Genomic DNA, 56193 nt, shown 5'->3' with positions numbered 1-56193 from the left:
CCGCGCGGGAGGCAGGCACGGGGCCGTCGCGGGACCGCGGTGCTCTCCCCCGGTGACCCGGCCCGGCCGTCCCGCCGGTCACCCGGCTGCGGCCCCCGCCCGTGGGTCGGCCCGTGCCGGAGCAGCGTCCTTTGCGCCGGACCGTAGCGCTGCTCCCCGGCCCGCGCGGGCCAGTTGACGGCGCCGGGGACGAGGAAGTACCTGTCAGCTGTCGCGAAGACCGACCGCCAGCGTCAGTTCGAGGACCCGCTGTGGCGATGCGAGATCCGGAAACAGCTCCCGCAGCTGCGACATCCGGTACCGGACTGTCTGGGGATGGACGAACAGCGCCGCCGCCACCTCCTCCCGCCTGCCCTGGTGCAGCAGCCATGCCCGCAGCGTCTCCTCCAGCCGCTGTGCGGTCGCGGCAGGCAGGGTCCGCAACGGTGCGAGGGCCCGGGCGCGCAGGTCCGCGAACGCGTCCGCGTCGGCGCTCAGCACCAGTTCGGGCAGGTGGTCCTCGGTGTCGCGGATGTCAGGGGACAGGGAGCGCGCGCGTACGGCTCGTGCGTACGAGGCGGACGCACGCGTCCACGGCCGGGCCGGGCCGACCACGGCGGTGCGGTCGGTCAGCTGCCGCAGGAGATGTGACCGGTCGGCATCGGGGACGAGCAGCACACCGGTGGCGTCCGGCAGATCGTCCAGGACGAGGGTGCTGGGGTCGAGCGCGCGGTAGGCGGGCCGGGCCTGGGCGGCGGGCAGCAGGACCGCGGTCAGCGAAAGGGGAGGCTGCCACCCGGCCCGTTGAGCAGAGGCCAGCAGCACGTCCGGGCCCGCGCCGGCCAGGAGGTCGCGGGCCAGGTGTTCCAGGTGGCGCTCCTGGGCCCTGCCCCGGGCGGCCAGTTCGTCGGCGTGGCCCGCGGCGCTCGCGGCGGAGAGCTCGTCGATGTAGGCGAAGGTCAGCTCGGCGAACTTGGCGACCTCGGCGGCGGGCAGGCCCGCGGGTACGGCACCCGCCGCCAGGCATCGCCAGGCCACGCGGGCGCCGACGCGGTAGGCGCTGAGCAGGGCGTCCATCGAACGGCCGTCGCGCACCTCGCCGCGGCCCAGTTCGTAGGCCGCGTCACCGGCGTCGCCGCCTGTGGCGTTCCCGCTCGCGAGGTCCAGGTAGTGTCCCAGGGCGGTGCGGACGGCTCGGCGGATGGTGGCGCCCATGTGGCCCGAGAGGGCGTTGGCGTAGGGAGGGACCTCGTCGATGATCGCCTGGACGACCTCGTCGGCGGTGGTCTTCAGCGCGGCCCGAAGGGCGGTGACCGTCGTCTCGTCCAGCGTCAGTTCGCTGGCCCTCCGGATTGCATGGTTCATGTTTTTGTTCCCTGCGAACAATTCAGCCGGCCAGATTTACGTTCTGCGGTCAGGACTTTACGCCTTGAGGCGCAGCAAGCTGGGGGCATGACGAGTACAGCCCTGCGCAGCAGGGCGTGGAAACTGCTGGAGATGGTCACGACGCCGCTGCTGCCGTCGGACTACCTGGATCTGGTCAGCCCGCTGCGTGCGGGCGCTGATCTGCGGGGGCGCATCGAGGCCGTGCGCCCCGAGACGGGTGACGCCGCGACCATCGTGATCAGACCGGGACGGGGCTGGCGCGGCCACACGGCCGGCCAGTACGTGCGGATCGGGGTCGACGTCGACGGGGTGCGCCTGTGGCGTGCCTACTCCATCACCTCGCCGGCACACCGCCGGGACGGCCGCCTCACGATCACCGTGAAGGCGATCCCGGACGGCAAGGTCAGCACCTACCTGGTCCGCAGGGCGAAACCGGGCACGCTGGTCCAGCTCGACCAGGCGACCGGTGACTTCGTGCTGCCGCGGGCCACGCCCGCCAAGGTGCTCTACCTGACGGCCGGCAGCGGCATCACGCCCGTGATGGGCATGCTGCGCGACACCGAGTTCGACGACGTCGTCATGGTGCACTGCGCGCCGCGGCCGCAGGACGTGATCTTCCGCGACGAACTGCACGGCCTGGTCGCGGACGAGAAGCTGCGGCTGACCGAGGTGCACACCGCCACGGACGGCATGCTCGACATCGCCCGTCTGGACGAACTCGTGCCCGACTGGGCCGAGCGCGAGACCTGGGCCTGCGGGCCCGCGGGCCTGCTCGACGCCGCCGAGGAGCACTGGATGGAGCACGGCGTCCAGGAGCGCCTGCACATCGAACGCTTCCGCCCCGGCATCGTCGTCGTCGGCGACGGCGGCGAGGTCACGTTCAGCGCCACCGGCAAGACCGTCGACGCGGACGGCGCCACGCCGTTGCTGGACATCGGCGAGGAGGCCGGCGTGCTCATGCCCTCCGGGTGCCGCATGGGCATCTGCTTCGGCTGCGTCACCCCGCTCAAGGCGGGCGCCGTCCGCGACCTGCGCACCGGCGAGATCACCGAGGCCGAGCCGGGCGTCCTCATCCAGACCTGCGTGTCCGCCGCGGCGGGCCCCTGCGACATCGAACGGTAGGAGCACTTTGACCGCCATCGACCCCACCGCCCACCTGACCGCGGAGCAGATCGAGGAGCTCGGCCGCGAACTGGACGCGATCCGCGACGAGGTGATCGCCGACCGCGGCGAGAAGGACGCCGCCTACATCCGCAAGGTCATCTCGGCGCAGCGCAAGCTCGAGCTGGTCAGCAGGGGCGTGCTGCTGTTCTCGTTCTTCCCGCCCGCGTGGCTGCTCGGCACCGCCGGTCTGTCCGTGGCGAAGATCATGGACAACATGGAGATCGGCCACAACGTCCTGCACGGCCAGTGGGACTGGATGCGGGACCCGAAGATCCACTCCACCACCTGGGAGTGGGATCACGTCTCGCCGTCCGAGCAGTGGAGGCACTCGCACAACGAGCTGCACCACACGTACACCAACGTGATCGGCAAGGACAACGACCTCGGCTACGGCATCATGCGCGTCGACGAGGACCAGAAGTGGCACCCGTTCCACCTCGGCCAGCCGCTGTGGAACTTCGTCAACGCCTGCTTCTTCGAGTACGGCATCGCCGCCTACGACCTGGAGCTCGGCAAGAACCTGCACAAGCGCCGCCGCAAGGACCCGGAGTTCCGCGCGCGGGCCAGGGCCGTGGGCCGCAAGATCCGCAAGCAGGTGCTCAAGGACTACGTGATCCACCCGCTGCTGTCGGGCCCGTCGTTCCTCACCACGCTCGCCGCCACGTTCACCGCGAACCTGGTCCGCAACCTCTGGTCCCACTCGGTGATCATGTGCGGGCACTTCCCCGAGGGCGTGCAGGTCTTCGAGCGCCGGTCGATCGAGGGCGAGACGCGCGGCCAGTGGTACCTGCGCCAGATGATGGGCTCGGCGAACATCAGCGGCAGCAGGGCCATGCACTTCATGACCGGCAACCTCTCCCACCAGATCGAGCACCACCTGTTCCCGGACCTGCCGAGCAACCGGTACGCCGAGGTCGCGGTGAAGGTGCGCGCGCTGTTCGAGAAGTACGAGCTGGAGTACGTCACCGGGCCGCTGCCCAAGCAGGTGTTCTCCGCGTGGCGCAAGGTCTTCCGGCTCTCGCTGCCGAACAAGAAGCCCAAGGCCACGACGCCGGACCGCGAGCAGGAACTCGTCGCGGCCTGATTCCCGGTAGCGGTCGGGATCCTTCGGCCGCACCCGGCCGGACCCGGCCGTACCGCCGGGTGCGGTGAGATCCGTCGCGGACGGCAGGCGGCCGCGACGCCGGACCGTACGGCACGGGATCCGGGGCAGCTCAGTGTCCGGCTGCGCTGCCCGCAGGTGCGCCGGGAGCTGGGCACACAGCCCCCGGCGGGGTGGTGCAGTGCGCCGGCCCGCCGTGGCCGGGCCGGTGGTGAGGTGCGTACGCGCACCAGGCGTCTTCCCCTTGAGTACCGGACCCGCATCCGGGCCCGGGATCCGCCTGCCGTCCGTCGGCTTCGGCTGCCCGGACCCCGCCGAGCCGGCCCGCTTCCACCGTGACGCGCTCGGCTTGCCCGTCGTCCACTCCGGCGAGGACTTCGTCCCGCTCGGCCGGGAGGGTTCACCCGGACCGGGCTTCAGCCGGGTGGCCGACCACCGGCGTCCGACCCGGCCGGACCCCTCCCCGGGGCAAGCAGGCTCACACGGAACCGGGCGCCGAGGATCTGGACGCCGCCCGCGCACGGATGCCGGCACCGGGCGCCATGGAATCCCCGGTCCGAGCGCACCCCGGTCAGCGGAGGGTCCTGCCGGACCCCGCAGGCCGTCCCTTCAGCATCCACGCGGGACTGAGCACGGCCCGGCCGGCCGATGCCCGCGACCGCGGCCGCGGGCCCGCCGGGGCTGCCCGTTGCGTGAGGTCGCGAAAGACGTCATGGGCCGGTGATGCCGGCCCTTTCGGGGGCGTCGCCCGCCGCGGCGGCAGCGGCGGTCTGCTGCGTCGCGTCCCCGGCGGTGGCCGGAGCCTGGGCCTGGGCCGGCGGTCCTGACCGCGGGTCCTTTCCGCGCGGGGCGCCGCTCCTCGCCGGGGACGCCGGTGCGGGCGTGCGGCGGGAGCGGCGCCGCGTCGCGCCGGCCGGGCAGGGGCCCCTGTGCCGCCGTGCCGGGCGGGGTGCGCGGTGCTTCGGTGGGGCGGCGGACCGCCGCCCGTCCTGGTGGTGGCCGGCCGGCGGCTGCGGGTGGCCGCGCGGCCGGCACGGGGCCGGTACGGCGCGGCGCGGGCACGGTCTTCCGCCTTGTTTTTCAGGCCGGCTGGGCGTCGTTTCGGCCGGAGGCGCGCAGGGCGTCTTTCAGCCGGGCGTTCTCTTGTTCCAGTTCGTCCATGCGCCGGCGCAGAGGGCGCAGGGTCTCCTCCAGTTCGGCGGCGGTGTAGCGGGGTTCGATGTGCTGGGGGCAGTTCCAGTCGTAGGCCTCGACGGTGATCAGGACGATCCGTTCGACCGCGGCGCGGTAGTCGCCGGGCACCGGCGGGCCGGCGTCCTGGGGCCATTCGGCCACGGGGGCGGTGCGGGCCCGGCCGAGGATCTTCAGCCGGGTCCGGGAGGGATAGTCCATGAGCAGCAGTGCCACTCTGTCGTCGGAGTCGAGGTTTCCGGTGGTGATGTACTGCTTGTTGCCGCGGTAGTCGGCGAAGGCGAGGGTGGTGTCGTCCAGGGGGCGCAGGAAGCCCGGCGGGCCTCCGCGGTGCTGGACGTAGGGCCAGCCCGAGGAGCTGGTGGAGGCCAGGTAGAAGCTGGTGCGGGTGGCGGCGAAGAGTGCTTCGTCCTCGGTCAGCCGGTCGGGGTCGGCCGGGCCCGCGGTCATGTGGGCGTAGTTGCGGCGGCTGCCGTGGCGTTCCTGGTGGAGCTGGGCTGCCGGGGTGAACAGCAGTTGGCCGTATCGGCTTGTCATGGGTGCGGCCTACCACCAGTAGGTGGGGTAGCGGGCGGTCTTGCCGCTGCGTCCGGCGACGATGCCGACGCCGACCAGGATCAGTGTGGCCAGCAGCAGGAGCAGCAGGAAGACGGCCGTGGGCGGCTGGGTGAGGACCACGATGACGGCTGTCGCGGCGGCCGGGGAGTGGGGGGCCCGGGCCAGTGCCATCGCGCCGATGGCCAGGCCGCCGGCGACCGCGGCGGTCCAGTAGGAGCTGCCGCCGACCGCCAGGCAGGCGAAGCCGACCAGGGCGGAGATGAGCTGGCCGCCGATGACGCTGCGCGGCTGGGCCAGGGGCAGGGCCGGCGCGGCGAAGACCAGGGCGGCGCTCGCGGCCAGCGGCGGGACGAGCACGGTCTGGTCGAGGACGGTGCCGACGACGACGAGCAGGACCAGGGCCACGACGCCGGCCAGGGTGGCGACCGAGATGGCGGACGTCGCGGCGCGGGCGGGGGCCTTGCCCGTCAGCGTGGCGGCGAAGCGCCGGGCGGGGGCGAGCCCGGTGACCGGGGTTTCGGACACTGTGGTTCCTTCCTCAGAGCCAAGTTAATGGTTGGAGCTTATATGCATGCATTAGCTCTGTGGGGGGAGTTGGGAAGAGTCGAGGAAAGGAAAGACGGTGCGATGGGCGAGAGCAGCAAGCAGGAGCGGCACGGCACGGCGGTGGAGGGACTGCCGCTGTCCGGCGAGCCGTTGCCGCTGGACCTGGTGAACACCACGTACATCAGGGGCGGGTTGCGCGGACAGTTCCTCGACGCGCTCACCACCCCCGCCGACCTGGACGCGTGGCTGGCCGCGCACCGGCAGGAGTTCAGTTCCGCGCTGGCGTCGGCCCTCGCGGGCGCGGCGCCCGCGCGGGCGGCCGATGTGCGGGCCTTCGTGGAGCTGCGGCAGGCGCTGCGCGGGCTGGCCCATGCGCTGACCTCGCAGCTGGCCGCGGATCCGGGGCATGTGGCGGTGGTGAACGCCGCGGCCCGTTCGGCGGCCCGGTGGCGGGAGCTGACGCCGGGCCCGCCCGTGGCCTCGGTGCCGCGGTGGCTGGAGAGCGACCCGCACCGGGTGGCGCTGGGAGAGGTGGCGGTGGCGGCCGTGTCGCTCTTCTCCGGGGACCTGGCCGGACGCATCCGGGCGTGCGCGGCGCCCGGGTGCATCCTGTACTTCGTCAAGAGCCATGCGCGCCGCGCCTGGTGCACGGCGGGCTGCGGGAACCGGGTACGGGTCGCCCGGCACAACCGCCGGGCCCGTGAGGGCGGCGCCGCGGACGGCCGGCCCGGGCCGTGAGGGCCCGGGCCGGCCTGCCGTGCGGGGTGCGCGGGGGTCAGCCCAGCAGGGTGGCGGCCACCTGGTCGGAGACCTTGTAGCCCAGGGTGAGCGCGGCCTGGTTGTCCCACTCGAAGTGGACGCCGATGTACTTGCGGCTGTCGGCCTTCTCCTTGGCGGCGCCGCTCAGGCTGGTGAAGGAGCGCTTGACTCCCGCGGCCAGCGGGTCGTCGGTGCCTCCGGTCCAGGAGAGGTTGTCGGTGCCGAAGTAGTGGCGCACGATGCCGGCCCAGGCGGCGGCGACACCGGAGTGGCCGGAGACGTAGGTGGGGAAGTTCGGGCTGAAGCTGTTGCCCGCGGTGTCCTGCTCCTCCGGCTCCCACGTCGGGTCGGCGACGATGCCCGGGTTGGGCACCTCAGCGGCGCGCCGGATCGCGTCCGCCGGACGCCACACGTCCCAGTCGCTCTGGTACTTGGAGTCCCAGATGGCTATCGCGGCGTCCGCGAGGGCCACCGAGGTCGCGGCGAAGAGCTTGGCGCTCTCGTAGGAGGTGCCGTAGGGCCGGTACTTGCGGAAGATCACGACCGTGTGGTCGTACTGCTGGCCGACCGGCTTGTAGGTGCCGTCCAGGTCGTTGGCCCAGTAGTGCGCGATCTGGGTCTGCTCGGCGGTGCGCGCGGTGGAGTTCTTGCCGCCGATCCGCTTGATCTCGTTGACCTGCTCGGCGTACTGCGGGCTCTTGAGCAGTTCCTCGGCGGAGGAGAAGCCGCCGATGGTGCCGGGGCGGAACTGCGAGCCGGAGGTGAGGGCGAAGGGCTTGACCTTGCCCCAGTTGGGGGCACCCGCGGGCTTGCCGGCGGCGGGCTGCCAGTGGCCGGGGGCGGTGTTGGCCACGTACGGGGTGGCGTCGGCGGAGCCGTCGTTGGCCCGGTTGGCGATGATGGCCTGGGCGGTCTTGATGCCCAGCAGGCGGCCGCGCTCGCGCTGGGTGGCGCTGGCGTTGTTCGGCATGGCCAGCGCCGTCTGGAGCTTGGCGTCCAGGCTGGCGGCCGGGTAGGCCGGGAAGGCGTCCTTGAGGGCCGTGTAGGCCGCGTAGTCGATCGCGGTGTTCAGCGCGGCGTACTGGCCGGCGGCCGAGGCGTCCTTGGTGAGGTACGGCTTGCCGATGGTGCGGATGGAGTTGACGGCGTCGTAGATCGCCAGGTCCATCATCGCCCCGCCCCGGCTGAGGGGGCCGGGGGTGCCGCCCCTGTGGCGGAACAGGTCCATGAGCGCGGTGTTCCAGTACAGGACGTGGTCGTTGGTGCCACGCGCGTTCTCCAGGACGCTGGCCTCGGTGGTGGGGTCCACCACCTCGTCGCTCGCCGCGACGGCCTGGGAGGGGGCGAGGGTGGCCAGGGAGGCCAGGGCCACGCCGGCCACGGTGCAACGGATTAAGGTCCTGCCCTGACGTGCTGTGCGGAACATGAGGTCATCCCTGTCTGTCGGCGCCCTGGCGGACCTGAAGCGGGTGCGTGCCACGGCGGTTCCTTCTCGCCATGGAACGTATTGCGCCGACGAGGCCTGTAACCGATGGGTTCACAGATGCCAGTTATCGGGAAGTCCGATGCGCCCGGTTCGGATGACAGGTTCATCAAAGGATCATTTCCGCCTAATGGCACGGGGCATCTCAGTCGTTAGAGTGTTTCCCGGCAGGGCGGCTTCGACCCGGCCTGCCGGCGGGCGTAGTGGCGGGCCACCCGGGCCCGGTTGCCGCATCCGGTCGAACACCAGGCGCGTCGGGAGCGCGCGTGGTCGAAGAAGAAGACGCATCCCGGCGCCTCGCAGGCCCTCGGTTCCACCCCCGAGGTGCCCGCGAGCAGCCCGATCAGGGCGTGCGCGATCTCGGCCTGCACCATCACCAGGGGCGGGGCGGTACAGATCTCCAGGGCCGAGGGCCTGGTCCCCTCGGCCCAGAGCAGCTGGGGCCAGGGACGGCCCACGCTGGACACCCGGTTGACCAGGGCCACGTCCCAGGGGTGCGGGGAGCACTGGTGGACGTAGGAGTCGAGCAGGCGGCGGGTGGCCTGGCGCAGCAGGACGAAGTGTTCGATGTCGAAGGGCGTGATGGCGTGCAGGGCGTGGTCCGGGAGGGGGGTGGTCATGCGGTCGCGGCAGGCGTTCAGCCACCAGGCCAGCTGCTCGGGGGTGCCGAGGCCGTCGTGCAGTTCCCCGCGGACCGGCAGGACGGTGTTGGCGAACTCCAGCGGCAGGGGCTCTCCGTGGATCGGGGGGACGCCGGCGGGTGCGGGGGTGTGGGCTTCGAGGGGCATGTCGGTCCTCATCGGGGGTCGGGAGCGGGGGCGGGGCGGGGAGACTTGTCGCCGGAACGGGCACATGGTTAGATCATCGAACTAACGCCTGAACGGTACGTGTACCGTTAGTATGGCAGTGGGGCGGCGGAGGTTCCCCGGGGGGAGCCGGATTGTCGGGAACTGATCGATCTCCAGGGCTTCGCAAGACGTGCCTCGGAAAGCCGCGGCCGCACCCGCCCAGCGTGACAGCAGATATGTTTTGGGGGAAACGTGTCGTTAGATATTGCTCTCTATCAGCTCAGAACTTTCCGTGAAGTGGCCCGTCTGGGCAGCTTCACGAAGGCCGCCCGCAGTCTCGGGTACGCGCAGTCGAGTGTGACATCCCACATTCGGTCCCTGGAATCCCGGGTCGGCATGCAGCTGGTGCACCGCCTGCCGCACGGTGTCCGCCTGACGCATTCCGGGGAGATTTTTCAGAAATACGCGCAGCAGATCTTCCACGTGGTCGACGAGATGGCCACCGCCCTCAATCCGTCGGGCGAGACGGAAGGCCGCGTCACGGTCGGCGCCTCCGCGCTGCTGCTGGAGAGCCGGATCGGTCCGCTGATCCGCGACTGCCGCTACCGCTACCCCAAGGTCCAGGTCTCCCCGCGCCAGCTGGCGATCAGCCGGGCCCAGGAGGCGGTGCGCAGCGGCGAGGTCGACCTGGCCCTGGTGCACGGCGAGTGCGCCCTCGGCGAGGCGCCGGCCGCCGGCATCGTGGTCGAGCAGCTCCCCGATCTGGAAGTGGTGCCGGTCGCCTCGGCGGCGCTGCTGGAGTCCCCCCTGCTGCCGGCGGCGCTGGCCTCGCTGCGGGTACTCGCGGTCGACCCCGACTGCGAGTCGCACCAGGTGCTGGTGGCGGCCCTGCGGCGGGAGCACGGCGTGGAGCCGGCCGTCATCGAGGCGGGCTCCCTGGGCGGCGCGCGCGAACTGGCCCGCGCCGGCTACGGCATCGCGATGCTCCCCGCGGAGTCGGTGGGGCAGTCGGAGGAGAGCAGCGGCCTGGTGGTGGTGCCGGGGCTGCCGCACCTGCGGCTGAGCGTGCGCGCCCTGTGGGCGGGGGCGGAGTCCACGCGCTCGGCGGTGACCGCCGTCTGTCACGTGGCGGCCCGGGTGGGCCGCGAGAAGGCCGCCCTGCCGGCCTGATCACGCGCCGCAAAGGCGCCTCTTTGAATTCCCTTCCAGGGCGGGCGGACGAAAAAGCGGATCATCCGCGCTCCGTCCCGCCCGCCTTTTTCCGTGCCGCCGCCGGGGCGAATGACGGCCCTGCCCATCGGAAAAACAAATACCCGGTATCGGCTGTTTTGAAGAACCATTCGGAATCGGTCCGCATAGCCTTTCCATGACAAATGAAGGATGTCACCGGCGGGTTGGGCGATCTCGGCACGCCGGCGAAGGAGAGGCAGATCAGTGTCCGACATCGCTTATATCCCGAACGCGTTCCGTAGCGGGTTCGAGCTCGACGAGCTGGACTGGGTGCCGTGGGCGGAGCCCGGCCGGGTCGGCGTGGAGCACCACGTCCTGTGGGCGCCCGACGCGGCCACGGACGAGGACTCGGTGGGTCTGCTGCTGCGCTTCCCCCCGGGTGCGCACGGCGACTTCCACGAGCACCTGGGCTACGAGCTGATGCTGGTCCTGGACGGGGTCCTGGACCACAGCGACGGCATCTCCTACGTCAAGGGAGACCTCGTCGTGGAGGGGCCCGGCACCGAGCACCAGATGTCCAGCCGTACCGGATGCACCGTGCTGGCCATCCGTACCCGGCCGGCCGCCGCCCGCACCCCGCAGAAGCCGGTGCGTCCCGTCGGCGTCACCGCGGCCCCCTGACCGGCGGGCCGGGGCGGTCCTCATGCCCTGACCGGCCGCCCCGCCCGTCCCCTGCCGCTGCTCCCCCGCGACGGAAACGCCCCGGTCGGCGTTCCGTCCTTGCGACGTGCCGTCACCCGCGCCGAACCGAAAGAGTCCGCCTTGTCCACCTATCCCTTACAGCCACTGCAGAGCCGTCGGCAGGACGTGCCGGCACCCGGCACCGGGACCGGCACGCAGCGCCGGGGCCAGCGTGTGCTCGTCTCCAGCGTCTCCTCCGACTCCCACACCTGGAACCTCGTCTTCCTCCAGCTGCTGCTGGAGGAGATGGGCCACGAGGTGACGAACATCGGTTCGTGCGTGCCCGACGAGCTGCTGATCGAGGAGTGCCGGCGTGTGCGGCCCGACCTCGTGGTCATCAGCAGCGTCAACGGCCACGGGGCGCTCGACGGCGCCCGTGCCGTGCGCCGGCTGCGCGACGAGCCGGACCTGCGCGGCCTGCGCGTCGTCATCGGCGGCAAGCTGGGGGTGACCGGGGCCGAAGCCGGCACCTACGGACCGGAGTTGCTGGCCGCCGGTTTCGACGCGGTCTTCGAGGACGCGGCCGGGGTCAACGACTTCCGCGCCTACCTCGAGCAGGCCGGCGCGCCCGCCGTCACCGCCTCGGGTGCCCGGTGAACGCGCCGGTGGCGCTGGGCGCGTTCGCCTCCGCGGTCGCCGCCGCCCGCCGCGCCGGGGAACTCCTCGTGCAGCCCCGCATGGGCTTCGCCGACATCCCCCGCATGCGTGAGGGCCTGCACGCCGTCAAACGCGCCCGGGCCCGCACCGTGGGGACGCTCACCATCGACAGCTACACCCGCGTCGGCGACGACGCCTCCGCCCGGCTCGCGCTGGCCCGGGGCACCGACCTGAACGGCTACCCCATCACGGCCCACGGCGCGGACGTCACCCGCGAGCTCGTCTCCGGGCTGGCCGGCGACGGCTTCGCCGTCCAGGTGCGGCACGGCTCGGCCGATCCGCTCGGCATCATCCGCGCCCTGCTGGACGCCGGGCTGGACGCCACCGAGGGCGGCCCGGTGTCGTACTGCCTGCCCTACAGCAGGACCCCGCTGCGCACCTCGGTCGACGCCTGGGCGCGCAGCTGCGAACTGCTGGCCTCCCGCCCGGGCGCGCACCTGGAGAGCTTCGGCGGCTGCATGCTCGGCCAGCTGTGCCCGCCGGCCCTGCTCGTCGCCCTCTCCGTGCTGGAGGGCGTCTTCTTCCGCCAGCACGGGCTGCGCAGCATCTCGCTGAGCTACGCCCAGCAGACCCACCACGGCCAGGACGTGGAGGCCCTGGTGGCGCTGCGCACCCTGGCGGGCGAGTACCTGGCCGGGCTGGACTGGCACGTGGTGCTCTACTCCTACATGGGGGTGTTCCCGCGCACCACCGGCGGTGCGCTGGGGCTGCTGCGCGACAGCGCCCGGCTGGCCGCGCGCACCGGGACCGAGCGCATGATCGTCAAGACGCCGGCCGAGGCCCACCGGATCCCGACCATCCAGGACAACATCCACGCCCTGGAGGAGGCCGCGCTGTCCGCGGCCGCGCACCGGGGCGAACACGCGGTGCCGGACGGGGAGTTCGGCGTGCTGGCAGATGCCCGGACGCTCGTCGAGGCGGTGCTGGAGCTCCACCCGGACACCGGGCGGGCGCTGACCGAGGCCTTTCGCCGCGGCATCCTCGACGTCCCCTACTGCCTGCACGCCGACAACGCCCAGCGCTCGCGCAGCTACATCGACGCGCGTGGCTCCCTGCAGTGGCACGCCACCGGGTCCATGCCGATCCGGGCGGTGCCCGCGCCGGGCCGTGACCGGCTCAGGGCCGCCGACCTGCTCGGCATGCTCTCGCACACCCAGGAGGCCTTCGACCGGGCGGCGCTGGCGGGCGACGGCGAGCACCCGAGGGGTGCGGCGGCGCTGTCCGGCTGACCTCTTGGCCGGGCCGCGTCCGCCCGGGCCCGCCCGGCCGGGCCCGCACCCCGCCTCGCCGGCACCCGCACCGCGGTCGCCGTGCGTGCCTCCCCTCCTGCCCTCCGCGCGCCCCTGCTCTCCCGGGGCGCCCCTCCCATCTACCTAGGAAGCTCCTGTGCCCGGACAAATATCCGACCCGCGTCCCCTCGTCATCGCCATCGTCGGCAGCGGCCCGCGCGGCCTCTCGGTCCTGGAGCGGCTCGCCGTGCGCACGGCCGCGGAGGCCGAAGCCGCCGCCGCGGCCGGGCGGGCGCCCCGGCCCGTGCGCATCCACCTGATCGACGCCACCGAGGTCGGCGCGGGCCGGGTGTGGCGCACCGACCAGGACGACTGGTTCACCATGAACACGGTCATCAGCCAGGTGACCATGTACTCCGGCGACCCCGACGGCGGGCCGGCCCGGCCCGGGGCCGGCCCGTCCCTGGGGCAGTGGATCGCCGAGCAGAGCGCGCCGGGCCAGGAGCCGCTGGGACCCGACGACTACGCCTCCCGGGTCAGGTACGGGCACTACCTCGCCGATGTCTACCGCACCATCGCCCGCTGGCTGCCCGAGCACGTCGACCTCGCGCCCGTGACCGGGCGGGTCACCGACCTGCGTCCCGCCGACGGCGGCGGCTATCTGCTCACCCTGGATGCCGCCCCGCACCTGCTGGAGGCGGACCGGGTCGTGCTGGCCACCGGTCATCCGTTCAACGCCCCGGACGACTTCGAGCGCGAGATGCTCGACTTCGCCGCCCGCACCCCCGGCACCCGCTACCTGTGCGGTGACTCGGCGGCCGACATGCCGCTGGGCGAGGACAGCATCCCGGCCGGCAGCGCGGTGGGGATCAGGGGCATCGGGCTGTCCTTCTACGACGTGATGCTGTCGCTGACGGTGGGGCGCGGCGGCGCCTTCCACACCGGTGAGGACGGCGTCCTGGTGTACCGGCCCAGCGGCCGCGAGCCCCGTATCGTCGCCGGGTCGCGCAGCGGGCTGCCCATCCCGGCGCGGGGCCGCAACCAGAAGGAGCCGTCCTTCAGCCACAAGGCCCTGTTCCTGACGCGCGAGGCGCTGCTGGCGGCCCGGGCGGCGCGGCGCGCCGCGGGCGGCACCGGGCAGCTGGACTTCGCTAAGGACGTCCTGCCGCTGCTGCTGCAGGAGATCCAGCACGTCTACTACCTCACCCATGTGCGCATCGCCCAGGGTCCGAAGGCCGCGCAGGCGTTCGCCGACCGGCACGCCGAGGCGCTGCGCGCCGGGCGGGAGACGGGGCCGCTGCTGGCGGAGGCGGGGCTGGCGCACGTGCCGCCCGTCGACCTGGACGCCCTGGCCCGGCCGTTCGGCCAGGAGCACTTCGATTCGCCGGAGGAGTTCCGCCGGCAGCTGCTGAAGGTGATGGACGAGGACCTGGCCGCGGCCGCGCTGGGCACCGTGGACGGGCCGCTGAAGTCCGCCCTGGACGTGCTGCGCGACATCCGCAACATGGTCCGCGAGGCGGTCGACTTCGGCGGGCTGCTGCCCGAGTCGCACACCGGGTTCTTCCACCGCCGCTTCCTGCCGGTCAACGCGCTGCTGTCGGCCGGGCCCCCGATGTACCGGGTGGAGCAGTTGCGGACGCTGATCCGGCAGGGGGTGGTCGAGGTGGCCGGCCCCGGCAGCCGTTTCGGCACCGACGAGCGCGCGGGCGCCTTCCGGGTGGACTCGCCGCAGGTGAAGGGGTCGGCGCGGCTGGTCCACACGCTGATCGACGCCCGCATCCCCACCCCCGATCTGCGCCGCGACACCTCCCCGCTGACGCGCCGGCTGCTGGAGGAGGGGATGATCCGCGAGTACGTCATCCAGGGGCCGGGCGGCAGCCGGCACGTCACCGGCGGCCTGGAGGTGACCGACAGCCCCTTCCACGTGGTGGACGCCGACGGGGTGCCGCAGCCCGACCTGTACGCCCTGGGCATCCCCACCGAGCACACCCGCTGGTTCACCCAGGTCGGCAGCAGCCGGCCCGGTGTCTCCACGCTCTTCTACCGCGATGCCGACGCGATCGCCGTGGACGCCCTGCGCCCGCTGCCCGCCCCGGCCCCGGCCCCGGCTCCGGCGCGGGCCGGTGTGGCGGCCGCCCGCCGCGGGGGTGCGGCGTGAGGCGTTCACCGGCGACCGAGGAGTTCCGGGCGGCCCGGGACGTTTTGCTGCTGCACCGCAGTGACCTGTCCAAGGCGGCGGCGGAGTTCCGCTGGCCGCGCCTGAAGGAGTTCAACTGGGCGCTGGACTGGTTCGACACGCTGGCCGACGGGCGGAAACGGGCCGCGCTGCGCCTCGTGGGTGACGGCGGTGTGGCCACCGACCGGGTGATGACCTTCGACGACCTGGCCCGGCGGTCGGACCAGGTCGCCAACTGGCTGCGCTCGCTCGGGGTGCGCCGCGGGGACCCCCTGCTGCTGATGCTGGGCAACCGGGCGGAGGTGTGGGAGACGATGCTCGCCGCCATCAAGCTGGGCGCGGTCGTCATCCCGACGTACACCACGGCGACCCCGGTGGAGCTCGCCGACCGGCTGGGGCGCGGAGGGGCGCGGTTCGTCGTCTGCGAGGCGGCGCTGACCGGGCGGTTCGAGGAGGTGGAGGGCGAGGGGCCGCGCACCTGGAGGGGCATCAGCGTGGGCGGCGAGGCGGACGGCTGGCTGCCCTATGCGTGGTCCCTGGAGGCGGACGGCGACTTCACCCCGGACGGGCCCACCCGCGCGGACGACCCGCTGTTCCGCTACTTCACCTCCGGCACCACCTCCAAGCCGAAGATGGTGGAGCACACCCATGTCAGCTACCCCATAGGCCACCTGTCGGGAATGTACTGGAACGGTGTCAAGCCCGGTGACGTGCACCTGAACATCTCGGCGCCCGGCTGGGCGAAGCATTCTTGGAGTTCCTTCTTCGTCCCCTGGAACGCGGAGGCGACCGTCCTCGCGCTGGACGCCGCGCGCAGCACCCCGGCGGACGTCCTGGAGGTCCTGCGCACCCGTGAGGTGTCGACGTTCTGCGCTCCCCCGACCGTGTGGCGCGGCATGGCGGCGCACGGGCTGGGGCCGCGGCCGGCCCTGCTGCGCGAGGCCGTCGCGGCGGGCGAGCCGCTGGAGCCGTCCCTGGTGGAGCTGGTGCGCACGCAGTGGGGCGTGGACCTGCGGGACGGCTACGGGCAGACCGAGACCACCGGCCAGATCGGCAATCCGCCCGGCCGCGCCCCCGCGGCGGGCAGCATGGGGTTCGCGCTGCCCGGCCACTCGGTGGTCCTGCTCGATCCGGAGACCGGCCGGAAGGTCGCCGACGGCAGCCCCGGGGAGATCTGCCTGGACCTGGCAAACCCGCCGCTGGGCCTGATGCGCGGTTACGTCGGCGACCCGGAGCGCACGGCCAAGGTCCTGGCCGGCGGCTACTACCACACCGGTGATCTGGCGGTCCGCGCGGCGGACGGGTCTTTCACGTATCTGTCGCGCGCCGACGACATGTTCAAGGCGTTCGACCACCGCATCTCGCCCCGCGAGCTGGAGGACGTGCTGCTGCGGGATGCGGCCGTGGCCGACGCGGCGGTCGTCCCGGTCCCCGACCCGGTGGGGCTGTGGGCGCCCAAGGCCTTCGTGGTCCCGGCGCCGGGGCACCCGGCGGGCCCGCAGACCGCGCAGCGGGTGCTGGCGCGGGTGCGCGCCGAGCTGCCGCCCGAGAAGTGGGTGCGGGTGCTGGAGTTCACAAACTGCCTGCCCCGTACCACCTCGGGCAAGGTCCGCCGCGCCGAGCTGAGGGACCGGGCGGCGGGTGACGTGGAGTTCCGCATCGACCCGCCACCGGCGGACTGACGGCCCCGCGAAAAGGGGGGCGTGCTGCAGGAGAAGGCCTGACCGCGGCGGTCAGGCCTTCTTCTGGCGTGCGTAGTGGCGTTGGGCCTTGGCCCGGTTCCCGCAGCCGGCCATCGAGCACCAGCGGCGCGTGCCGTTCTTGGACACGTCGTAGAAGTGCAGGATGCACTGGGGGTTGCCGCACGAGCGGATCCGGTCGGGCCGTTCGGCCAGCAGCCGCAGGTAGTCCTCGGCCGCCCGCCAGGCGGGCAGCCAGGAGGGGCTGTCCACCTCGACGAAGGTGTCGGGGCCGTCGGGGCGCAGCAGGTGTCCCCTGCGGCCGTGCGCGAGGACGGCGTTGAGGGCCCGGACGGCGTCGGCGTCCGGGTGCCGGGGGTCGGCGACCGCCTTGTCCAGGGCGGCGCGCGCCTGGAGCAGCCGCTCCAGCGTGTCGTGGTCCGCCGGGGCCGGTATGCCACCGAGGGCCCGGCTCACCAGGGGGCCGGCGAGCCAGGTCGCCAGCCCGTCGAGCGAGTCCAGCAGGTCGTGGCGGCCGGCGGAGTCGATCCAGCGGGTGTTGAGCAGGTCGATGCCCAGCGGCTCGTCGGTCAAGGGGCGGGGGTCGGCCCCCGGAGTTGGCGGCACGGTGCGGCGTCCTTCCTTCGCGGTGACGGCGGAATCACCCACCCACCATAACCGGTCATCGATTGATCATCGGTTGACACCCCGTCTTCCTAACTCCTAAAGTTGCTTTCAGCGGTTGCGAGACGGGCTCGTGACGATGAGTGAAGGCATGTGATGCACCATGGCTAAGGCGAAGACCCTGCAGACCGGTCACGTGGGAGTGAACGTCACCGATCTCGAGCGTTCCCTCGCCTTCTACCGCGCCGTCTTCGACTTCGAGGTGGTGGCGGAGGGCAAGGAGGAGGACCGCCGCTGGGCGTTCCTCGGCCGGGACAACCGGATGCTCGTGGCGCTGTGGCAGCAGAGCACGGGCTCCTTCCCCACCGACCGGCCGGGGCTGCACCACCTGTCCTTCCAGGTGGAGACCGTCGAGGAGGTCAAGGCCACCGAAGAGGTGCTGCGCGGCCTGGGCGCGCAGTTCCACTACGACGGTGTCGTCCCCCACGGCGAGAACGGCACCTCCGGCGGCATCTTCTTCACCGACCCCGACGGCATCCGCCTGGAGATCTACGCGCCCACGGGTGCCGACCCGGCCGACGCCCCCACCCCCGGCGCCCCCACCTGCGGCTTCTTCTAAGAAGCCCTCCCCCTTCCGCCGGGGTGCCGACACCCCCGGCCCGGCGCCCCGGCGGAGGGCAGGACGACCGCACGCCAGCACGCCCGGAAAGGACAGGCCGTGGCCACGTATCACAGCGGCGAGATCGCGGTGCAGGAACGCGCCGGCCTCGCCAGGCAGGCGGAGTTCTCGCTCGGCGGGATCGGCGAGAGCATCCCGCCCGTCGCGAAGGACTTCCTCGCCCAGCAGCCGCTGATCGTGCTGGGCGGCGCCGACCACGACGGCCGCATCTGGGCCACCCAGCTGACCGGCGAGCCCGGGTTCCTGCGGGTGCCCGACCCCCGCACCCTCCTGGTCGACGCCCTGCCCCTGCCGGAGGACCCGCTGGCACAGACCCTGAACGGCGCATCGGCCGCCCGGATCGGGATGATCGCCATCGAGCCCGCCACCCGGCGCCGGATGCGCATCAACGGCCGGGCCCGCCGCGAGGGCGACGGCCTGCGCGTCGACCTCGACCAGGTCATCGCCAACTGCCCCAAATACCTGCAGAAACGCGACCACCACCGGGCCGGGCCGCAGGAGAGCACCGCGCGGCGCACCGTCACCGACGCCACCGCGCTCGACCCGGCCCAGCAGCAGGCGGTGCGCGCCGCCGACACCTTCTTCGTCGCCACCGCCTCCGACCGCGGCGACGCCGACGCCTCCCACCGCGGCGGCAACCCCGGCTTCGTCCAGGTGCTCTCCCCCACCCTGCTGCGCTGGCCCGACTACGTCGGCAACGCCATGTTCCTGACCCTGGGCAACCTGCTGCTCAACGCGTCGGCCGGCCTGCTGGTCCCGGACTGGCAGACGGGCACCACCCTGCACCTGTCCGGCACCGCGCGCACCGTGTGGGACGCCGAGGAGATCGCCAAGGTGCCCGGCGCGCAGCGCCTGGTGGAGTTCTCCGTCGAAGCCGTACGGGAGATCACCGCCGCCTCCCCGCTGCGCTGGACCAGCCCCGGCTACTCGCGCTTCAACCCCCCGGCCGGCTGACATCCGCACCGCGCCGCACCCCACGCACCGACGACCACCACCGCACCCCTACGGAGCGACCATGCAGATCACCGTGGACATGAACCTGTGCGAAAGCCACGGACAGTGCGTCTTCGCGGCGCCGGAGATCTTCTCCTTCGACGACGAGGACTACCTCGTGTACGAGGCCGCCCCGTCCGACGCGCTGCTCGACAAGGCCCACAAGGCCGCGGCCGTCTGCCCGGTGCGCGCCATCACCCTCTCCCCGGCCGCCTCATGAGCACCGGCGACCACCGCGAACTGGTCGTCGTGGGCGCCTCGCTCGCCGGCCTGCGGGCGGCCCAGACCCTGCGCGAGCAGGGTTTCACCGGCCCCCTGACCCTCGTGGGCGACGAACCCCACCCCCCCTACGACCGGCCCCCGCTGTCCAAGCAGGTCCTGACCGCCCCCGACCGGCCCCCCGGCATCGACCTGCCCGTACCACGCGACCTGCGGGCCCGCTGGCTGCTGGGCCGGGCCGCCGTCGGCCTGGACCCCACCGCCCGCACCCTCACCCTGGCCGACGGCACCCGCCTGCCCTACGACGGACTGGTCATCGCCACCGGATCGGCCGCCCGCGGCTGGCCGGCCACCCGGCCCGCACCCCCGGCCGGCGTGCTCACCCTGCGCGGCCGGGACGACGCACTCGCCCTGCGGACCGCACTGGCCGCGGGCGGCCGGCTCGTCGTGATCGGCGCCGGATTCCTCGGCGGCGAGATCGCCGCCGCCGCCCAGGAACGCGGACTGCAGGTCACCCTCGTCGAAGCCGCGGCCCAGCCCCTGCAGCGCGCCATCGGCACCACCGCGGGCGCCTACATCGCCGCCCTGCACCGCCAGGCCGGCATCGACGTACGCACCGGCACCACCGTCGAGGACTTCCTGACCGGAACCGACGGCCGGCTCACCGGCGTCCGCCTCTCCGACGGCACCACCCTCCACGCCCACACCGCGGTCCTGGCCCTGGGCGCAGTGCCCGCGGCCGACTGGCTGGCCGGCTCCGGCCTGGCCCACGACGGCGGCGTCCACTGCGACCCCCACCTGCGCGCCCTGCGCACCGACGGCTCACCCCTGCCCGACGTGGTGGCGGCCGGCGACGTGGCACGCGTACCACAGCCACTGGCCGACGGCGAACCCCTGACCCTGGGCCACTGGACCAACGCCGTCGAACAGGGCGCCGCGGCCGCCGCCACCCTGCTGGCCGGACACAACCCGCACCAAACCCCCCAGCCGTTCACCGCCGTGCCCTCCTTCTGGTCGGACCTGCACGGCGCCAGGATCCGCTCGGTCGGCCTGCCCGCCGCCGCCGACCAGACCCGGATCGTCGAACACGACCTGACAGGCCGCCGACTGGAGATCAGCTACCACCGCGCAGGCCGCCTGGTCGGAGCACTGACCATCGGACGGACCGGACGACTGGCCCCCTACCGCACCGCACTGCAAGAACACCTCACCTCCACGACAGCCGCGAAAACACCCGCCGCCACGTGAAAAAGCCGAGCGGAGCGGACCGTACCGACATCCCCCGGGTACGGACCGCTCCGCTCCCCCCACCCCCCCGCAACACCCCCCGGGGGGGCTTTTCGCATTCCCCGACACAACGACCCCCACACCCCCGGAAAAGGACGCGGAAAAAAGACGCGAAAAAGGACGATAAAAGGACCCGGAAGAAGAGAGGAAAAGGGCGCGAAAAAGGGCGAGAAAAGGACACTGAAAAGGGCAAGAAGAGGGCGTGGAAAAGGTTCCGCCGCGTCCTTGCCGGACGCGGCGGAACCAAGATGCACAACCGGGCTCACAGAGCCGTCAGTCGAAGTCGCAGTACTTCGGCGCCTCACGCTCGTAACGCAGCGGAGTACCCTTGGGCTTGAGATAGGTCAGGTGCAGCTCCACCGGCTCGCTGCCCTCGTTCACACCGTTCAACGGAACACTGCCCTGCTTGATGAAGGAGGTGCCGGCCGGGAAGACCTCCTCGGTGCAGTCCGCGTTCCTCCGCACGATCGTGCCCTTCTGCACCGTGAGAACCACCAGACCCGGATGGATGTGCCAACCGGTGTCACCACCAGGCTGGATCGTCAACGTCTGCTCCACCACATCCGTCACATTCCTCACCTTCAGATCATGAGGCGCGACGAACCGACCCTCGGCCGTGGTCACGGCAGTCAGATCATGCGCCGGACTCGCCGTGGCCACCGACGCCACACCCGCCAACACCACCGCCACGGCACTGGCCGCCAAAAACCCGCTCCGACCCGACAGACCGATCCGCTTCATCCTCAATCCCTCCCTGAGCACCCGCTACCACGGATACCGACGACCAATACCTGCGAAAAGAATCCTAAAAAGAAACCGAGAACACCCGCAAGACCCCACCCCATTCACCTGCCCGATCAGGCAATCAGAAAACCGAATACCAGGACACAACCCAAAGACCCGACAAAAAAAGACCAGCCACCACCGAACCGACCACCAACCCAGACACCCCCCTCAAAACAGCCATACCGACACAGCAAGCAGACCGGAAACCTCCCGACCCGCCATCAAACGCCCACCCACGAAACCCACCACACCAACAAAGCGGAAGACATCCCGATACCGACGAGGACTGATGCCGCTGCATGGGTTGGGGACGGCCTGTGAAGGCCGCCCCCACGTGGATCTCTGTGCGGCATGTCGAAAAGCGGTGTCTCAGCCGACGGTCGCGGGCTAGCAGTGAACCGGCCACCGCCGTCCCTTCACGCGGCCGCGTCACAGCACGGGTGAACGGCACCGCCTCGAAGATCAGTCGAGGAGCGCGGTCGCTTCGACCTCGACGAGAACATCCGGCTCGAAGAGATGGTCAACGCCGATGAGGGAGGCCGGTGGCATGGGGAGCGGGAGCCCGATCTCGTCGGCGACGGCCTCCACACCGCTCATGAAATCGCCGATCTTCTCCGGGCTCCACCGGGTCACGTAGAACGTCAGTCGCAGCACATCCGCGAACGACGCGCCCGCGCCCGCCAGCCCGACGGAGGTGTTGCGCAGCGCCTGGGCGACCTGCCCGGCCAGATCGCCGGGCGCGACCGGAGTTCCGTCGGCTTGGCGTGCGATCTGCCCGCTGACGTGGACGTGCTTCGTCCCGGTGCCCACGGCGACGTGGTGGTACGGGGTCGGCTGCAGCATGCCTTCCGGCGTGAAGTGCTGAACAGTCATGGTCCTGCCTCCTCCAAAGTAGGTATCCGTAAGCTACTTAGTGGAAGAAGGACACTTCAACGAGACCAGGTTTCGCCATGGATACCGACGACGAACTCCTCATCGACGCCCCGCACCGCGAACTGCTCGACCAGATCCTCGACAAGTGGTCGCTCAGCGTCCTCAACGAACTCTGCGAACGCCCGTGCCGCTTCAACGAACTGCGCCGGGCCATCCCCCAGGTCACCCAGAAGTCGCTGACCGCGACGCTCCGGCGACTCGAACGCAACGGTGTGATCGAGCGCGAGGTCGTCTCCACCCGCCCTGTCGCGGTCATGTACCGGATCACGCCCCTCGGCAAGACCCTTCGGCGCCCCATCGACGTGTTGCTGGCCTGGGCCTCACAGAACATGCCCGCAGTCGAACGCGCACGCAGCAACTTCGACAGGCAGGAAGAAGTTGACCTTTGAGAGGACCACGCGCAGGGGAAACCGGCGGCCGGCCTCCCCCACAGCGGGGGAACCTCATCGGCGCAGCTTCGATGTCAGCGGCTGATCAGTCAGGGCTGGTGCGCGTCCGGCCGGGTGGTACGGATGGCGCGGGCAAGACCGCGGGCGTGGGCGGACTCCCTAGCCTGAGATCTTCAGGGCCACCGCCGGCAAAAAGAGACACCACCGAAGGCGACCCGGGCGGCACAGTCGTGGTGGAGTTCACGGACGGCGGCGGCCGGGACTGTGCGATCTCCAGTTGCGCCGGGGGGCGACCTGAAGAGCAGCGCGGGGTCGCTGTCCGCTAAGCGCACTGGTGAGCAGGCAAACCCGGCCGTCCTCAAGGACGGTGAGTCGGTGGCTTTCGGCATCACCTACCCGATCAGTTCGCCGGATTCATCGGGATGAGCAACCCGACCACCTGGACGATGAGCGTCCGGCCGCCGCCGTCGCCGCCTGTGTGGTCCGGGTGACGACCGCCCCACGGTCCTGGCACCGCTCGGCCACCAGGCCCGGCGGCCGCCTCGTATCCTGAACCGTGTGCTGCCGAATGTCGATATCGAGGGTGAGGCACTGAGCAGGCGTGCCCCGGCCCGCGCGACCGGGCCCGACACACCGGTGCGGCAACTCCCCGCCGGTCAGGGCTGAACCGGCCATGACGAAACCGGGTGACCGTGGTCCGCGATCACACGGTGCGTGGTCACGGGAAGCGGCGATCACGGCCACGGCGTTCGCGTTCTGTCTGCTCGGCGGGGTGATACAGGTCGACGACACGCTGTCAGCGCCGCCTGCCTCCGCCTACGTCATCGCCCTGGTGTCCTGTGCCGTGCTGCCCGTGCGGCACCGGGCACCCCTGGCCGCTCTGGCGGCCACGACCGCGGCCGGCGTGCTGGTGTCGCCCCTGCACCTCCTGCTCACCCCGCTCATCGTGGCCCCCGCCGTGATCACCGCCTACTCCTACTCGCTCGCCGCGCGCACCGAACGGCGCGCGGCGAGCGCGGTGTTGCTCACGTCCGCGGCCTTGGTCGCCTCCATCCCCTTGTTCGGGGACTTCTCGTGGAAGGACGCGAGCAGGATGGCGGTGGTGGCGGTGTTCCCGCCGGTGGCCGGCGTACTGGGTCACTCGGTGCGCAACCGACGGGCCTACCTGGCGGCCGTGGAGGAGCGGGCCCGGCGGGCCGAGGAGAGCCGGGACAGCGAGGCACGCCGGAGAGTGGCCGAGGAGCGGGTGCGCATCGCCCGGGAACTGCACGACCTCGTGGCTCATCAGATCACCCTGGCCAACGCGCAGGCCACGGTCGCCGCCCACTTCTTCGACACCCGCCCGGAGCAGACCCGCAAGAGCCTGGCGGAGCTCGTCGAGACCACTGCCGGCGCGCTCGATGACCTGCGGGCCACGGTCGGTCTGCTGCGTCAGTCCGGGGACGCGGCCGCGCCCGCCGAACCGGCGCCCGGGCTGTCCCGGCTTCCTGCGCTCCTGGAGTCCTTTCGTCGCGCAGGGCTGCAGGTGTCGGTGCACCAGGAGGGCACGGCCAGGCCGCTGCCGCCGGGAGTCGACCTCACCGCCTACCGCATCGTCCAGGAGGCCCTGACCAACGTGACCAAACACGCCGGCACCGGTCACGCTCGGGTGCGCCTCGTCTGGAACCGCGATCGCGTGGCCATCACCGTCGCCGACGACGGGAAGGGCTCCCGTACGGCGCCGGCCGCGCCCCCGGGACCGAGTGTGTCCACCGTGCCGGACCGTCCGCCCGGTTACGGTCTGATCGGGATGCGTGAACGTGCCACCGCGGTCGGGGGACACCTCTCCGCGGGCAGCCGCCCGGAAGGCGGTTTCCTCGTCTCCGCCCACCTGCCCCTCCCGCCCGCCAAGGACACGACGCGAAGAGCCGACGGAGCGACAACCATCGAGGGACGAATGCCCGACGCGGTGACAGGCGACGAACGGACGGGCGACGGAAAGACCGGGGAAGCGCCGTGACGCTCAGGGTACTGCTCGCCGACGACCAGGCCCTGCTGCGCGGTGCCTTCCGCATGCTCCTCGACAGCACTGACGACATCACCGTGGTCGGCGAGGCCGCCGACGGCAGGCAGGCGGTGAGACTCACTCGGGAGTTGCGCCCGGACGTGGTGGTCATGGACATCCGCATGCCCGAGGTGGACGGGCTCACCGCCACCTCGGAGATCTGCGCGGACCCGGAACTGCGGGCCACCCGCATCCTGATCCTCACCACCTACGAGACCGACGAGTACGTCGCCCAGGCCCTGCGCGCGGGGGCCGGCGGCTTCATCGGCAAAGGCATCGGGGCCGAGGACCTGGCGGACGCCGTGCGTACGATCGCCGACGGCGACACCCTCCTGTCCCCCGCCGCCACCCGCTCCCTGGTCGCCCGTTTCCTGGCCACACCGGAGGCAGCCCCGCCACGCCACCACGAGCGGCTCGCCGTCCTCACCCCGCGCGAACGCGAGATGGTGGCTCTGGTCGCGACCGGCCTGTCCAACCAGGAGATCGCCGAGCGGATGTTCCTCAGCCCTTTCACCGTCCGCGCCCACGTGCAGCGCGCCATGACGAAGCTGGGGGCCCGCGACCGGGCGCAGCTCGTCGTCATCGCCTACCGGACGGGCCTGGCCCACGTCGGCCCCGACGGCGGCACGGACCGCCTGCCGTAGTCCGCCACTTCACTTCGCGCGGCCTCGACGTCCTGTCGCCGAGGCGCTCGGTACCTCCCGCCGCTGCAGCGCGGCCGGCCTTGCCCGCCATGTGTGGCGACCGGGCGATCCGTGCGGTCCAAGTGATCGTGGTATGCCGCCACACCGGGCATGTTCCTCGGTGGCGGTGGTGAGGGACCCCGAGTCCGAGGCCGCCATCGATGACCGCGCATGGACGGCGACGGCGGGCTGCGGTGGTTCGGCCATGTCCATGATCACGGACAGCAGGTGTGCGCCCCTTCGAAAGGCGCCACAGCACGCCGAGAGTTCGAACGTCGAGTGAGCCGCTTGCCACCGCCTGCGCGTGGGCACCCGTTCGCGGGACGGTCCGTCAAGACCGTCCCGCACCCCGCGCCGTCCCGCACCCCGCGCCGTCCCGCTGCGCTCCCCGCACCCAAACCGTTGGCCAGCGGTAACGGAGGAGTTCGGCTGATGCATCAGGTCATGGCATCGGGGCGAACGCGGGCAGCGTCAGGGTCGAGTGGGCCGGTTGTGCTGTCGCGGAGGGCAGGGTGACGAGGTCACGCAGCTTGGTGTTGCGTTGCTCCAGGGCCCGCGCTGTGGTGGGGAAGAGCGTGGCCGCACCGTTGTCGACCAGTGCCTGATTCATGGTCACGAACGTGCGAAGGCCGCGTTCGTAGGCGGCGAAGGCCGCCGTGTGGTCCCGGTTCGCGGCCAGGGCGTCGGCGAGCACGTAGGCACCGACCAGCGCGAGGCTTGTGCCTTGTCCGGTGAGGAACGAGGGTGCGTACGCGGCGTCGCCGACGAGCGCGACACGGCCGCTGGACCAGTGGGGCATGCGGATCTGACCGGCCGTGTCGAAGAACAGGTCGTCCGCGTTGCGCATGGCCTCGACCATGCCGGGGATCTCCCACCCCGCGCCCGCGAAAGTCGCCGCGACCAGGTCCCGCTGGGCGTCGGGATTCCGGAGGGCATCGACCGGCGGTTCCGGTCGGTGGAAGTTCAGGAAGGCGTACAGCTCGTCGTCGTCCCCGACGGCGTAGAGGGCCGCGGCTTTGCCCGGAGTGTTCCACATCATGATCTCGCGGGAGAGCCCGAAGGTGTTCGGCAGGGTGAAGACGGCGAAGCAGTACCCGAGGTAGCGGTGGAACTGTTCTTCCGGGCCGAACAGGGACTTTCGGGTGGACGAGTGCATACCGTCGGCGCCGACCACCAGGTCGAACGTGCGCCGTTTCCCGCTGTGGAAAGTGACGTCGACCCCTTGTCCGGACTGGTCGAGGGTGTCGATGGAGTCGCCGAACAGGAATTCCACGTCGTCGCGGACCATCGCGTAGAGGATCGCGGCCAGGTCCCCCCGACGCACCTCGAGGTCCTGTCCCTCGACACCGCCCGCAACGGCACGCGGGGTGAGCGAGGCCACTTCCCTGCCGTCGGCGTCGAGGAAAGTGCAGCGACGCGAGTCGATGTGCGCGTCTCGCAGTCGCGGCAGTATCCCCATCCGCCGGACCACCTCCGTCGCGGTACCGCGGATGTCGATCGGGTAACCACCGTCGCGCAGTGCGCCTGCCTTCTCGACCACGGTGACCGCGCATCCGGACCGGTGCAGCCAGTACGCCAGCGCGGGTCCGGCGATGCTGGCCCCGGAGATCAGAACCGTGCGCTTCGCGGTGGTGCTCGCCTTCGTCGACAGACCGGTGGGTGTCATGCCCGGGCTCCTTCTTTCGTGATGCGGACGACGAGCAGTGACAGCGCGGCGACGAGGCCGGCAACGGCGAACCCTGTGACGAAGGCCGATTCAGCCGGCCGGCCCGTCATCGGCTCGGTCCCGGCGTCGAGGATCGCGCCGGCGATCTGGGCGCCCAGGGCGACGCCGATCACGCGAGTGACCACGAGCAGGCTGGTGGCGATGCCGATGTCCTTGGTCTCGATGACGGTGGCGGTGCCGGCGAGCAACGCCGTGGTACCGACGCCCGCGGCGAACGCGGTGAGCACCTTCGCGAGGACGAGCTGCCATTCCGCGGTGTGCAGCGACGCCAGGGCGATCATCGTGGCCGCCGTGACGACGCCGCCCACGACGACCACGGCACGCGGGCCGAAACGCCGCGCCGCGATCCCGCCGACCGAGTCGCTCACCGCACCGGCGATGGCGCCGGGCAGCAGGAACAGTCCGATGTCGGTGGTGCCGGCTCCGAAGCCGTACCCGTCGGCCGGTACCGCGAACAGCTGAGGGAGGAGAAGGAGCACCATTCCGGAACTGGCGGTGATGACGAAGGTGAGCACGCACGCGCTCCACATCGCGGGTTTCGCCAGCATGCGCAGATCGACCATCGGCGAGGCCGCCCGGCGCTCGACGACGACCCACCCGGTCGCCAGGGCGGTCACGACCAGCGCGATGGCGCCGACGGCGAAGGGCGGTACGCCGCCGTCCCTCGTCACCGTCGCGAGCCCGAGCATGAACGCGAGCAGCGTGCCACTCAGCAGGGCCGTGCCGGGCCAGTCGATCCCGTCCTGTGAGGGGACCGGCGGATCATGCGGCATCAGCCGGGCCACGGCCAAGGTCGTCGCGATGATCGTGATCGTCGGCAGTGTGAACATCCACTGCCAGGACAGTCCTTCCGCGATCGGCCCGGCGAACAGCGTTCCCACCATGCTGCCGCCCGTGAACAGCGCGACGACCAGTCCGATCGCCGCCTGTGCCTCTCCTGTCGTGAGGTGTTTGCGCACCAGGATGAAGGAGAGGGGCAGCGCGCCCACCATGACGCCCTGCAGTACCTGACCGAGCAGCAGCACCGGCAGGTTCGGGGCCAGGCCGGCCGTCAGACCCCCCACCGAGACCACGGCCATCAGCCGGACCAGGACCCGCTTTCCGCCGTAGCGGTCGCCGAGTTTGCCCGCGACGGGGGTGATGACCGCGCCGGTGACGAGTAACGCGTTGCCGATCAGGGCCCCTTCGGCAGGGCTGACCCCCAGCTCGCGTTGCAGCAGCGGGAGCGCGGGCTCCACCACTGACTGCAGGGTGCCGAGGGCGAGTGCCAGGATGCCGAGGGCACCGATCGACAGCCACCCGAGGCGGACCGGGAAGACCACGGCTTCGGACGTGGGCGTCCTCTTCACCGGCGCTCGTCCCTCAGGTCGGACGCCTTCTGCGACGCGGTGCCGGGCATGGGGAGGTGTTCTCCCTCCCCGGCCGGCGCCATGGCGGCGGCGACGGCCGGCACCGGGCCCTCCGGCCACAGACCGCCCACGGACCGGCGCCGCCGGAGGGCCCACCGTCCGGTGGGGTAAGGGAAAGTCGTCACCTGCTGATCACTCCAGACACTGCGAGGCAAGAGGGATGCGCGAGATCTCGCGCGCCCTCCACACTTCCCTGCGGCGCCCTGACGGGCATCGTCCCCCGCAGCCGTCTTGGCCTGGTGCACCCGGACCAGGCACTCACCTGTCCTGGTGCCTACGCACTACGGGCCGCTCCGGGGCGGGGCGGGGCTTGACCGGAAGTTCGATGACCTGAGCTGCAGCCGGACCGTCCCGCCCCGGCGGACGAACAGCGGACCGCCCGCCTGCGGAACGAGAGTCCGGCAATGGCCACCTCGGCGCTCCCGGGGGCACCGGAGCGAACGAAGGCGGCAGGCATGGAGCGGAAGCGCCAACCGTGGCGCCGCTGTGCGATCAAGAGGTTGGAGGAGGAGGAATCTGACGGTCCGTTATCTGCGGTGATACCGATGGCATTCCTGATCAACCGAAGCGCGTTCCGAGCGCAGAGGGGTCTCCTGCTCCGACTCGCGCTCTCGGAGTTTCGGTCAAGCCCTGTGTACGGGCCTGTCTTCCCACTGCTCGGGATCACGGGCGAAGGGCCGCGTGAGCTGCCCGGGTGCGGCCGGTCCGGCGGGCGGAGTGTGCCCGTCATGAGGCGTGCGCCTCGACAGGGCGGGGCGATGCGGCGACGCAGGTGGCGCAGGTGGCGCAGCGGCCGTCGCCGCCTTCTTCCGCCTCGGTGAGCGGCACGGCGGGCAGCGCTCCGCCGATCTGCCGGGCCGGCACCACCTGGTCGGCGGAGCTGTCCCCTCGGGCGCGGAGACGACGCGTTCCGCCGCCGGCAGCCCGAGCCGAAGTGGCCTGCCCCCGTAGGCGCGGGGAGCAGCTTGTTCGGCGCAGGACGGCAGGCAGAAGGCGGAACACCGGTTCCGCGGGCGGGTCGTGATCACGCCCGGAGAACCGAGTCGACGGCACCGGGCGACGGTCGCTTCCCCGCGGCAGGAGGCCGGATCCGTTGTGCCGGTGAGGGGGTAACGCCGAAGGGCACCGGCGGTGGCCGCCGGTGCCCTTCCGCCGCTCACCAGTTCTTGTACCGCGTCTCGCCGAGGCCGCAGAAGGTGCAGCCGGAGCTCAGGAAGTCCCGCGTACGGCGGAACTCCTCGTCGGCCAGGTGCCACCGCAGCCAGGCGGTGATGATGTGCTGCCCGTTGCGGGTGGCGGCGATGTGGTCGGTGCCGTTCAGGACGGTGAACCACACCGGCACGTCGGTGTTGACGTAGTCACGCTCCACGTTGGAGGTCGCGAAGTCGTCGTCGCCGCCGATGTAGAGGGCGGGGTTGCGGAGGTTGTCCGGCCCGTTGCCGTCGAAGGAGCCGCCGGCCACGTGGATCGTGGTCTCCAGCCGCGGCTCGTCCGCCACGTCGAAGGTGCCGATCGAGCCGCGGGAGTGGCCGCCGAAGGCCACCTCGGAGGTGTCGATGTCCTGGTACAGCGGACTGCTCGGGCTCGCGTTCTGGTCCTCGATCCAGTCCAGGGCGTCGACCATGTAGTCGCCGCTGCTGGAGGAGACCTCGCTGTAGACGACGAACCCGTGCGAGGCCCACTGGCGCAGCATGTCCTCGTAGGCGGCCGGGTCGGAGCCCGCGCCGGGGCCCCAGACGAGGACCGGGTGGTTCACGCCGTTCTGGCCGGCGTTCGCCGGGTACACCAGCCACCCGTCGCCGCCGGGGCCGGCGGTCGTGTCGATGGTCACCGTGTACGGCCCGGGCGCGGTCACGTCGGTCACCGGGGGCAGTGTTCCGCCCGGCGGATCGGTCGGTCCGCCGCTCCCGCCGCCCGCCGCCCGGACGAGGACGTCGTCGACGGTCAGCGTCTCCAGTGCGCTGCTCGCGTCCAGCGAGAAGCGGAGCCGCACGGTGCGGCCGTCGACCGACGAGGGCAGCTGGAACGACACCGCGCCCGAGGCGGTGCGTGAGGACTCGAGCGTGGTGAACGCGCCGCCGTCGACGGAGTAGGCGACCGTGAACGCCTCACCGAGGTCGAGGCCGGACGCCGTCCGGGTGTACGACACCGAGATGCCGCTGTAGCCGGCCAGGGCGATGGGCGCGGAGGTGAGGGACGGGTCGGTGAGCAGTGAGCCGCTCAGCCGCGCCGCCCCCGTGGCGGTGCTGACCGAACCGGTGGGGACGAAGGTTCCCAGCCCGGCGGAGAAGTTCTCGCTGTAGACCTGGGTGGCGGCGGAGGCAGGGCCGGAGAGTACGCCGGTGGCCCCTGTTGCGATGAGGCCGGCGGTGGCCGCGCCGAGCAGGCGCAGGCGCGTACTGGGGCGAGATGACATGACTGATCCCTTCTGGTCGCGCCGGCCGCCCGCGGCGGTGGTGGCGCGTCGTCGTGCCGGGCGCCCGGGTATGTCCCGTGCTTCCGGCGCCGGAGATCGTGCGGGAGTCGAGCCATGCCGATTCAAGCGGTGCTCCCGGCAGCGCGAATCCGTGAAATCACCGGTGCAGGCCCGACGCCGCCGCAGCGGTGATCACGTCCGTCGCGGTGACAGGAACGGCCGGGAGACCGTCCGGGCCGGTGGACCGACCTCCGTGGTCCCGTCCCGCCTCGGCGTGCCCGCCGGCGGCGACAGCCGCGACGCGGTCGCGAAGGCGTCGACAACAACACCGTCAGCCGTGGGCTGCGCTGTCGGGGGCAAAGTGGGCGGGGCAGAGCTGCGCAACGCCTCCGAGGGCCGCGAACGGTGAGGGGAAGAGTTCTCCCCATGTGCTTGATGTACGTGGCGCGAACCAGAGCGGCGACCGGCCACGGCACGAAGCTCAACAGGACAAGAGGAACGGCGGGTCATGGACTCGGTCTCCTAGGATCGCTGAGCTGCGCCATGCCGGCCTGTGACAGATGGCCGGCCACCTTGCCGGACCGGCTGAGTTTCCGCACGCGTGAGGGCGGCGGAGCGTCGGCGGACCCTCGATGACATACCTCACCGGCGGGCACCTCACCCTCGTCCTCGCCGCCGACCGCGGCCGGAATGCCGAAGTCCTCGGTCCGCACGCTCGGTTCGCGCCCTTCGACGAACGCGCTCAGCGGCTGTGCGGGCGGCGTATCGAGCGCGGCGGCGAACATCCCCTACCCCGATCGCGGCCGCGTCCCGGAACTGGAGTCAAGCCCCGCTCTCGGCCTCAGAAGCACGGGGAGCTGAATGTGACGCTCTCACCGCGGAGCCACCCCGCATGGAGCATGTGAACACTTTGTTCAACATAAGTCGTTTACAACGAGGAGGTTCTCGCTCTACTCTCCTGCCATGTCGACCGCCGAGCAGCAGCCCGACCCGTTCACCCCGCCGCAGGCCGCCGAGGCCCGCGTCCAGCGGGTTCACGCCTCACTCATGCGTATCGCCGAACGGCACGCCGCCACCGACGAACAGCGCCGCCGGCAAGTTCACCCGTCCGTCCTCGGGCCGCACGAGGCCGTCAGGCTTGTGGCATTCCTGCTGAGCGGGGCGGCACAGCTCGCGGACGGCGAAGCCGAGGTGGATCACGCCGACATCACCGCCGCCCTGAGCCTCGTACCGCTGGCACGCGGGGAGCTGGACGAGCTCGAGACCGGGCTGCTCCAGATGGCGCGAGGACGCGGCATGACCTGGCACGAGGTGGCCTTCGGCCTCGGACTCGGCACCCCGCAGGCCGCACGGCAGCGGTACGAGCGGCTGGCCGCCCGCACCCATGAGGGCGTCGACGACTGAGGACGGTGCTCCGGACGCGACCACCGCGAACGTGACGGACGCGGGTTCCGCTGAACGCGTCGACCAGGTGTCGGCGGATGACGGCCACGCTGTCGGTGCCGTCGGCGAGGTCGCCGGACATATCCCCTGACAGCCACCAGAGGCATCTCGACCGAACCCCGGCGGCACAGCCGGGCCGCGGCTGGTCGACGAGGTCGGCCGGGGTTGCGCAGGCGCTCCAGCACCGTGTCGCAGTAGGTCCCGAGCTTTCGTGCCGGGGATGTCCGCGGGCAGCGGGAGGGTGCAGCCGCCGGTGGTGATCGTCAGCGTCACCAGCCGTGTGCGCGGGTCGGCCAGGCGCGTTCCCGCCGTCTCGCGATCCCCGGCCGGTGGCAGGTGCTCGACCCTGCTTCCGAGGACCTCGGCTGTGCTGCTGTCGACGCCGCGCCGGACGACGGTGAGGAGATTGTCCTGCGCGTCGAGAACATGGCCCATTTCGGGCCTCCTCATCCCGGCACCGACAACTCCCAAAACTCTCCGATGGACGAAACCCGGTTCCGCCGGCTGATCGAAGGAGACCTCCTGGCGGGCGTGGTGGAAGCCGCCGATTCCGAAATGCACGACGGTCGGCTCGATCCGCGCCCGGCTGTAACCGGGTGTTTCCGGCTGGTCGCTGCACGAAGCGCCGAGGCCGCGGTCGTTCAGCGCGGGGACGGACGGGAGTGGCTCTGGCATTGCGTTCCTTGGTGCTGCTCAGCGCCACGTCGCCGTTTCGACCGCACCTGCCGCTGTCCGTCTGTGAAAGGAATTGCACGCGGCTGCTTGCCCGCCGGCCTTCCTGTCGGCCGGGCGGTTGTCGCGCCGGAATCGTAAGGAATTGTGGGCGTCGGCCGAGCACCGAGCAGGACAATCCGCCCCGCTGTCCCGATTCCTGTCATCGGACGAGCACACGGGTAAAAACCGATCACGGATTTCGTGCCGGTGCCCGGGCATGCACGGCTGCCGAGGGGTACCTGGAAGTCCTGTCGTCCTCCTGGCCGCGCGGAGACTCTTCCGCGGACAGAGGAGTCGGTTCCCCAGCGGGGCGCCGAACACCGGCCCGGAGCGCACGACCTTCGGCAGATGCGGAGACGATCATGCCAGGCACATGGCTGACGGGTGCGGGTCCCGGGGCAGCGACCCGCTCGGACGACCCGGGACCGCGGCAGTGGCAGGCGATCTTGCTCGCGCTCGCGGACCGGAACGGCTCCGGCTCCCCGGGCGGGGAATCCCTGGACGAGCTGGAACGCCTGGCCGCCACCGACGGCATCGGGGTGGCGGACCGCATGGTGCAGGTGCGCGACCGTCCGGACCCGGCGACGTACCTCGGCTCGGGCAAGGTGCGCGAACTCGCGGAGCTGGTCGAGACCCGGCACGCGGATGTGGTGATCGCCGACGGCGAGCTGACCCCGGCGCAGGTGCGGGGCCTGGAGGACGGCGTCGGTGTGCGGGTGGTGGACCGCACCGGGCTGATCCTGGACATCTTCGGCGAGCACGCCCGCAGCTCCGAGGGCAAGGCGCAGGTGGAGCTGGCCCAGCTCGCCTACGAGCTGCCCCGGCTGCGCGGCCACGGCCGTGAGCTGTCGCGCATCGGCGGCGGCCGGGTGGCCGGCGGTGCGGGTATCGGCGTGCGTGGACGCGGCGAGATGCGGCTGGAGATCCAGCGCCGCCACCTGCGCCGACGCATGCGGGCACTGCGCGAACAGGTACGGCGCACCGCCCGTCGCCGGGAGGTGACGCGCCAGCGCCGGACCCGTGACCGCATCCCGTCCGTGGCGATCACCGGTTACACCAACGCCGGGAAATCGGCTCTGCTGAACCGGCTGGCGGGCGCGGACGCCGAGGTCGCCGACGTCCTGTTCGCCACCCTCGACCCGCTGGTGCGCCAGGTACGCACGCCTGACGGACTGACGTACACCCTCACCGACACCGTCGGTTTCGTGCGCCGCCTTCCGCACCAGCTGGTCGACGCCTTCCGCTCGACGCTGGAGGAGGTCACGCAGGCGGACCTGGCCCTGCACGTCGTCGACGCCTCCTCGCCCGAGGCGGCCGAGCACATCGCCACCGTCCGCGGGGTCCTGCGCGACATCGGCGCGGATGAGGTGCCGGAACTGCTGGTGCTGAACAAGGCGGACCTCGCCGACCCCGAGCAGATGAACGCGCTGCGACGGCTCCACCCGGCCGCCGTCTTCGTGTCCGCCCGCACGGGCGAAGGAGTGGACGATCTCCGGGACGCTCTGCGCGACCGCCTGGAGGCGACGTCCCCGCACTTCCGGGCCCGGACCGGCAGGCCCGCCGACGCCGAAGGAAACGTGTGATGCAGGACCCCGGGCCCACCGTCCACGACTACCTGTACGACCGCGTCGATGTGCTGCTGGACGACCTGGCGGCCTGGGTGCGCATCCCGTCCGTGTCCGCCGACCCCGCCCACGAACGGGACGTGATGCGCTCGGCCCGCTGGCTGCAGGCCCACCTGCTGGAGACGGGCTTCCCCGAGGTGGAGGAGTGGGACACCGACGGCCTGCAGACCGTGTTCGCCCGCTGGCCGGCCGAGGACCCCGACGCACCGACCGTCCTGGTCTACAGCCATCACGACGTCCGCGCCGTCAAGGACCAGGAGTGGCAGGAGGTCGCCCCCTTCGCACCGGCCCTGCGCCAGGGACGGATGTACGGGCGCGGCACCTCGGACGCCAAGGGACAGGTGCTGGCCCACATCTGGGCCCTGCGCGCCCACCTGGCGGCCACCGGCCGCAGCGCCCCCGCGGTCACGCTCAAGTACCTGATCGAAGGAGAGGAGGAGGTGGGCTCACCGCACCTGGCCGACCTGGTGCGCGAGCACGCCGACCGGCTCGCCGCGGACGTGGTCGTCGTGTCGGACACCATGCTGTGGTCGCTGGAGGAAGCCGCGGTCTGCACCGGTGTGCGCGGCTCGGTCAACGCCCACCTGGAGGTACGCGGACCACGCAGGGACATCCACAGCGGTGTCGTCGCCGGCGCCGCCCCCAATCCCCTGACCGAGATCTGCCGCCTCGCCGGCCGGCTCCACGACGACCGGGGACGGATCACCCTGCCCGGCTTCTACGACACGGTCGCGGAACCGTCCGCCGAGGAACGTGACGGCATGGCCGCGATCCCCTTCGACACCGACGAGTGGCTGGAGCGCACCCGCAGCCGCAGCGTGCAGGGTGAGACCGGCTACAGCGTGCTGGAACGCGTGTGGACCCGGCCCGCGGCCGAAGTCGTCACCCTGCTCGGCGGCGACCCCGACGATCCGGCCCGTGGTGTCATCCCGGCGGTCGCCTCCGCCGACATCACCCTGCGCCTGGTCCCCGACCAGAGCGCCGAGGACGTCATGAAGCAGCTGCGGCACTGGATCGCCGAGCGGATCGGGGACGGCTTCGAGTACGAGCTGACCACCTCCACCACCAACCAGGACCCCTACGTCACCCCGCCCGGCCATCCGGCGCTGTCGGCACTTGAGGACGCCATGAGCCGGACCCTGCGACGCCCGGCGCTGCGCATCCGCAACGGCGGCGGAGCCCCCGCCGCCCTCCTGGCCGAGATCCTCGACGCCACTGTGCTGTTCTACGGCACCGGCCTGCCCGAGGACCACTGGCACGACTCGGACGAGAAGACCGAGGTCAAGGCACTGCTCCAGGGTGCCGAGACGCTCGCCCACCTGCTCCAGGACCTCCCCGGCCGCCTGCGCGGCTGAACGACACGGACGCTCGCGGTCACCCGTCGACTCCGGCCCTCCGGCACCCGCCGGTCGACGGACGGATCACCCCGCCGACGGCGACCGGGCCGAAAGCCTCTTCATCGGCTCCCCTGCCAGGGCGTCCATGTGGCTCCTGGTGTCATTCTCGGCCGGCCGCCGCGGCTCGTGTTCGACGGGCGTCTCCCGGAACAGGCCGAGCCGACGGGTGTACGCCCGCCGGCAGAGGACACTGTGGTGCGGGCCGCTAGGCGGTGTGTCCGGGGTCGGGGAGCTCCGGTTCCTCGGGGACGGTGTCCAGGGAGGGATAGCTGTGCAGGACCTGGTCCGTGCCGGTCAGCGCCAGCATGTGGCGTACCCGTTCGCTGGGTGCGATCAGTGCCAGGTGGGCGCCGGTTCTCCTGGCCGTGCGGTAGGCCGTGATCAGGCAGGTCAGTCCGGTGGAGTCCAGGAACGTGACACCGGACAGGTCCATGAGCACCCTGTGGCCTCCGGTGAGCAGCAGCGGCTGCAGGACGCCGGCCAGTTGCGGGGCGGTGCGCAGGTCGACATCGCCGTCGGCCACCACGAGGGAGCGGCCGACGCCCAGGGAGCGGACGTGCACCTCCAGGGTGTCCTGCCGGTCGGGGGAGGTGGGCCGGTCGGTGCTCATCGCCGTTCCTCTCCGCGTGGGCCTCGGTTCACGGGTTCAGCTCCTGTTGGTGGCCGCCGCGCCACTCGGTGAGCAGGACGGTGGCGTCGTCGTCGAGCCGGCCGTCGTGGTGTTCCACCACGGCGGCCATCAGCCGGCGCAGGGTCTCGTGCAGGGTGTGCCGGCCGGAGTGGTGACGGCGGATGAAGTCGACGAAGCGGTCCCGGCCGAACTCTTCTCCGTGGGAGTCGCGGGCCTCGACGATCCCGTCGGTGTACAGCAGCAGGCGGTCGCCGGGTTCGAGCTGGTCGATGGCCTCGGTGACCGGCAGGCCGAGGTCGGCGCCCATGGGGCCGGCCGGGGGGCAGGGCAGTTCGGTGATCCAGCGGTTGCCGCGGATCAGGATCGGCAGATGATGGCCACGGTTGATCCACGTCAGCCGGCCGCTATCCATGTCCAGGTCGGCCAGAATGCCGGTGACGTAGCGGCTGGTGCTGAACTGCTCGATCAGGGTCTGCTCCACCTGCCGGCTGGTCTCGGTCAGCGAGGCGCCCTGGCGGCGGGCGTTGCGGCAGGCGGCCACGGCGACGTTGGCGGTGATCCCGGCGGTGGTGTCGTGCCCCATGGCGTCGAAGACGCCCAGGTGGAGGGTGCTGCCGGCCACCGCGTAGTCGAAGGCGTCCCCTCCGACCTGGTAGGCGGGCTCCATCACCGCCCCGACGGTGGCGTCGTGGCCGGCGTAGGCGGGCGGCGGGGTGAGGTTCCACTGCAGCTCCGCGGCCACGTTCATCGGCTCGGTGCGTACCAGACGCGCGTAGGAGTCGCTGAAGGACCGCTTGCTCAGGAGCAGCAGGGCCGTCATGGACGCCAGATCGCGCAGGGCCTGGCGGATGGGTTCGTCGTCGGTGTCGGTGTCGGCCCGCAGCACGCCCAGGCGCTCCACGCCGTCGGTGACGGCCACCCACCACCGCCGCCCGCCCGGACGATCACCCGCTCCGCTCTGTTCCGGTTCGCGGAGCAGTTCTACGCGCTGATAAGCCTGGCCGGGCAGACTGCCCGAAACGGTGAACTCCTGCCCGCCCTCCCCGGCGCCCTGCCCCTGCCCGGTGAGCCGGCGCAGCACCGTCTCCCGGATGTCCACCACGAAGATCGCCACGTCGTGCATGCCCGCCATGGCGGCGTGCTCGGCGATCATCCCCGGAAGCTGTTCGAGCGTGGCCGTGTGGCTGGCCTGCATCAGCCGCACCAGCGACGCGCTGCTCTCAGTCACATCCTGGACCCTCTCGGCGGGCAGGTGCGGTGGTGCACCCCATGGGCAGGTGTGCCACTTCGGGACTCCTTCGTGGCCGCTCAGGTGATGCCGGTCCTCAGGCACCGCACGGGTACCCGCTCCCGGACAGCACAGGCTGCCCGGCAGCGGCCGGCACCCGTCTTTCTCGCACGGTCAGCCGTACGGGCGGCATACCGCGCGGGCAGCCCCGCCGACACGTGACGTCACGCGAGCACGCCGACGCGGTGCTGAGCGCGGGCGGACGCCGCCTGGCCTTTTTCACGGGGCACGCCCCCGTGGGGAACTCCCCTCGCGTCACCGTACGAGACACGGTCCGGCACCGCCAGGTGAACACCATCGAGCCGCCCTCCGACGCTCCATGGGATTTCGCCCTGAGTCCCGACGGCCACAAGGTGACGACCCTCGGCGAACACAACGCGGCCGCCACCGTGTGGAACGCCGGCGACGGCCGCAGGCTGCGACGCATCGGCGCGCCGGAGGACGGCAAGGAGTCGGGTCCGGCCGGATCCGTCAGCGCGGTTCCCGCCGATGGCGACGTGCTGCTGCTCGACGATGGCACGCTGCTGCCCGGCGGATCATGGAGGCGTCCCGGGATTAGAGTCATCGGCGCCGTATCGACGTGATCGCCGGAAGGGGCTGCTTGACGTGTGGCCGGACCCATGGGCTGTGGTGGCCGAATCGGAGCGGGAGCAATGGGACTATGCGCCGCTGGAGCGTGTCGGCCCGCTGCGGTTCGGTATGAGCGTCGAGGAGGCGACCAGCGCAATGCTGACGTGCGGCTTCACATCCGACGCCGTTGCAGAACTCGGCAAGTTCGGCCCGTTCAAGCAGGTGCGCACGAGCTTCCGCGCAGTGGATGCCCCGTTCCACCGCGCGGACGTGGTGGCCTACTACGTCGGCCCGATGGGATTGACCTGCATCGCGGTCGACGCCCTGACCGGCCCCCAGATCACGTGGGAGGGGATACGTCTGGTCGGCCGGCCTCCTTCCGTCCTTTCGGATGAGCTCACCACCTACCTGGAGAGCACGGACAGGACCGTCGAGATCACACCCGGCGGCGACATCGGCTCCCAGGACCTGGGCATCATGCCGCGCGCGCAGCGAGCGGGTGATGTGCTGCTGACGCGGCCGGTCTTCGGTAGGCCCAACGACTGGGCCAACACCATGAGCGACTGCATTCCGGCCGATGAAATGCTCGGGCACTACTGAACTCAGGGCGGGGACATACACGTCGCTGTTTCAGGGCCTGAGCCGGAGGCGGATCGTTGAGGCGGTCACGGTACCGGTGCAGACGAAGGCTCTCCTGCCGTAGCGCGTGGCCGCGGCCCGGGAGTGCTTGAGCCGGTTGATCGTGCGCTCGACCTCGTTGCGGCGCCTGTACTTCTCCTTGTCGGAGCTCACGGGCCGGCCACCGTTGCTGCCGCGGCGCTGGCGGCTGGCACGCTGGTCCCTCGGCTCGGGGATGGTGTGCTTGATCCGGCGGCGGCGCGGGGGGCGACGGTTCTGGCGCGAGCCGTATGCCTTGTCACCGCCCAGGTGGCAGGGGCGAGCGCGTGGACGGCCGCCGTCCGGGCGCTTCACCCTGATCCGCTCGAGCAGTGGGATCAGCTGCGGGCGGGACTCACGTGCGTCGAGGAGCTCATGCTCGCGCGCGGGATCGTCTCCTGCCAGACGGTGCGCCGCTGGCGCGCCAAGCCCGGGCAGCGGCGCGCAGGCGCGACGACCTGTGGCCTATGGCGCCTGGACGATGCCCTCATCGAGGAAGACCCGCTCTCGCAGCAGGCCCTACCGGGCGCCGCCGCGCACCGGCCGGCGGACGGACCCTTCGTGACCGGCTTCCGTCGGTGTCCGGATGGCGGAGGCGAGGAGGGCCAGCTTGTCGGCGCTGTCGGTACCGGGGTCCGGATGGAGCACGACGAGCACCTGGCCCGCCGCACCACCGATGTCCAGTTTCTCCCGGTTCAAGCGCAGGTCGCCGGTCCGGGGGTGGGCCAGGCGTATCGGCGCGCCCTCGCAGACCTGTACGTCGTGGCGGGCCCAGAGCCGGCTGAAGCGGGGGCTGGACAGGGAGAGTTCGCCGATCAGCTCGGCGAACCGGGGATCGTCGGTGTCGGTGCCGACCGCCTCACGGAAGACGGCGACCGCGCCCTCGGTGGTCTCCTCCCAGTCCGGGTGCAGAGCCCGCTCCGCGGGGTCGAGGAACAGGGCCCGCAGACGGTTGACCCCCACCGCCAGACGCGGTGACAGGGCGGTGGCCAGGGGATTCGAGGCGAGGACGTCGAAGTGGCGGTCCTGGACCACCGCGGGCAGCGGGAGCGTGGCGACGAGCTGGGCGATGCCCGCGGGGACGGTCTCCCGGCGGCGGGACCGCCGGCGGGGCCGGGCGACGCCGAGCCGCAACAGGTAGGCCGTCTCGTCGTCGTCGAGCCGCAGCACGCGGGCGAGCGACTCCAGGACCTGCACGGACGGGTTGCGGTCCCGGCCCTGTTCCAGGCGCAGGTAGTAGTCGGCGCTGATACCGGCGAGCATCGCGACCTCTTCCCGGCGCAGCCCCGGCACGCGCCGGATGCCGACCACGGGGATGCCGACCTCTTCGGGGGTGACGAGCTCGCGGCGAGCACGCACGTAGTCACCCAGCAGATTCGGTCTGTCGGTCATCCGCCCACTGTAGGGCGCTGGTCCGGGGCGTTGCCTGGTCCTGTCACCCCCAGGATCGCGGGGGCTCTGGCCCGGCCGGGAACCGGACGGCACCGTGATCAGCGGCCGAAGCGGCCCTGGCGGCGATTCAGCACAGCGAGGAGCACATCCATGTCGACCTATCTACTCGTGCACGGTGCCTGGCACAGCGGACGGGCCTGGGACCGGGTGGTCCCGATGCTGGCCTCGGCCGGACACCAGGTGTTCGCGCCGTCGCTGACCGGGTACGGCGACAAGGCTCATCTGCTCGGCCCCGAGGTGGGGCTCGACACGCATGTCGACGACGTGGTCGAGCTGATCCTCGGAGAGGACCTCACCGAGGTGGTGCTGGTGGGGCACAGCTATGCCGGGCTGGTGATCTCGTCGGTCGCCAACCGGATCCCGGAGCGTATCGCGCACCTGGTCTACCTCGACGCGATGGTCCCGCTGGACGGCGAGAGCGCGGTCGACGTCATGCCCGTGACCCAGCGTCTGATCGATCAGGCCCTGGAGTCCGGAAGTGGCTGGCGGGTGCCGCCGCTGCCCGAGCTGCCGCCGCCGGCGGGCCTGTTCGGGCTCACCGACCCGGCGGACATCGCCTGGGTGCGCACGATGATGTCGGACCATCCGGTGCGCTGCCTCCAGCAACCGGTCCGGCTGGACAACCCGGCGGCACGCGCGGTCCCGCGGACCCACATCCACTGCGTCGCCGGCGTACCGGAGGGCTTCGCCAGGCGGCCCGTCCCCGCGGTGCAGCCCAACGGCTCCCCCGCGCAGGTGTGGGAGCTGCCGACGGGACATGACTGCATGATCACCATGCCGGCCGAGCTCACCGGCCTGCTGCTCAGGCTCGCGCCGGTGCGGGCCGTATAGCACCGCTTCCCTCGCCAGGACCCGCTGGGCGCACGGCTGAGATCCGCGACGTGGAAGAGGTCACCGTCCGGTCCGGCGAGGACGACGAGGTCTGCCCGAATCCCACGGGTCCTGGCGGACGGTCTGTGCCTGCCTCCGCCGCTCCGCCCTGGACCGCGTGTTCACCCGGGCCCTGCGGTAGGTGGATCCAGTCCCGAGCGGATGAGGCCACAGCGCGTGGCGATCGCTCGGAGATTCCTGAGCCGGTTGATGGTCCGCTCGACTTCGTTGCGGCGTCGGTAGGCCGTCTTGTCGAACCCGGTGGGGCGGCCGCCCCCCTCCCCCGGCTGCCGTGGCGCTGGCGGTCGGCCCGCTGGTCTTTCGACTCGGGGACGTGTGCTTGATCCGGTACCTGCGCAGGTGACGCCGGTCGGGGTGTGACGAGTACGCCTTATCGCCCCCGACACGGCCGGGGCAGGGGCGCGGTCGCCCACCCGCCTGCCGGGGCACGCGGATTTCCTCCGACACGGAGGTCATCCGCCGCACGTCCCCCGGTGGCCGGACGTGATCACAGACCCAGGCGGGCGGCACCCGCCCTCCTCCCCGGCAAAGTGAATCTTGCAGGTGAGCCCGCCCGGTGAGCGTCCCGGGGCCTCATCGGAACGGTGACGCGCCGGTTTCCTTCGGTGAACACGTGATGCCGTCAGGAGGGATCACGGAGGAGGCCGGCGCCGGCGAGGCAGCCGTCGAAACGTCGTGACGGTGCTCGAGCACCTTCCTGCATCGTCCCGGGAGCCGGCCTCTCCCCCGGTGTCATGCGGTCCGGCGGCGGTACGGGTCAGACCTTCTCCCGTGTCCACACCCGGCGCCCTCGGCCGTCGGCGCGGACCGTGCGCGCGTCACGGCCGACGTGCGCGTTCATCGCTGACCACAGCCGGTGCCGGAAGGTGAAACCCGGGGGCGGTCCTGCCTTCGCGGACCGCTCCCGCACGTCGGCCTTCGTGCAGAGCACGTCCCACACCCGGTCCGGGCACTCCCCTCGCCGCCACAGGAAGTCGCAGTACGGGACGTGCGCGATCTCCAGGTTCAGCCAGCCGTCCTTCTTCAGGACGCCCTCCCACTCGGACAGGCGGAGCTTCAGGTAGCCGCGCGGCCGGTCGGACTTGTCGACGCTGGTGATGCCGAGCACGCGGACGAAGCCCGGGGTGCGTTCCAGCACGACCACCGGACGCTCCTTGTAGGTGTTGTCGTCGTGGGTGAGTTCGGCCGTCCACACATCGCCGGCGGCCGGTGGCCAGGAGGTCACACCGGGGGGCGCGGGACGGGCCGGCGGTCCGGTCCTCAACCAGCGCACCAAGCGGACGGCCGCGGCCGCCGCGCAGCCGGCGGACAGCCCCGTCAACGACCACCACAGGACGGCGAGCAGCAGCGTCCCGGGGGTGGCGTCGTCCTGGTCGAGGACGAGGGTGCCGCCGGTGCGGTGGATCCAGTACCCGGTCACGGCGGCCAGGAGCGCCTTCCACAACGCCGTCCACAGCAGGACCAGCGGGAAGTAGCCATGATCCACGATCCGCGTCAGCCCCAGTGCGGCGGCGGTCACCGCGTACATCACGGTCATCCCGGCCATGGGCTGCTTGTCGACCTCTGCTTCCAGCGGTGCCATGACGGCCGCCACGACGCAGCAGAGGCCCACCGCGCGTACCGCGATCAGCAACCGGTTCTCCTTGAGCCGCGCGGGCGCCGCCATCCGGACCATCGGCCGGGCGACCAGTACGCACACCAGGAGCAGGCCCACGCATATCCAGGTGTTCCTGGTGCCGGTGAAGCCGACACGGAGCACCGGAAACATCAGCACCCACATCGCCCAGGAGCCGAGCCCTACCGCCAACGGCGCCCCTACCGAGTACTCGGGGATCGACCGCTGCGACCTCAGCCTCGGCGGCTGCATCCCTCCCATCAGCGGCGTGCTCAGACACACCAGAAGTACGGCCCCCGCCAGAATTGCCTGCACGTTCCCCCGCTCTCGTCGCTGGGAGCAGCATGGCCCGCAACCGGCGCGCCCGACGTCGTTCCGCTCTTCCGGGCCCGCGTGGCCGGTCGGTCTGGTAAGGCGTCCAAGCCGGTCGAAGTGACACAGCTTCGTCTCCTGCTCACGGTCGCCGACGAAGCTGTTGTTCAGGGTGCCCGGCCTGCAGCTACCGCGTAGCCCTCGACCGGACGCCGACGTCAGAACTCGCTGCCGAACGCCGTCGCAAGAAGCGGTCGAGGCCACCCGGTCCGAGTCGGTGCGTCACTGCTCGTCAGGGGGTGTCTGCCGGGCGAGGAACTCCTCGAACGCCGCCTTCTGCCTCGGATCCATGAAGCCCTGGCGGACCTCACGGGCCTTCTCCTGGAGCCAGTGCGCCTCGTCGGGGTTCAGTAGTTCGGCGACCACCACGCCTTCGCGGGCGACCGCCGTGCGCCCTCCTGCGCGGCGGCGAAAGAGCGTGAACGCGCCGAACTCCGCCGGGTGGGCCAGTTCCGGCTGCTCCGCTACGGCCCGGTTGTCCTCCCCGGTGCTACTCGTCGGGTAGGCGGTGGGGGCCCAGTATTCCCAGAGCGCCAGTGTGGCCGCGGGCACCAGCACCGCGCGTTCGGCCTCTTCACGCCCCTCCCACATGAATGTGACCGTGACGGGCTCGCCGACCGCCTCGGCCCATCCGAGCACCCTCTCCATCTCGTCGTTGACCGGGTGACCCACTACGACATCGATCTGAATGCCCATGGTGCCCGAGGCTACTGGCCGCCTCTGACATGCCGGTCCCCGGCTTCTGCGCCTCGTCGACCATCGCGCACTCGGTGAACTGGACGAGGTCGATGACCAGGACGATCGCGCTGTCGGCGTGCTGCGGCGGCTCGACGGCGCGCGCGAAGCGGACGGTGAAGGCAGTGATGCCGCCGGGCGAGTCCAGCAGGTCGGGATCCAGCAGGCGTCGGATCGTGGAAAGCCGTCCGGCCGTCCGGCTGTCAGGGGGAAGGAACCAGCGGACCGACTGCGGCCGTTGCCCACGCGCTCACCGCACTGAGTGTTCCAGCGCGCCTCGATGTTCTTGGGTGATAGATCGTTGTGGCACACGACCTCCTGGTCTCCGGCCGGCGGGGTGCCGGCCGTCAGGTCGTGGAACTCACGCACGAGCCGGGCGACCGTCACCAGACTCTCGTCGGACGACACAGCAGCAGGTTGTCGCGGCTCCCACGCCGCATGCCCCTTGAGGTAACTGAGGACTTCACGGCCCTCGTCGTCCACACCGAGATACCGCGGAGCGCCGCTCCGTCCACTGTCTTCGAGCAACCTCAGCAGGTCACCCATGAACTTCGGACGAGCCGAGGCCGGACGGCGCACCGTGTCCCCGACACGAACAACCGCGTTGACGAAGCCTCCGGGCAAGGGCGACTCAGGCATCTCCCCACCCTGCCCGATCGTTACCCCGAACCGCCTTCACCTTGTCCCGACGCTTGATCCGCCTGCCCTCTGGGACACCCCGCCGGATGGTCTGCTCCGCAGACTGCCGTCCACGATCAGCGCGAGCACCTCGCGTATCGGTCGAACAGCCCCATGACCTGCGGTTTCAAGCTGGCGGAGGTTCATCCCAGCGGGGTGCTCAGCTCCATGGAGCGCAAAGCCGCCGCAAGGGCCGGTTCATCGCCGACGTCGAGGGCTGTGTCCGTCAGCTTGATGACGTGTTCATCGCCGTGCGCCAAGGCCCGTTCAAAAACCTCTTCGGGGGTGAAAGTACCGGGCGGGGTGTATGCGACCGAGGTGGCCGGTGCGTACATCGCGGTCACCGCCGCGGAGGCCGTCCAGGCTGCCCGCAGGCTCGACGGCCACAGGGCGGGTGGGAGCGCGGGCAGGGTGCGCAGGACAGCGTTGGGAGCTGTGGCCGCGTGGACCAGCATCGTTTCCTCGCCGTGGCCGTGGGTGGCGTACCGGTGTGTTGCCGCCCGCACCAGTTCGGCGAGGTGGCGGTACGCGTCGCTCGGTTCCGTCACCGTGGCCGCCCACGCCGGCAGGGCGATGACACGTTCGAGCCGGGCGGAGAAGCCGCCGTCCTGGAGGGCGATGGGCGGCACCGTGTCGAGAGCGGCGGCTGCGCTGTCGGCGCCGGGCAGCGGGGCAAGGGCCGTGACGGGCCGGTGGCGTGCGGCCCAGTAGCCGAGACCGTGGGCGAGTTCGGCCAGACGAGGTCCGGTGGTCTCGCCGGACAGAAGCATGCGGACGGCGTGGCCCACCCGGATCACCGGATGCGTCGAGCCGCCGTACATGCCGGGCAGGAGACGGGGCCACCACTGGGTGAGCACCTCGCGCCACGGACGCTCGGTGATCCGGCACTCGAAGTAGCCGATCCAGTCGGCCGCGCGTCGCGGATCACCGAGCGCGGAAAGCCAGTTGTCGTCCGTGACCGGCTCGACACGGGACGGGAACTCCTCGAGCTTGCGTGCGTACAGGTCGAGCCAGCGGTGCACCGCATGTGCCTGTCCGCGAGCAGCGAGGGCCTCGACGGCCATCGGCGCGTGATTGGTGAGCCGTCCGAGCCGCTCGGGCCCCGATGTGTGCAGGCGCTCGAGCGCCTCGTCCAGGATTCCTGTCGTATCCATGGCAGGGACAGTAGGCAGGACGCCAGGGCGGTGTAACGGGCTGGAGACGTAACCGACCTAGGACTTCCGACCCACCACTCGCCACCGTGGGAAGGGACCGGGCCTTTCCGCATCCACCGGGCCGGCCGAAGTCCCCCGATGGGGGCGCCTCCCGTTTCCACCGCCGCCGCCGATTACGATGCCGTGCCGTCGTCCGTTCCTCCCTCGGACGGGCCGGCGTGAGGTGGCAACGCGGCACGGAGCACAGCGGTCCCTGGCCGCGTTCAGCGGCATCTCGCCCCGCTTCCGGCCCCGCCGCCACCCGACGACGACCCCCGGCCACCGAACCGAAATGATCGTCCGCTGCGCCGTCCGGGACCAGGTCCGCGATCGCGGCATCGTCTCCGCGATCGCCCACCGCGACGCCTGGCACAGCATTGGCCGTTGTCGGAAAGTGTCGACGACTATCTGATAAGTCATGAGCCCCACAGCGACCGACGCCACGCACCACGCGAGGATTTCTCGTACCTCGAGCCCGCCCGGCAGAAGGGAGGGCAGGGCAATGCTGCTCGGCACCGCCGGGTCATAGACGACCTCGGTGCGGTCGCCCTCCTGCGTGCCGTGAGGCGGGTGGGACCTGCCTTCCCCCTCCGCCTCGATCTCCACGCCGTTCGACAACGTGAAGGCCACCACCGGGTAGTACAGCAAGTCGCCCTCCTCCGCGCTGCGTGACGCGAGGCGCACCAGGCGCGGCAAAGCGGCGAGGCGGCGAAGCTCGCCGGGGACACGAGGTCGTGTTCCAGGACGAGCCGGCAGCCCGGCTCCCTCCACGCTTCGGCGTCGTCTTGGCGCTCCGCCCGCTCCAAGGGCTCAGGAACGCGATCGACCTCGAACCAGCAGTCGCTTGTCTGTGCCCAGTTCACCACCTGGGCATCAGACCTTCCCGAGACAACCCGGGAGCGACCTGGCTTTCCGTCCCTGTCGTGGCGGTGCCGCCATGACGAGCAGGGTGTCGGCATCGATTACGCGGCGACCAGCAGGACCCGGCCCCGAAGCGGCCCCGCTGTGACGACGAGGCCGCTTCGCTTTTTCTACGTCATGGCGTTCATCCGCCGCGTTGACTCAGGGAGTTCGTACTTCTCAGCTACGACCAACGCCAGCCGGTGGCGTGTAATGCCTCTGCCTGTGCTCGGACGATGGTCCGAAGTTCACTCGCGTCGGCGACGTCGGCATAAGCAGCTTGCGCAGTGGTCTGAGCAGGGTGTTTACGGTAAAAACCGCCGGGAGCCGCAATCATCCAGCCGTCGGAGACGGCGGCGCACAGAAGCACCGCGGCAATCGTTTCCCAGGCCGGCAGGGCCGGCCATCCGCCAACTGCCAGCAGTAAGGGGGTTCGTGCGGTCAAATGCGCGGCCACGACCGGGAAATGATCGTCGTCGTAAGCAGCCAGCAGCGTTTTGTACGTGAGAGGGCCCTCAGGGGGATCGTAAGGGCCGGGCTTGGTCGATCCGTCGGGCAATAAGTCCAGCCCCGCAGAGATGCACCACCCCATTTCGGGGTGACTCTCCATGGCGGCGATATCACGAACCAGCGCGCCCGGGGTGAGCAGGTCATCCGCGTCCAGGGTGCGTACGAGTTCGCCCGTCGCTCGTGGGAGGGCCATCGTACGTGCTACGGCAGCGCCACCCTTGCCTGCCGTTCCCGGGGAGATCCATGGCTCGGCCGGCAGGCGACCGAGGGGCTTGCCCGTAGTGCCGTCCTCCTGGACGAGCCACTGCAGGTCCCACCCGTCCGGCAGGCGCTCGCGTTCCTCTCGCACGGACTCGTACGTCTCCAGCAGATAGGTGGCTCCCCCGTCATAGACGGGCGTCACCACGCTGATGACTCGATTCATGACCACCGCTTCGAGGACGCGACGTATCGGAGTTCTGCACGGACCACCGTCGGCAGTCGCACCTCTTGCGGCCCTCGAACGAGGTCCTTCTCCGCCCGATGGCGGGTGTTCCGCCTGACGTGGTGCGTGGGCCGCACGCGTACTCGGGTGGTGCCGCCGGCCTTCCCCGCAGGAAGACCGCGTTCCTTGAGCACCTGTACGGCCCGGCCGGCCGTGTCGGGGGCAACGCCGTGCGCCTCGGCCGGCTCGACCACGGTGGGGAACCGGTCGCCAGGTGCGCACCCCCTCCGGATCGCATCGGCCGGCGCGTCGGCCGGTTCCAGGTACTTGGAGGTGTTCGCCATGGGCTCACTCTCTCACTCCGGTGAACCCCCTCTCAAAAACCGGCGCAGCACGGAACGAGCCGACCTGCTTTGCTCGTTGACCAAGTCGCCGCGATCCGTCGCCGTCGCCTCGGCACCTCATCCACCGCACGTCGGGTGGGGGAATTCAAGCGACTTCGCACGTCTGGCTGCCCGTGCTCGCACGCCACCCCGACACGCCGCCGGACACGCACGTACCCGGCAACGTGACAGCGCCCGTGCAGGCCTTCGTTGTCACGTTCCCGGGCACGTACCGGCTTCGCCCTCCCGCGCCCCGCGCGCCGTGCCGGGGCCGCGCGTCACCTGTCGCGCGGTGTGCGCTCTCCGGACAGGTCGGAGAGGTTGCCGGGCTCGACCACGCACAGGGCCCAGATGATGAAGCCCGAGATCGTGATCATCACGACCGACCACACCGGGTAGTAGGGCATGGAGAGGAAGTTGGCGAGGATGACGAGTCCGGCGATCGTCACACTGGCAGACCGCGTCCTGGCCTACTACTTCACCGACACCCCGCCCGCCCCGCGCCACCGCACCTTCCGCCCCGAACCGGAAACAGTGGCGGCCGCCCTCCGCGCGCTCCTCTCCCTCCTCGTGCCCCTCGGCCTGACCGCCGTGACCTTCCTGACGAGCCTGCGCATCGCCGACAGCCGCTGGCCGGTCCTCGGCATCACCCTGGCCACGGCATCCGCTGCGGTCGGCGCCCTCTGGTACCGGCGCCACCACCGGCACCCCGGATGAGGTGCGCCAGCAGCCCGACCCCCCTGCCGTACGCGACACCCTTCCGGCCACCGCCCTCCCTGCCCCGCACCCCGGCCAAGCCCATGACGATCCCTCGCTGCCTGAACGTCATCCTCGACCTCCCGGCGGCAACCCGGGCCCTCCTTCCCCGCAGCCATCGGCCGGAGCGAACCAGCCGCCGACGAGATCCAGCGCCGGCCTCGGACGGGCTTTGGCCCGCGATTCCGTACGACTATTGGCGGGGAAGCGGTCGGACGTGTCCTGACACGGCCAGTGATCGTTCCCCAGGCATGAGCATGCGCACCACAGCCACCGCATGGGGGCTCACCGCGGCAGCCGCCGGAACGGTACTGGTCACCACGACACCGGCCAGCGCCGGAGGAGTGGGCGACTTCCTGTCTCCCGCCTTCGGCACCTCCTGTGCCAACCACCACACCGGCGCCCACGCCACCGGAGCCACCACCCACGGCACCGGCGCCGCGGACGGCAACCTCGCCGGCCTCCCCCTCGGCTCCGCCCTCAACCAGTGCGGCGGCGCAGACGCGCCCCTGCCCTCCCCTGAGAAAGCACCCTGCGTGATCCACCAGTGGTTCCCGGGCACCAACATCCTGTCCGGCAACGTACTGAACGACGCGGTCGATGCCCCGGTGGATGTCATCGTGCAAGTGATCACCCTGCTCAGTGAAGGCAGCATCACCTCTGACAAGCCCGTCCTCCAGGCTTGCGGCTAGCTTCTGTCTCCGGAGTCGGCGCCGTGTCCGGATGACGTCGTGTGAAGCGACCTGGACCGGTGAGGTCGAGGGGCCAGGCCGAAGCCGTTCACCGGGTAGCGGCGCCGCCCGCACATGCCCTCCCGGCAGACGCAGGGGAACGTCCTGGGCTGTCGGCGCGGGACCGCAGCCTGATCACGGTCAGCGTGCCGGCCGCCCTGTACCGCGGCGAACAACTGCCGTACCGCCTGGGCGAGGCAGGGAGGAGCTGTCCGAGGCCATCAGGCGCCCGGTCTTCCAAGCGGGCCGGTCCAACGCCATGACCGCGGCCGCCCGGCTCAAGAAGATCGCCGGCGAGCGCTCCGCCCGGCCGGCACCCGTGACGGCAAGGTCGTCCGTGTGAGTGCCGACGGACCGTCAAGTGCCCGCCGGGCCACCGCAGGCGGAGCGCGGGGTCAGGTCAGCAGGCGTCGTACTTCCAGGTGCCGCCTTCCCGCGCCCACGGCTGCCGTTCCTGGTCCAGCTTCGGCAGGCCCTTCACCTTGTACGAGACGCGCGCCAGGTCTCCGGACACCTCGGCCCGCACGTCGGTCGCCGGATGGTCCGGACCGTAGTCCTTCTTCGCCTGCTTCAGCACCGTCCCGTAGACGAGCGGGTTGATCTCCTTCTTGCAGCGCTCGGACAGCATGCGGTGCGCGGTGCCGGCCTCGGCGGCGAAGTAGGCGTCCGTGTACGCCTTGACCGCGGCCTCCAGGTCGGCGGTGTCGCCGGCCGTCGGTTCGGCGCTGGGCTCACTGCTCGGCTTGCTGCTGGTGACCGGCGCACTCGGGGCGGGGGCGGCGGTGTCGCCGCCGTCGGTCGACGTGCATCCCGTGAGCGTGAGCAGGGCGGCGGCGAGGACGGCGGTGGTGGTGCGGGTGCGCATGGTTCCCTCAAGGCGTTGTTGTCCGGAGGGGAGATCCTGTCATGGCGGGCGCGGGCCGGTTCCGTCGGCTGGGGCAATCCCCGTGCAGCAGCGCGCCCCGCCTGCGTGACCAGACGGGGCGGCCTCATTCCAGCGCCAGCATGGGCTGATGGATGACCTCATGCTACGAGGGGCCACTGACAACGCCGGGGCGCGGCCAACCGTCTGGCTCCCCGCCGGTGTTCCCGCCAACGGGGTGACCTGCGCGGCGAAGGGCTGCTGGACCGCGTCACCTTGGGCAGACGCCCGGCTGGGGGTTTCCCGGCCGGGTGTCTTGCGTGAGCGGCTGTCGAGTTGGGCGGTGACGGCGAGCGGCACGACGGCCGTGGTCGCGAAGACAGCGGAGAAACCCCGGGTCGTCGCTGTCGCGCCGGTCGCGGCGGACTTACCGCGGGGCACGCTCGTGCCGGTCGAGCACCTGCGCACGCTCACCACCCGCGAGGTCGCGGCCGAGCCGGCGGGGGGCAAGGCGGGTGCCCGGGACACCGGCGCCGCACGGGAAGGCCAGGCAAGCCGTCCACCGGGGACCGCGCCCTCGTATGTTTCCCTCTCACTCGCCCGGTGTCGCGGCCGTGGGCGGCAGCGCCGGCCTCCTGATCACCGGCCCGGCCCGGCGTTTCGTCCGCGGGGCACAGGGACACCCGGCGGGTGATCACGGCGTGGCTCCCGGCACGACCCGCCGGGCAGCCAGTCCCGCGGCGGAAGGATCAGGCACATGGCTTCACCCGAGACACCCGGCACGGCCCTCGTGACCGGGGCCTCCTCCGGAATCGGCAGGGAGTACGCCACCCAGCTGGCCGAGCGCGGCTGGGACCTGGTACTGGTCGCCCGGCGCGCCGAGCGGCTCGACGCCCTCGCGGAACAGTTGCGCGAGGACAGCGGGGCAGCGGTCGAGACGCTGGTGGCCGACCTCGCCCGGCCGGCCGATCTGGCCCGGGTCGCCGAGCGGGTCTCCGGCAGTGACGTGGACCTGCTGGTGAACAATGCCGGCATCAACGGTTACGGACCGTTCGCCCAGGTCGATCCGGCCCTCCTGGACAAGGTGCTGGATGTGAATGTCGTGGCCCTCACGACGCTCACGCGCGCCGCGGTCCCCGGCATGCTGGCGCGTGGCCGGGGCGCCGTCGTCAACGTGGCCTCGCTGTTGGCGTTCGCTGGCGACCTGCCGCCGGACCCCCTCCCCCAGCGGGCCGTCTACGCGGGCACCAAGGGATACGCCGTGATCTTCACCAGGACCCTGGCCGCCGAACTGGCCGACACCCCGGTCCGCGTGCAGGTCGTCTGTCCCGGGCTCACGGCGACCGAGTTCCACCTCGGCACCGGGGACGCACCGGTGAGTGGTGAGGCCAGGGTCCACGACGAGGGCGGCATGCCACCGGCCGACGTCGTCACCGCCTCCCTCGCCGGGCTGGACGCCGGCGAGGTGGTGTGCGTGCCCGGCCTTGCCGACCCCGAAGCCGTGGCCCGGCTGGCGGCTGCGGAACTCGACCTGCGCAACGGCTCCGGTGCCCGCATGGCGCGCCGCTACCGCACTGCCGAACAGTCACAGGAGTGACGGTCGTCATCGGCGGGAGGATCACTGGTCCCCGGCTCTGAACGGGTGGTACCGAGCCGGAGGCCAGTCCGTGGGGAACCCGGACGGTTCCCGGTCGGCCGGACCGCCGCCCGCAGGGTGTCGTGCCAGCGCGCGGCTTCCGTCTCGTCGGTCGTCATGCCGGGCGGGGTTTCTTCCGCCGGGCGGCCACTCCTTCGACGTACGCCCGCACCGCGCGCCTCCCGCAACCGCACATGCGGAACAGCCGGTCCGCGGCGCCCCGGGCAAGCGGGACCGGGGTCGTTCGTGGCGGCGGGCGAGGTCCGGCCGGAGCCGTCGCGGGCGCAGGTGGAGGTGGCCACCCCGGTCCGCGGCCCCTGGGACGAGGCCGGCGGACGCCTGCCGCGCCCGCGGCACGCCGCGGCCCGGGCGGCGGAGACGTACGGCTGCCGGATCCTGGCGGACGGCAGCGCCCCGTGGCGCAGGACCATGCCGTGGCGGTCACGGACGAGGCCCGCCCCAGGACGATGCCGCAGCCGGTGGCGGAGCAAGCGGTCGACGGCATGCGTGCGCACGCCGGGGTGCCTAGCCGTCGCGGCGGCATGGAGGTGCTGGACCGGCTGCGCCCCCGGCCCCCTCGCTGACCGCCGCGGGGAGAACTCTCCGCGGTGGGACGGTCACGGCACCGGCTTCGTCGGCCTGCGCACCCTCGTCTTCGACCGGTGGGCGGTCAGCGGAGCCCCACCGTGCTTCGCGGACGACACCGACCACGACGTCCGGGTACGGCGCCCGCCGCCCTCGGGTGCGATCAGGGACGGCCCGGACACCGCGCTCAGGTGGTCGCCGGGGCGGCTGTCGTGCCGTGACGCGGCCGTTCGCCCGCCCCGGTGCGGCCTCCGCCGGACCGTCGGCCGGTGTCACCGCGGGCACGAGGCGCGACGCCCGGGCCGAGGACCTCGGCGGTGCGGCCTCCCCGGTCCGGCTGCTTCGTTCGAAGGGCGGCCGTGGCCGTCCGTCCACACGAGCCCCACTCCAGCGCTGGGGCGAACCCCCTGATCAGATCCGGCTCGTGCCCCACGTCCCCGGCCGCGACCGTCACCCGTCCGCGCGTGGACGGCATGACCGCTCCGGGAGCGATATGCCGACGCGGCACGTCGGGCGTAATGTCCGCATATGGGTGATGTTCGGGGTGGTCGGTGTGATGCGGCCCTGCCGGGGTCGGCCGGACACGGCAGCCGCCGCTGCCCGGCGCACCGGCGGGCGGTGTGGCGGGCACGGTACCGTCGGCGGGCTGCCGACGACGTACGGCGGGACGTGATCGTCATCCAGCTGATGAGCAGGCCTTCTCACGGGGTGCGGAGCGACGTACGCCACTGTGCCGGGGTGTCCGGCAGCCGGGAGACGGTGTACTCCGCAGCACCGGCCTGCCGACGGGCCGGGGCGGGGCGGCTGCCGCTCGACGCGATCGGACGGGGCGGAACCGGACCAGTCCGTCTGCTGCCGCGGTGTCACGTGGACGGCTGATGGACACCGCGATGGCCGCCGTGGTGCGGGAAACCGGCGCGTTCGGAGGGCTGCTGTACGCGCTGTCACCGGGCGAAGACGCGCTGTGGCTGGTCGTCGTGGCAGGAGTGCCCCACGAGTTCGCGGCTCCCTGGAGGAGGGTCGCCCTGACCGATCCGATGCCGGTGGCCGATGCCGTGCGCGAGCGGCGCCTGGTGTGGGTCCCCGATCAGGAGGAGATGGCGCGCCGGTATCCGCGGCCGGCGCTCGTGCTGCCGTACGACTTCGCGCTGTCGGCCGCTCCGGTCACTTCGAGCGCCGAGGTCCGGGGCGGGTTGGTGCTGCTGTGGCCCGGGGCCCGTCCACCGCGTCTGAGCTCCGACGAGCGTGCGGCCGTCGAGGCGGGCTGCCGCAGCCTGGGCGGTCTCCTGCGGCAGGCAGCGGATCGCGGCGACCCGCTGCCGTCCCCCGGCCGGCCGCGGACCCTGCCCTTGCCGGCCGGGCGCATCGTCCCACCCGGCGCGGCGACGGAGGTCGCCGCCTTCGTCGACCGCCTGCCCGGAGGCTCCTGCGCGCTGGACACGAACGGTCGCATCACCTTCGTCACACCGGCCGCCGCCGACCTTCTCGGTGCCGATCCGGCCGACCTGGTGGGTGCCCTGCCCTGGGAGGCGCTGCCGTGGATGGACGTCCCCGAGGTCGAGGACCGCTACCGGGCCGCGTTGGTCAGCCGCGGACCCCAGTCCTTCACCGTCCTGCGCCCCCCGGACACATGGCTGTCCTTCGAGCTGTACCCGGACCCTTCCGGCATCAGCGTCCGCATCGTGGGCGCCGACCCCGCCGAGGGCGCTCCCGCGTCGTCGGCCGGGTCGGCCGCGGGTCCCAGCCGCGCCGTCCTGCTGTACCAGCTGATGCACCTGGCCGCCACCCTGACCGAGGCCGTCGGTGTGCAGGATGTGGTCGACCAGACCGCGGACCAGTTGCTGCCCGCCCTCGGTGCGCAGGGCATGGTGCTGATGACCTCCGAGGACGGCCGCCTGAAGATCCTCGGTCACCGCGGCCACCGCACCGAGGTCATGGAACGCTTCGACGCCCTCCCCCTGAGCGCCGACATCCCCGGCACCAGGGTCCTGACCACCGGCGTCCCGGGTTTCTTCGCGACGCTCGCCGATCTCCAGCGCGACTACCCGTCCACCGTGCACGAGGACGGGATGGCCGCATGGGCCTTCCTGCCGCTGATCGCCTCGGGCCGCCCCATCGGCTCCCTCCTCATCTCCTATCGCCGGCCCCACGCCTTCCCGCCCGGTGAACGCGCCATTCTCACCTCCCTGGCCGGCCTGGTCGGCCAGGCACTGGACCGTGCCCGCCTCTACGACAGCAAGCACGACCTCGCCCACCGCCTGCAGTCCGCCCTGCTGCCCCACAGCCTGCCCCTCGTTCCCGGGCTGAAGGTCGCCGCCCGCTACCTGCCCGCCGCCCGCGGCCTGGGGATCGGCGGCGACTTCTATGACCTCATCCGCCTCGACCGGCACACCGCGGCCGCCGCCATCGGTGACGTGCAGGGCCACAACGTGGACGCCGCCGCCCTCATGGGGCAGGTCCGCACCGCCGTCCACGCCCACGCCACCGTCGGCGCGCCCCCCGACCGCGTCCTGGCCGGCACCAACCGCCTGCTCACCGACCTCGATCCCGGCCTGTTCACCAGCTGCCTCTACGTCCACCTCGACCTCGCCCACCGGCGCGCCTGCCTGGCCACCGCCGGACACCCGCCGCCCCTGCTGCGCCAGCCGGACGGACGCACCGGACTGCTCCGCGTCCCGCCCGGCCTCCTCCTCGGCATCGATCCGGACACCCGGTACCCGACGCTGGATTTCCCCCTGCCCCCGGGCTGCGTGCTCGTGCTCTACACCGACGGACTCGTCGAAGCCCCCGGAGTCGACTTCGACGACGCCACCGCCGCCCTGGCGGGACTCGTGGAGCACGCGGACCCGACCGATCTCGGCGCCCTGGCCGACACGCTCATCCGGCACGCCCCCACCCCGGGGGACGACATCGCCCTGCTCCTCATCAGCCCCGGTGAGTGACCCGACGAGCACCGCTCCGTGCGAGCCGGCCGTGCTCGGCGATCAGTCTCCGTACCGTGCGGGGGGGTGCCTCTATGTCCTTCGTCAAGCGAGTCGGGGGCTCCTCGGCTCGTAGAAGGTTCCGTCGCGGAGCATGGCGAACAGGACGCTGATGCGGTGGCGGGCGAGGCGGAGGAGGGCCTGGGTGTGGGTTTTGCCGCGGGCTCGGCAGCGGTCGTAGTAGGTCCGGGAGGCGGGATCGTGGAGGGCTGCGAACGCGGAGAGGAACATCGCTCGTTTCAGCTGCCGGTTGCCGCCTCTGGGGGCGTGCTTGCCGTGGATCGACGTGCCGGATTGCCGGGTTGCCGGGGCGAGACCGGCGTAGGAGGCCAGGTGGGCGGCGGTGGGAAAGCTGCTGGCGTCGCCGA

51 protein-coding genes and 4 pseudogenes are annotated in these 56193 nt (G+C 71.7%); 30 read left to right on the top strand and 25 right to left on the bottom strand.

Annotation, left to right across the window (positions count from 1 at the left end; translation table 11 throughout):
* Positions 1-204 precede the first annotated feature (204 nt).
* On the bottom strand, positions 205-1344 hold the full coding sequence (locus ACIF8T_RS37320; RefSeq protein ID WP_400041540.1) for a PucR family transcriptional regulator: 1140 nt from the start codon (positions 1342-1344) through the stop codon (positions 205-207).
* Between the two features lie 132 nt (positions 1345-1476).
* Here ACIF8T_RS37320 and ACIF8T_RS37315 point away from each other — a divergent pair, with 132 nt between their 5' ends.
* From ACIF8T_RS37315 to ACIF8T_RS37305, 3 genes are all read left to right on the top strand, one after another.
* Positions 1477-2487, top strand: a complete 1011-nt coding sequence (locus ACIF8T_RS37315; RefSeq protein WP_400041543.1) for a ferredoxin reductase — start codon at positions 1477-1479, stop codon at positions 2485-2487.
* Between the two features lie 7 nt (positions 2488-2494).
* Positions 2495-3613, top strand: coding sequence for a fatty acid desaturase family protein (locus ACIF8T_RS37310; protein WP_400041538.1), 1119 nt, complete (start codon positions 2495-2497; stop codon positions 3611-3613).
* A 353-nt stretch (positions 3614-3966) separates the two neighbouring features.
* Positions 3967-4458 (top strand): VOC family protein, encoded by a 492-nt coding sequence (locus ACIF8T_RS37305; protein ID WP_400041536.1) that lies wholly within the window; start codon positions 3967-3969, stop codon positions 4456-4458.
* A 253-nt stretch (positions 4459-4711) separates the two neighbouring features.
* On the opposite strand, the gene ACIF8T_RS37300 is transcribed toward ACIF8T_RS37305, so the two are convergent.
* A complete protein-coding gene (locus tag ACIF8T_RS37300; protein WP_400041534.1) occupies positions 4712-5359 on the bottom strand; it encodes a pyridoxamine 5'-phosphate oxidase family protein in 648 nt (215 codons plus the stop codon).
* A gap of 9 nt (positions 5360-5368) precedes the next feature.
* Positions 5369-5905: an HPP family protein gene (locus tag ACIF8T_RS37295; protein WP_400041532.1), complete on the bottom strand. Its 537-nt coding sequence runs from the start codon at positions 5903-5905 to the stop codon at positions 5369-5371.
* A gap of 102 nt (positions 5906-6007) precedes the next feature.
* Here ACIF8T_RS37295 and ACIF8T_RS37290 point away from each other — a divergent pair, with 102 nt between their 5' ends.
* Complete coding sequence (locus ACIF8T_RS37290; RefSeq protein ID WP_400041530.1) at positions 6008-6664, top strand: CGNR zinc finger domain-containing protein; 657 nt, start codon at positions 6008-6010, stop codon at positions 6662-6664.
* Positions 6665-6701: 37 nt separating this feature from the next.
* Here ACIF8T_RS37290 and ACIF8T_RS37285 read toward each other — a convergent pair whose 3' ends face one another.
* Together ACIF8T_RS37285 and ACIF8T_RS37280 are read right to left on the bottom strand one after the other, a co-directional pair.
* Positions 6702-8057, bottom strand: coding sequence for a vanadium-dependent haloperoxidase (locus tag ACIF8T_RS37285; protein ID WP_400041528.1), 1356 nt, complete (start codon positions 8055-8057; stop codon positions 6702-6704).
* Positions 8058-8320: 263 nt separating this feature from the next.
* Complete coding sequence (locus tag ACIF8T_RS37280; protein WP_400041526.1) at positions 8321-8956, bottom strand: CGNR zinc finger domain-containing protein; 636 nt, start codon at positions 8954-8956, stop codon at positions 8321-8323.
* A gap of 252 nt (positions 8957-9208) precedes the next feature.
* Between ACIF8T_RS37280 and ACIF8T_RS37275 the strand changes: the two genes are divergently transcribed.
* The 6 genes from ACIF8T_RS37275 (at position 9209) to ACIF8T_RS37250 (ending at position 16611) form a co-directional block, all read left to right on the top strand.
* Positions 9209-10126: a LysR family transcriptional regulator gene (locus ACIF8T_RS37275; RefSeq protein ID WP_400041524.1), complete on the top strand. Its 918-nt coding sequence runs from the start codon at positions 9209-9211 to the stop codon at positions 10124-10126.
* Between the two features lie 264 nt (positions 10127-10390).
* On the top strand, positions 10391-10807 hold the full coding sequence (locus ACIF8T_RS37270; RefSeq protein ID WP_400041523.1) for a cupin domain-containing protein: 417 nt from the start codon (positions 10391-10393) through the stop codon (positions 10805-10807).
* 141 nt (positions 10808-10948) lie between these two features.
* Positions 10949-11464 (top strand): cobalamin B12-binding domain-containing protein, encoded by a 516-nt coding sequence (locus ACIF8T_RS37265; RefSeq protein ID WP_400041522.1) that lies wholly within the window; start codon positions 10949-10951, stop codon positions 11462-11464.
* Entirely contained in the window at positions 11461-12753 is a 1293-nt protein-coding gene (locus ACIF8T_RS37260; RefSeq protein ID WP_400041520.1) for a methylaspartate mutase, read from the top strand. Before ACIF8T_RS37265 ends, ACIF8T_RS37260 begins: the two co-directional genes overlap by 4 nt.
* Positions 12754-12910: 157 nt before the next feature.
* Positions 12911-14911, top strand: coding sequence for an FAD/NAD(P)-binding protein (locus ACIF8T_RS37255; RefSeq protein WP_400041519.1), 2001 nt, complete (start codon positions 12911-12913; stop codon positions 14909-14911).
* On the top strand, positions 14908-16611 hold the full coding sequence (locus tag ACIF8T_RS37250) for an AMP-binding protein (RefSeq protein ID WP_400041517.1): 1704 nt from the start codon (positions 14908-14910) through the stop codon (positions 16609-16611). The genes ACIF8T_RS37255 and ACIF8T_RS37250 overlap by 4 nt, the downstream gene beginning before the upstream one ends.
* Positions 16612-16662: 51 nt before the next feature.
* On the opposite strand, the gene ACIF8T_RS37245 is transcribed toward ACIF8T_RS37250, so the two are convergent.
* Positions 16663-17235, bottom strand: coding sequence for a CGNR zinc finger domain-containing protein (locus tag ACIF8T_RS37245; protein ID WP_400041515.1), 573 nt, complete (start codon positions 17233-17235; stop codon positions 16663-16665).
* A 160-nt stretch (positions 17236-17395) separates the two neighbouring features.
* Here ACIF8T_RS37245 and ACIF8T_RS37240 point away from each other — a divergent pair, with 160 nt between their 5' ends.
* From ACIF8T_RS37240 to ACIF8T_RS37225, 4 genes are all read left to right on the top strand, one after another.
* Positions 17396-17851 carry a VOC family protein gene (locus ACIF8T_RS37240; RefSeq protein ID WP_400041513.1) on the top strand — a complete coding sequence of 152 codons (456 nt, stop codon included), beginning with the start codon at positions 17396-17398 and terminating at the stop codon, positions 17849-17851.
* A gap of 99 nt (positions 17852-17950) precedes the next feature.
* Entirely contained in the window at positions 17951-18865 is a 915-nt protein-coding gene (locus tag ACIF8T_RS37235) for a pyridoxamine 5'-phosphate oxidase family protein (RefSeq protein WP_400041511.1), read from the top strand.
* Between the two features lie 61 nt (positions 18866-18926).
* A complete protein-coding gene (locus tag ACIF8T_RS37230) occupies positions 18927-19124 on the top strand; it encodes a ferredoxin (RefSeq protein WP_400041509.1) in 198 nt (65 codons plus the stop codon).
* The gene (locus ACIF8T_RS37225) at positions 19121-20371 is read left to right on the top strand and encodes an NAD(P)/FAD-dependent oxidoreductase (RefSeq protein ID WP_400041508.1); all 1251 of its coding nucleotides are present in this window, start codon (positions 19121-19123) and stop codon (positions 20369-20371) included. The genes ACIF8T_RS37230 and ACIF8T_RS37225 overlap by 4 nt, the downstream gene beginning before the upstream one ends.
* Before the next feature lie 312 nt (positions 20372-20683).
* Here the strand turns inward: ACIF8T_RS37225 and ACIF8T_RS37220 are convergent, their stop codons facing one another.
* Both ACIF8T_RS37220 and ACIF8T_RS37215 read right to left on the bottom strand, forming a co-directional pair.
* Positions 20684-21151 (bottom strand): cupin domain-containing protein, encoded by a 468-nt coding sequence (locus ACIF8T_RS37220; RefSeq protein ID WP_400041506.1) that lies wholly within the window; start codon positions 21149-21151, stop codon positions 20684-20686.
* A 507-nt stretch (positions 21152-21658) separates the two neighbouring features.
* On the bottom strand, positions 21659-22069 hold the full coding sequence (locus tag ACIF8T_RS37215; RefSeq protein ID WP_400041505.1) for a RidA family protein: 411 nt from the start codon (positions 22067-22069) through the stop codon (positions 21659-21661).
* A 77-nt stretch (positions 22070-22146) separates the two neighbouring features.
* Between ACIF8T_RS37215 and ACIF8T_RS37210 the strand changes: the two genes are divergently transcribed.
* From ACIF8T_RS37210 to ACIF8T_RS37200, 3 genes are all read left to right on the top strand, one after another.
* On the top strand, positions 22147-22518 hold the full coding sequence (locus tag ACIF8T_RS37210; RefSeq protein ID WP_400041503.1) for a winged helix-turn-helix transcriptional regulator: 372 nt from the start codon (positions 22147-22149) through the stop codon (positions 22516-22518).
* 673 nt (positions 22519-23191) lie between these two features.
* Complete coding sequence (locus tag ACIF8T_RS37205) at positions 23192-24517, top strand: sensor histidine kinase (RefSeq protein WP_400041501.1); 1326 nt, start codon at positions 23192-23194, stop codon at positions 24515-24517.
* On the top strand, positions 24514-25206 hold the full coding sequence (locus tag ACIF8T_RS37200; protein ID WP_400041499.1) for a response regulator: 693 nt from the start codon (positions 24514-24516) through the stop codon (positions 25204-25206). The genes ACIF8T_RS37205 and ACIF8T_RS37200 overlap by 4 nt, the downstream gene beginning before the upstream one ends.
* 481 nt (positions 25207-25687) lie before the next feature.
* On the opposite strand, the gene ACIF8T_RS37195 is transcribed toward ACIF8T_RS37200, so the two are convergent.
* The 4 genes from ACIF8T_RS37195 to ACIF8T_RS37180 all read right to left on the bottom strand — a co-directional run bounded on the left by ACIF8T_RS37195 (position 25688) and on the right by ACIF8T_RS37180 (position 31581).
* The gene (locus ACIF8T_RS37195; RefSeq protein WP_400041497.1) at positions 25688-26911 is read right to left on the bottom strand and encodes an FAD-dependent monooxygenase; all 1224 of its coding nucleotides are present in this window, start codon (positions 26909-26911) and stop codon (positions 25688-25690) included.
* The gene (locus ACIF8T_RS37190; protein WP_400041495.1) at positions 26908-28320 is read right to left on the bottom strand and encodes an MFS transporter; all 1413 of its coding nucleotides are present in this window, start codon (positions 28318-28320) and stop codon (positions 26908-26910) included. Before ACIF8T_RS37190 ends, ACIF8T_RS37195 begins: the two co-directional genes overlap by 4 nt.
* A gap of 1216 nt (positions 28321-29536) precedes the next feature.
* Positions 29537-30796 carry a hypothetical protein gene (locus ACIF8T_RS37185; RefSeq protein WP_400041493.1) on the bottom strand — a complete coding sequence of 420 codons (1260 nt, stop codon included), beginning with the start codon at positions 30794-30796 and terminating at the stop codon, positions 29537-29539.
* 506 nt (positions 30797-31302) lie between these two features.
* The gene (locus ACIF8T_RS37180) at positions 31303-31581 is read right to left on the bottom strand and encodes a hypothetical protein (RefSeq protein WP_400041491.1); all 279 of its coding nucleotides are present in this window, start codon (positions 31579-31581) and stop codon (positions 31303-31305) included.
* 178 nt (positions 31582-31759) lie between these two features.
* Here ACIF8T_RS37180 and ACIF8T_RS37175 point away from each other — a divergent pair, with 178 nt between their 5' ends.
* The 4 genes from ACIF8T_RS37175 to ACIF8T_RS37160 all read left to right on the top strand — a co-directional run bounded on the left by ACIF8T_RS37175 (position 31760) and on the right by ACIF8T_RS37160 (position 35933).
* Positions 31760-32200 carry a DNA-binding protein gene (locus tag ACIF8T_RS37175; protein WP_400041490.1) on the top strand — a complete coding sequence of 147 codons (441 nt, stop codon included), beginning with the start codon at positions 31760-31762 and terminating at the stop codon, positions 32198-32200.
* A gap of 375 nt (positions 32201-32575) precedes the next feature.
* Positions 32576-33052, top strand: a complete 477-nt coding sequence (locus ACIF8T_RS37170; protein ID WP_400041488.1) for a hypothetical protein — start codon at positions 32576-32578, stop codon at positions 33050-33052.
* A gap of 263 nt (positions 33053-33315) precedes the next feature.
* The gene (gene hflX / locus ACIF8T_RS37165) at positions 33316-34536 is read left to right on the top strand and encodes a GTPase HflX (RefSeq protein ID WP_400041486.1); all 1221 of its coding nucleotides are present in this window, start codon (positions 33316-33318) and stop codon (positions 34534-34536) included.
* Positions 34536-35933, top strand: a complete 1398-nt coding sequence (locus ACIF8T_RS37160; RefSeq protein ID WP_400041485.1) for a M20/M25/M40 family metallo-hydrolase — start codon at positions 34536-34538, stop codon at positions 35931-35933. The genes hflX and ACIF8T_RS37160 overlap by 1 nt, the downstream gene beginning before the upstream one ends.
* Before the next feature lie 247 nt (positions 35934-36180).
* On the opposite strand, the gene ACIF8T_RS37155 is transcribed toward ACIF8T_RS37160, so the two are convergent.
* A complete protein-coding gene (locus tag ACIF8T_RS37155; protein ID WP_400041484.1) occupies positions 36181-36585 on the bottom strand; it encodes an STAS domain-containing protein in 405 nt (134 codons plus the stop codon).
* Between the two features lie 28 nt (positions 36586-36613).
* A complete protein-coding gene (locus ACIF8T_RS37150) occupies positions 36614-37834 on the bottom strand; it encodes a PP2C family protein-serine/threonine phosphatase (protein ID WP_400041482.1) in 1221 nt (406 codons plus the stop codon).
* A gap of 347 nt (positions 37835-38181) precedes the next feature.
* Between ACIF8T_RS37150 and ACIF8T_RS37145 the strand changes: the two genes are divergently transcribed.
* On the top strand, positions 38182-38478 hold the full coding sequence (locus ACIF8T_RS37145; protein WP_400041480.1) for a hypothetical protein: 297 nt from the start codon (positions 38182-38184) through the stop codon (positions 38476-38478).
* 43 nt (positions 38479-38521) lie between these two features.
* Positions 38522-39064 (top strand): hypothetical protein, encoded by a 543-nt coding sequence (locus tag ACIF8T_RS37140; RefSeq protein WP_400041478.1) that lies wholly within the window; start codon positions 38522-38524, stop codon positions 39062-39064.
* A 30-nt stretch (positions 39065-39094) separates the two neighbouring features.
* Here ACIF8T_RS37140 and ACIF8T_RS37135 read toward each other — a convergent pair.
* Positions 39095-39469 (bottom strand): annotated as a pseudogene (locus ACIF8T_RS37135) (transposase); the annotation flags it as partial.
* Between the two features lie 171 nt (positions 39470-39640).
* Entirely contained in the window at positions 39641-40513 is an 873-nt protein-coding gene (locus ACIF8T_RS37130) for a helix-turn-helix domain-containing protein (RefSeq protein ID WP_400041476.1), read from the bottom strand.
* Between the two features lie 150 nt (positions 40514-40663).
* Between ACIF8T_RS37130 and ACIF8T_RS37125 the strand changes: the two genes are divergently transcribed.
* Positions 40664-41404 (top strand): alpha/beta hydrolase, encoded by a 741-nt coding sequence (locus tag ACIF8T_RS37125; RefSeq protein ID WP_400041474.1) that lies wholly within the window; start codon positions 40664-40666, stop codon positions 41402-41404.
* A 212-nt stretch (positions 41405-41616) separates the two neighbouring features.
* On the opposite strand, the pseudogene ACIF8T_RS37120 reads toward ACIF8T_RS37125, so the two are convergent.
* From ACIF8T_RS37120 to ACIF8T_RS37090, 7 genes and pseudogenes are all read right to left on the bottom strand, one after another.
* Positions 41617-42069 (bottom strand): annotated as a pseudogene (locus ACIF8T_RS37120) (IS5/IS1182 family transposase); the annotation flags it as partial.
* A gap of 152 nt (positions 42070-42221) precedes the next feature.
* Positions 42222-43331 carry a hypothetical protein gene (locus ACIF8T_RS37115; RefSeq protein WP_400041473.1) on the bottom strand — a complete coding sequence of 370 codons (1110 nt, stop codon included), beginning with the start codon at positions 43329-43331 and terminating at the stop codon, positions 42222-42224.
* Positions 43332-43673: 342 nt separating this feature from the next.
* Entirely contained in the window at positions 43674-44147 is a 474-nt protein-coding gene (locus ACIF8T_RS37110; RefSeq protein WP_400041471.1) for a hypothetical protein, read from the bottom strand.
* Between the two features lie 860 nt (positions 44148-45007).
* Complete coding sequence (locus ACIF8T_RS37105; protein ID WP_400041469.1) at positions 45008-46018, bottom strand: questin oxidase family protein; 1011 nt, start codon at positions 46016-46018, stop codon at positions 45008-45010.
* A gap of 1123 nt (positions 46019-47141) precedes the next feature.
* Positions 47142-47891 (bottom strand): glycosyltransferase, encoded by a 750-nt coding sequence (locus ACIF8T_RS37100; protein WP_400041468.1) that lies wholly within the window; start codon positions 47889-47891, stop codon positions 47142-47144.
* A complete protein-coding gene (locus ACIF8T_RS37095) occupies positions 47888-48235 on the bottom strand; it encodes a hypothetical protein (protein WP_400041466.1) in 348 nt (115 codons plus the stop codon). The genes ACIF8T_RS37100 and ACIF8T_RS37095 overlap by 4 nt, the downstream gene beginning before the upstream one ends.
* 317 nt (positions 48236-48552) lie before the next feature.
* A pseudogene (locus tag ACIF8T_RS37090) lies at positions 48553-48735 on the bottom strand (hypothetical protein); the annotation flags it as partial.
* Here ACIF8T_RS37090 and ACIF8T_RS37085 point away from each other — a divergent pair.
* The 3 genes and pseudogenes from ACIF8T_RS37085 to ACIF8T_RS37075 all read left to right on the top strand — a co-directional run bounded on the left by ACIF8T_RS37085 (position 48701) and on the right by ACIF8T_RS37075 (position 50104).
* The gene (locus tag ACIF8T_RS37085; protein ID WP_400041465.1) at positions 48701-48991 is read left to right on the top strand and encodes a hypothetical protein; all 291 of its coding nucleotides are present in this window, start codon (positions 48701-48703) and stop codon (positions 48989-48991) included. The pseudogene ACIF8T_RS37090 and the gene ACIF8T_RS37085 sit on opposite strands and share 35 nt — an antisense overlap.
* A gap of 290 nt (positions 48992-49281) precedes the next feature.
* On the top strand, positions 49282-49722 hold the full coding sequence (locus tag ACIF8T_RS37080) for a hypothetical protein (RefSeq protein WP_400041464.1): 441 nt from the start codon (positions 49282-49284) through the stop codon (positions 49720-49722).
* 59 nt (positions 49723-49781) lie between these two features.
* A pseudogene (locus ACIF8T_RS37075) lies at positions 49782-50104 on the top strand (carboxymuconolactone decarboxylase family protein).
* Positions 50105-50161: 57 nt separating this feature from the next.
* Here the strand turns inward: ACIF8T_RS37075 and ACIF8T_RS37070 are convergent.
* Entirely contained in the window at positions 50162-50626 is a 465-nt protein-coding gene (locus ACIF8T_RS37070; RefSeq protein ID WP_400041463.1) for a hypothetical protein, read from the bottom strand.
* Between the two features lie 754 nt (positions 50627-51380).
* On the opposite strand from ACIF8T_RS37070, the gene ACIF8T_RS37065 reads away from it, so the two are divergent.
* The 3 genes from ACIF8T_RS37065 to ACIF8T_RS37055 all read left to right on the top strand — a co-directional run bounded on the left by ACIF8T_RS37065 (position 51381) and on the right by ACIF8T_RS37055 (position 55786).
* The gene (locus ACIF8T_RS37065) at positions 51381-52220 is read left to right on the top strand and encodes an SDR family NAD(P)-dependent oxidoreductase (protein WP_400041461.1); all 840 of its coding nucleotides are present in this window, start codon (positions 51381-51383) and stop codon (positions 52218-52220) included.
* Positions 52221-52693: 473 nt separating this feature from the next.
* On the top strand, positions 52694-52843 hold the full coding sequence (locus ACIF8T_RS37060; protein ID WP_400041460.1) for a hypothetical protein: 150 nt from the start codon (positions 52694-52696) through the stop codon (positions 52841-52843).
* A gap of 879 nt (positions 52844-53722) precedes the next feature.
* Complete coding sequence (locus ACIF8T_RS37055) at positions 53723-55786, top strand: SpoIIE family protein phosphatase (protein WP_400041458.1); 2064 nt, start codon at positions 53723-53725, stop codon at positions 55784-55786.
* 84 nt (positions 55787-55870) lie between these two features.
* Here the strand turns inward: ACIF8T_RS37055 and ACIF8T_RS37050 are convergent.
* Positions 55871-56193: transposase (locus tag ACIF8T_RS37050; RefSeq protein ID WP_400041456.1), on the bottom strand; the 323-nt coding region annotated here is incomplete at its 5' end.

The organism is Streptomyces sp. NPDC085946 (assembly GCF_044540485.1).
Classification (GTDB): domain Bacteria; phylum Actinomycetota; class Actinomycetes; order Streptomycetales; family Streptomycetaceae; genus Streptomyces.
This window is presented reverse-complemented; position numbering and strand designations above follow the sequence as displayed.

Bases quoted from the DNA above. Each gene is read 5' to 3' on its own strand.
- ACIF8T_RS37175 (WP_400041490.1), top strand. From the start codon at position 31,760: ATGTCGACCGCCGAGCAGCAGCCCGACCCGTTCACCCCGCCGCAGGCC.
- ACIF8T_RS37110 (WP_400041471.1), bottom strand. From the start codon at position 44,147: ATGGGCATTCAGATCGATGTCGTAGTGGGTCACCCGGTCAACGACGAG.
- ACIF8T_RS37280 (WP_400041526.1), bottom strand. From the start codon at position 8,956: ATGCCCCTCGAAGCCCACACCCCCGCACCCGCCGGCGTCCCCCCGATC.
- ACIF8T_RS37315 (WP_400041543.1), top strand. From the start codon at position 1,477: ATGGTCACGACGCCGCTGCTGCCGTCGGACTACCTGGATCTGGTCAGC.
- ACIF8T_RS37070 (WP_400041463.1), bottom strand. From the start codon at position 50,626: ATGCGCACCCGCACCACCACCGCCGTCCTCGCCGCCGCCCTGCTCACG.
- ACIF8T_RS37125 (WP_400041474.1), top strand. From the start codon at position 40,664: ATGTCGACCTATCTACTCGTGCACGGTGCCTGGCACAGCGGACGGGCC.
- ACIF8T_RS37215 (WP_400041505.1), bottom strand. From the start codon at position 22,069: ATGACTGTTCAGCACTTCACGCCGGAAGGCATGCTGCAGCCGACCCCG.
- ACIF8T_RS37100 (WP_400041468.1), bottom strand. From the start codon at position 47,891: ATGAATCGAGTCATCAGCGTGGTGACGCCCGTCTATGACGGGGGAGCC.
- ACIF8T_RS37185 (WP_400041493.1), bottom strand. From the start codon at position 30,796: ATGTCATCTCGCCCCAGTACGCGCCTGCGCCTGCTCGGCGCGGCCACC.
- ACIF8T_RS37230 (WP_400041509.1), top strand. From the start codon at position 18,927: ATGCAGATCACCGTGGACATGAACCTGTGCGAAAGCCACGGACAGTGC.
- ACIF8T_RS37225 (WP_400041508.1), top strand. From the start codon at position 19,121: ATGAGCACCGGCGACCACCGCGAACTGGTCGTCGTGGGCGCCTCGCTC.
- ACIF8T_RS37210 (WP_400041503.1), top strand. From the start codon at position 22,147: ATGGATACCGACGACGAACTCCTCATCGACGCCCCGCACCGCGAACTG.
- ACIF8T_RS37195 (WP_400041497.1), bottom strand. From the start codon at position 26,911: ATGACACCCACCGGTCTGTCGACGAAGGCGAGCACCACCGCGAAGCGC.
- ACIF8T_RS37080 (WP_400041464.1), top strand. From the start codon at position 49,282: ATGAGCATGCGCACCACAGCCACCGCATGGGGGCTCACCGCGGCAGCC.
- ACIF8T_RS37180 (WP_400041491.1), bottom strand. From the start codon at position 31,581: ATGTTCGCCGCCGCGCTCGATACGCCGCCCGCACAGCCGCTGAGCGCG.
- ACIF8T_RS37300 (WP_400041534.1), bottom strand. From the start codon at position 5,359: ATGACAAGCCGATACGGCCAACTGCTGTTCACCCCGGCAGCCCAGCTC.
- ACIF8T_RS37065 (WP_400041461.1), top strand. From the start codon at position 51,381: ATGGCTTCACCCGAGACACCCGGCACGGCCCTCGTGACCGGGGCCTCC.
- ACIF8T_RS37105 (WP_400041469.1), bottom strand. From the start codon at position 46,018: ATGGATACGACAGGAATCCTGGACGAGGCGCTCGAGCGCCTGCACACA.
- ACIF8T_RS37205 (WP_400041501.1), top strand. From the start codon at position 23,192: ATGACGAAACCGGGTGACCGTGGTCCGCGATCACACGGTGCGTGGTCA.
- ACIF8T_RS37290 (WP_400041530.1), top strand. From the start codon at position 6,008: ATGGGCGAGAGCAGCAAGCAGGAGCGGCACGGCACGGCGGTGGAGGGA.
- ACIF8T_RS37320 (WP_400041540.1), bottom strand. From the start codon at position 1,344: ATGAACCATGCAATCCGGAGGGCCAGCGAACTGACGCTGGACGAGACG.
- ACIF8T_RS37085 (WP_400041465.1), top strand. From the start codon at position 48,701: ATGACGAGTCCGGCGATCGTCACACTGGCAGACCGCGTCCTGGCCTAC.
- ACIF8T_RS37055 (WP_400041458.1), top strand. From the start codon at position 53,723: ATGGACACCGCGATGGCCGCCGTGGTGCGGGAAACCGGCGCGTTCGGA.
- ACIF8T_RS37160 (WP_400041485.1), top strand. From the start codon at position 34,536: ATGCAGGACCCCGGGCCCACCGTCCACGACTACCTGTACGACCGCGTC.
- ACIF8T_RS37115 (WP_400041473.1), bottom strand. From the start codon at position 43,331: ATGCAGCCGCCGAGGCTGAGGTCGCAGCGGTCGATCCCCGAGTACTCG.
- ACIF8T_RS37155 (WP_400041484.1), bottom strand. From the start codon at position 36,585: ATGAGCACCGACCGGCCCACCTCCCCCGACCGGCAGGACACCCTGGAG.
- ACIF8T_RS37220 (WP_400041506.1), bottom strand. From the start codon at position 21,151: ATGAAGCGGATCGGTCTGTCGGGTCGGAGCGGGTTTTTGGCGGCCAGT.
- ACIF8T_RS37240 (WP_400041513.1), top strand. From the start codon at position 17,396: ATGGCTAAGGCGAAGACCCTGCAGACCGGTCACGTGGGAGTGAACGTC.
- ACIF8T_RS37130 (WP_400041476.1), bottom strand. From the start codon at position 40,513: ATGACCGACAGACCGAATCTGCTGGGTGACTACGTGCGTGCTCGCCGC.
- hflX (WP_400041486.1), top strand. From the start codon at position 33,316: ATGCCAGGCACATGGCTGACGGGTGCGGGTCCCGGGGCAGCGACCCGC.
- ACIF8T_RS37095 (WP_400041466.1), bottom strand. From the start codon at position 48,235: ATGGCGAACACCTCCAAGTACCTGGAACCGGCCGACGCGCCGGCCGAT.